45 protein-coding genes, 1 tRNA gene and 1 rRNA gene are annotated in these 56,579 nt (G+C 71.6%); 26 read left to right on the plus strand and 21 right to left on the minus strand.

Annotated elements, in window-relative coordinates; genetic code table 11:
* A 5S ribosomal RNA gene (gene rrf / locus ACGFYP_RS31440) occupies positions 1 to 95 on the plus strand; the annotation flags it as partial.
* Positions 96 to 99: 4 nt separating this feature from the next.
* Positions 100 to 175: transfer RNA gene (locus ACGFYP_RS31445), tRNA-Thr, on the plus strand.
* Between the two features lie 123 nt (positions 176 to 298).
* On the opposite strand, the gene ACGFYP_RS31450 is transcribed toward ACGFYP_RS31445, so the two are convergent.
* Positions 299 to 2,950 (minus strand): SpoIIE family protein phosphatase, encoded by a 2,652-nt coding sequence (locus ACGFYP_RS31450; protein ID WP_393500836.1) that lies wholly within the window; start codon positions 2,948 to 2,950, stop codon positions 299 to 301.
* A 269-nt stretch (positions 2,951 to 3,219) separates the two neighbouring features.
* Between ACGFYP_RS31450 and ACGFYP_RS31455 the strand changes: the two genes are divergently transcribed.
* The 9 genes from ACGFYP_RS31455 (at position 3,220) to ACGFYP_RS31495 (ending at position 17,773) form a co-directional block, all read left to right on the plus strand.
* Positions 3,220 to 8,721 carry a HAMP domain-containing protein gene (locus ACGFYP_RS31455; RefSeq protein ID WP_393500839.1) on the plus strand — a complete coding sequence of 1,834 codons (5,502 nt, stop codon included), beginning with the start codon at positions 3,220 to 3,222 and terminating at the stop codon, positions 8,719 to 8,721.
* Between the two features lie 241 nt (positions 8,722 to 8,962).
* Positions 8,963 to 9,634, plus strand: a complete 672-nt coding sequence (locus ACGFYP_RS31460; RefSeq protein WP_361966262.1) for a response regulator — start codon at positions 8,963 to 8,965, stop codon at positions 9,632 to 9,634.
* 127 nt (positions 9,635 to 9,761) lie between these two features.
* The gene (locus ACGFYP_RS31465) at positions 9,762 to 12,611 is read left to right on the plus strand and encodes a DNA translocase FtsK (protein WP_393500843.1); all 2,850 of its coding nucleotides are present in this window, start codon (positions 9,762 to 9,764) and stop codon (positions 12,609 to 12,611) included.
* Positions 12,612 to 12,854: 243 nt separating this feature from the next.
* Positions 12,855 to 13,685, plus strand: a complete 831-nt coding sequence (locus ACGFYP_RS31470) for a helix-turn-helix domain-containing protein (RefSeq protein ID WP_393500847.1) — start codon at positions 12,855 to 12,857, stop codon at positions 13,683 to 13,685.
* Positions 13,686 to 13,758: 73 nt separating this feature from the next.
* Positions 13,759 to 15,261: a 30S ribosomal protein S12 methylthiotransferase RimO gene (gene rimO, locus ACGFYP_RS31475; protein WP_393500850.1), complete on the plus strand. Its 1,503-nt coding sequence runs from the start codon at positions 13,759 to 13,761 to the stop codon at positions 15,259 to 15,261.
* Positions 15,258 to 16,112: a CDP-diacylglycerol--glycerol-3-phosphate 3-phosphatidyltransferase gene (gene pgsA, locus ACGFYP_RS31480; RefSeq protein ID WP_393500853.1), complete on the plus strand. Its 855-nt coding sequence runs from the start codon at positions 15,258 to 15,260 to the stop codon at positions 16,110 to 16,112. Before rimO ends, pgsA begins: the two co-directional genes overlap by 4 nt.
* Positions 16,109 to 16,618 carry a CinA family protein gene (locus ACGFYP_RS31485; protein ID WP_361966252.1) on the plus strand — a complete coding sequence of 170 codons (510 nt, stop codon included), beginning with the start codon at positions 16,109 to 16,111 and terminating at the stop codon, positions 16,616 to 16,618. Before pgsA ends, ACGFYP_RS31485 begins: the two co-directional genes overlap by 4 nt.
* A gap of 109 nt (positions 16,619 to 16,727) precedes the next feature.
* Positions 16,728 to 17,111 carry a helix-turn-helix domain-containing protein gene (locus ACGFYP_RS31490; protein ID WP_265864835.1) on the plus strand — a complete coding sequence of 128 codons (384 nt, stop codon included), beginning with the start codon at positions 16,728 to 16,730 and terminating at the stop codon, positions 17,109 to 17,111.
* Between the two features lie 185 nt (positions 17,112 to 17,296).
* Positions 17,297 to 17,773 (plus strand): DNA starvation/stationary phase protection protein, encoded by a 477-nt coding sequence (locus ACGFYP_RS31495; protein WP_361966250.1) that lies wholly within the window; start codon positions 17,297 to 17,299, stop codon positions 17,771 to 17,773.
* Between the two features lie 455 nt (positions 17,774 to 18,228).
* Here the strand turns inward: ACGFYP_RS31495 and ACGFYP_RS31500 are convergent, their stop codons facing one another.
* The 3 genes from ACGFYP_RS31500 to ACGFYP_RS31510 form a co-directional block, all read right to left on the minus strand.
* Positions 18,229 to 19,002: an SDR family NAD(P)-dependent oxidoreductase gene (locus tag ACGFYP_RS31500; protein WP_393500858.1), complete on the minus strand. Its 774-nt coding sequence runs from the start codon at positions 19,000 to 19,002 to the stop codon at positions 18,229 to 18,231.
* A gap of 92 nt (positions 19,003 to 19,094) precedes the next feature.
* Positions 19,095 to 19,904, minus strand: a complete 810-nt coding sequence (locus ACGFYP_RS31505; protein WP_393500861.1) for an Fpg/Nei family DNA glycosylase — start codon at positions 19,902 to 19,904, stop codon at positions 19,095 to 19,097.
* A gap of 102 nt (positions 19,905 to 20,006) precedes the next feature.
* On the minus strand, positions 20,007 to 24,647 hold the full coding sequence (locus tag ACGFYP_RS31510; RefSeq protein ID WP_393500864.1) for a DEAD/DEAH box helicase: 4,641 nt from the start codon (positions 24,645 to 24,647) through the stop codon (positions 20,007 to 20,009).
* A gap of 91 nt (positions 24,648 to 24,738) precedes the next feature.
* On the opposite strand from ACGFYP_RS31510, the gene ACGFYP_RS31515 reads away from it, so the two are divergent.
* The 3 genes from ACGFYP_RS31515 to ACGFYP_RS31525 all read left to right on the plus strand — a co-directional run bounded on the left by ACGFYP_RS31515 (position 24,739) and on the right by ACGFYP_RS31525 (position 26,837).
* Entirely contained in the window at positions 24,739 to 25,563 is an 825-nt protein-coding gene (locus tag ACGFYP_RS31515; protein ID WP_393500867.1) for an AraC family transcriptional regulator, read from the plus strand.
* Positions 25,564 to 25,683: 120 nt separating this feature from the next.
* Entirely contained in the window at positions 25,684 to 26,532 is an 849-nt protein-coding gene (locus tag ACGFYP_RS31520) for an AzlC family ABC transporter permease (protein WP_393500870.1), read from the plus strand.
* Positions 26,529 to 26,837: an AzlD domain-containing protein gene (locus tag ACGFYP_RS31525; RefSeq protein WP_393500873.1), complete on the plus strand. Its 309-nt coding sequence runs from the start codon at positions 26,529 to 26,531 to the stop codon at positions 26,835 to 26,837. Before ACGFYP_RS31520 ends, ACGFYP_RS31525 begins: the two co-directional genes overlap by 4 nt.
* A gap of 85 nt (positions 26,838 to 26,922) precedes the next feature.
* On the opposite strand, the gene ACGFYP_RS31530 is transcribed toward ACGFYP_RS31525, so the two are convergent.
* Positions 26,923 to 27,519: an MFS transporter gene (locus tag ACGFYP_RS31530; RefSeq protein WP_393500876.1), complete on the minus strand. Its 597-nt coding sequence runs from the start codon at positions 27,517 to 27,519 to the stop codon at positions 26,923 to 26,925.
* 37 nt (positions 27,520 to 27,556) lie between these two features.
* Positions 27,557 to 28,486 carry a hypothetical protein gene (locus ACGFYP_RS31535; RefSeq protein WP_361966229.1) on the minus strand — a complete coding sequence of 310 codons (930 nt, stop codon included), beginning with the start codon at positions 28,484 to 28,486 and terminating at the stop codon, positions 27,557 to 27,559.
* Positions 28,487 to 28,565: 79 nt separating this feature from the next.
* Between ACGFYP_RS31535 and ACGFYP_RS31540 the strand changes: the two genes are divergently transcribed.
* Together ACGFYP_RS31540 and ACGFYP_RS31545 are read left to right on the plus strand one after the other, a co-directional pair.
* Positions 28,566 to 28,760: a DUF3046 domain-containing protein gene (locus tag ACGFYP_RS31540; RefSeq protein ID WP_361966227.1), complete on the plus strand. Its 195-nt coding sequence runs from the start codon at positions 28,566 to 28,568 to the stop codon at positions 28,758 to 28,760.
* 516 nt (positions 28,761 to 29,276) lie between these two features.
* Complete coding sequence (locus ACGFYP_RS31545) at positions 29,277 to 30,419, plus strand: AI-2E family transporter (protein WP_393501146.1); 1,143 nt, start codon at positions 29,277 to 29,279, stop codon at positions 30,417 to 30,419.
* A gap of 91 nt (positions 30,420 to 30,510) precedes the next feature.
* Here the strand turns inward: ACGFYP_RS31545 and ACGFYP_RS31550 are convergent, their stop codons facing one another.
* The 6 genes from ACGFYP_RS31550 to ACGFYP_RS31575 form a co-directional block, all read right to left on the minus strand.
* Positions 30,511 to 32,688, minus strand: coding sequence for an MMPL family transporter (locus ACGFYP_RS31550; RefSeq protein ID WP_393500881.1), 2,178 nt, complete (start codon positions 32,686 to 32,688; stop codon positions 30,511 to 30,513).
* A 35-nt stretch (positions 32,689 to 32,723) separates the two neighbouring features.
* Entirely contained in the window at positions 32,724 to 33,518 is a 795-nt protein-coding gene (locus ACGFYP_RS31555) for a cytochrome d ubiquinol oxidase subunit II (RefSeq protein ID WP_393500884.1), read from the minus strand.
* Positions 33,519 to 33,529: 11 nt separating this feature from the next.
* Positions 33,530 to 34,879, minus strand: a complete 1,350-nt coding sequence (locus ACGFYP_RS31560; RefSeq protein WP_393500887.1) for a cytochrome ubiquinol oxidase subunit I — start codon at positions 34,877 to 34,879, stop codon at positions 33,530 to 33,532.
* A gap of 163 nt (positions 34,880 to 35,042) precedes the next feature.
* Entirely contained in the window at positions 35,043 to 35,708 is a 666-nt protein-coding gene (locus ACGFYP_RS31565) for a response regulator transcription factor (protein WP_361966219.1), read from the minus strand.
* Positions 35,705 to 36,931 carry a sensor histidine kinase gene (locus ACGFYP_RS31570; protein WP_393500891.1) on the minus strand — a complete coding sequence of 409 codons (1,227 nt, stop codon included), beginning with the start codon at positions 36,929 to 36,931 and terminating at the stop codon, positions 35,705 to 35,707. Before ACGFYP_RS31570 ends, ACGFYP_RS31565 begins: the two co-directional genes overlap by 4 nt.
* A 35-nt stretch (positions 36,932 to 36,966) precedes the next feature.
* On the minus strand, positions 36,967 to 37,467 hold the full coding sequence (locus ACGFYP_RS31575) for a pyridoxamine 5'-phosphate oxidase family protein (protein WP_393501148.1): 501 nt from the start codon (positions 37,465 to 37,467) through the stop codon (positions 36,967 to 36,969).
* A gap of 337 nt (positions 37,468 to 37,804) precedes the next feature.
* Between ACGFYP_RS31575 and recA the strand changes: the two genes are divergently transcribed.
* Together recA and recX are read left to right on the plus strand one after the other, a co-directional pair.
* Positions 37,805 to 38,935 carry a recombinase RecA gene (gene recA / locus ACGFYP_RS31580; protein ID WP_393500893.1) on the plus strand — a complete coding sequence of 377 codons (1,131 nt, stop codon included), beginning with the start codon at positions 37,805 to 37,807 and terminating at the stop codon, positions 38,933 to 38,935.
* A gap of 4 nt (positions 38,936 to 38,939) precedes the next feature.
* Positions 38,940 to 39,506, plus strand: a complete 567-nt coding sequence (recX, locus tag ACGFYP_RS31585) for a recombination regulator RecX (protein ID WP_361966213.1) — start codon at positions 38,940 to 38,942, stop codon at positions 39,504 to 39,506.
* Between the two features lie 32 nt (positions 39,507 to 39,538).
* On the opposite strand, the gene ACGFYP_RS31590 is transcribed toward recX, so the two are convergent.
* The 7 genes from ACGFYP_RS31590 to ACGFYP_RS31620 form a co-directional block, all read right to left on the minus strand.
* Complete coding sequence (locus ACGFYP_RS31590; RefSeq protein ID WP_393500896.1) at positions 39,539 to 39,958, minus strand: rhodanese-like domain-containing protein; 420 nt, start codon at positions 39,956 to 39,958, stop codon at positions 39,539 to 39,541.
* Entirely contained in the window at positions 39,955 to 40,497 is a 543-nt protein-coding gene (locus ACGFYP_RS31595; protein ID WP_393500899.1) for a cysteine dioxygenase, read from the minus strand. Before ACGFYP_RS31595 ends, ACGFYP_RS31590 begins: the two co-directional genes overlap by 4 nt.
* A gap of 275 nt (positions 40,498 to 40,772) precedes the next feature.
* A complete protein-coding gene (locus tag ACGFYP_RS31600; protein WP_393500902.1) occupies positions 40,773 to 42,482 on the minus strand; it encodes an FAD-dependent monooxygenase in 1,710 nt (569 codons plus the stop codon).
* Positions 42,483 to 42,645: 163 nt separating this feature from the next.
* Positions 42,646 to 43,575 carry an amino acid ABC transporter permease gene (locus ACGFYP_RS31605; RefSeq protein WP_393500906.1) on the minus strand — a complete coding sequence of 310 codons (930 nt, stop codon included), beginning with the start codon at positions 43,573 to 43,575 and terminating at the stop codon, positions 42,646 to 42,648.
* Positions 43,572 to 44,219 (minus strand): amino acid ABC transporter permease, encoded by a 648-nt coding sequence (locus tag ACGFYP_RS31610; protein WP_393500909.1) that lies wholly within the window; start codon positions 44,217 to 44,219, stop codon positions 43,572 to 43,574. Before ACGFYP_RS31610 ends, ACGFYP_RS31605 begins: the two co-directional genes overlap by 4 nt.
* 93 nt (positions 44,220 to 44,312) lie before the next feature.
* Entirely contained in the window at positions 44,313 to 45,230 is a 918-nt protein-coding gene (locus ACGFYP_RS31615; protein WP_393500912.1) for a glutamate ABC transporter substrate-binding protein, read from the minus strand.
* Between the two features lie 62 nt (positions 45,231 to 45,292).
* Entirely contained in the window at positions 45,293 to 46,078 is a 786-nt protein-coding gene (locus ACGFYP_RS31620; RefSeq protein WP_361966199.1) for an amino acid ABC transporter ATP-binding protein, read from the minus strand.
* 276 nt (positions 46,079 to 46,354) lie between these two features.
* On the opposite strand from ACGFYP_RS31620, the gene ACGFYP_RS31625 reads away from it, so the two are divergent.
* Together ACGFYP_RS31625 and ACGFYP_RS31630 are read left to right on the plus strand one after the other, a co-directional pair.
* Positions 46,355 to 47,059: a response regulator transcription factor gene (locus ACGFYP_RS31625; protein ID WP_393500916.1), complete on the plus strand. Its 705-nt coding sequence runs from the start codon at positions 46,355 to 46,357 to the stop codon at positions 47,057 to 47,059.
* A gap of 15 nt (positions 47,060 to 47,074) precedes the next feature.
* A complete protein-coding gene (locus ACGFYP_RS31630; RefSeq protein ID WP_393500919.1) occupies positions 47,075 to 48,472 on the plus strand; it encodes a sensor histidine kinase in 1,398 nt (465 codons plus the stop codon).
* A gap of 127 nt (positions 48,473 to 48,599) precedes the next feature.
* Here ACGFYP_RS31630 and ACGFYP_RS31635 read toward each other — a convergent pair whose 3' ends face one another.
* Both ACGFYP_RS31635 and ACGFYP_RS31640 read right to left on the minus strand, forming a co-directional pair.
* On the minus strand, positions 48,600 to 49,598 hold the full coding sequence (locus tag ACGFYP_RS31635; protein ID WP_393500922.1) for a TAXI family TRAP transporter solute-binding subunit: 999 nt from the start codon (positions 49,596 to 49,598) through the stop codon (positions 48,600 to 48,602).
* A 126-nt stretch (positions 49,599 to 49,724) separates the two neighbouring features.
* Complete coding sequence (locus ACGFYP_RS31640; protein WP_393500925.1) at positions 49,725 to 50,606, minus strand: LysR substrate-binding domain-containing protein; 882 nt, start codon at positions 50,604 to 50,606, stop codon at positions 49,725 to 49,727.
* Between the two features lie 104 nt (positions 50,607 to 50,710).
* Here ACGFYP_RS31640 and ACGFYP_RS31645 point away from each other — a divergent pair, with 104 nt between their 5' ends.
* From ACGFYP_RS31645 to ACGFYP_RS31670, 6 genes are all read left to right on the plus strand, one after another.
* Positions 50,711 to 51,898: a four-carbon acid sugar kinase family protein gene (locus tag ACGFYP_RS31645; protein WP_393500928.1), complete on the plus strand. Its 1,188-nt coding sequence runs from the start codon at positions 50,711 to 50,713 to the stop codon at positions 51,896 to 51,898.
* On the plus strand, positions 51,895 to 52,905 hold the full coding sequence (gene pdxA / locus ACGFYP_RS31650; protein ID WP_393500931.1) for a 4-hydroxythreonine-4-phosphate dehydrogenase PdxA: 1,011 nt from the start codon (positions 51,895 to 51,897) through the stop codon (positions 52,903 to 52,905). Before ACGFYP_RS31645 ends, pdxA begins: the two co-directional genes overlap by 4 nt.
* A 151-nt stretch (positions 52,906 to 53,056) precedes the next feature.
* Positions 53,057 to 53,803 (plus strand): HisA/HisF-related TIM barrel protein, encoded by a 747-nt coding sequence (locus ACGFYP_RS31655; protein WP_393500933.1) that lies wholly within the window; start codon positions 53,057 to 53,059, stop codon positions 53,801 to 53,803.
* Positions 53,800 to 55,320, plus strand: coding sequence for a tRNA (N6-isopentenyl adenosine(37)-C2)-methylthiotransferase MiaB (gene miaB / locus ACGFYP_RS31660; RefSeq protein ID WP_393500936.1), 1,521 nt, complete (start codon positions 53,800 to 53,802; stop codon positions 55,318 to 55,320). Before ACGFYP_RS31655 ends, miaB begins: the two co-directional genes overlap by 4 nt.
* A 50-nt stretch (positions 55,321 to 55,370) precedes the next feature.
* The gene (locus ACGFYP_RS31665; protein ID WP_393500939.1) at positions 55,371 to 55,715 is read left to right on the plus strand and encodes a hypothetical protein; all 345 of its coding nucleotides are present in this window, start codon (positions 55,371 to 55,373) and stop codon (positions 55,713 to 55,715) included.
* Between the two features lie 10 nt (positions 55,716 to 55,725).
* Positions 55,726 to 56,433, plus strand: coding sequence for a class III extradiol dioxygenase subunit B-like domain-containing protein (locus ACGFYP_RS31670; RefSeq protein WP_393500942.1), 708 nt, complete (start codon positions 55,726 to 55,728; stop codon positions 56,431 to 56,433).
* Positions 56,434 to 56,579: the final 146 nt, after the last annotated feature.

A 56,579-nucleotide genomic window follows, 5' to 3' on the forward strand; every position in this document is an offset into this window, starting at 1 on the left:
AAACGCCCGGTTACATTCCGAACCCGGAAGCTAAGCCTTTCAGCGCCGATGGTACTGCAGGGGGGACCCTGTGGGAGAGTAGGACGCCGCCGAACTCCCGCCCTTTTAGCTCAGTCGGTAGAGCGTCTCCATGGTAAGGAGAAGGTCAACGGTTCGATTCCGTTAAAGGGCTCCAGCGAAAACAAAGAAGGCCCCCGCCTGATGGCGGGGGCCTTCTTTGTTTTGTGCCCTGTGTGACGTGAGTGCCATATCGGCGTGTGGGCCCCTGCCCCGTTCGGAGCAGGGGCCCACACGTGCGTCAGTTGCCGGTGAGGGGCTCCGGGAGGCGCATGGCAAGGATGGCCATGTCGTCGGAGGCGGGCTCTTGGGCGAAGCGTTCGACGGCGCGGAGGATGCGGGCGGCTACCGCGCCGGCCGTCAGGCCCGTACAGGTCTTGAGGACCTCGATCAGGCCGTCGTCGCCGAGCATCCGCGTGCCCTCACGGCGTTCCGTGACGCCGTCCGTGACACAGAGCAGGACGTCGCCCGGCTCGAGGGTGATGGTCTGCTCGTACAGCTCCAGGTCGTCGATGACGCCGAGGAGCGGCTGCGGGTCGGCGGCCGGGACGACCGTGCCGTCCTGGCGGAGGCGTAGCGGCAGGGGGTGGCCGGCGCAGACGACCTTGAGGATGGCCGAGCCGTCCTCCTGGGGCCACAGCTCGCCGTAGAGGAGTGTCAGGAAGCGGCTGCGGGCGCCCTCGTCGAGGATCGCCGCGTTGAGGCGCTCCAGGACCGCGGGGCCGCCGAAGCCCTCGCGGGCAAGGAGGCGCAGGGCGTGGCGGGCCAGGCCCGTGACGGCTGCGGCTTCCGGGCCCGTACCGCAGACGTCGCCGATGGCGAAGCCGTAGGCGTTGTCGCGGATGGGGAAGAGGTCGTAGAAGTCTCCGCCGACCTCGTTGCCCTCGCCGGCCGCGCGGTAGATGACCTCGACCTCCACGTTGTCGATCTGGGGGAGGCCGGGCGGCAGGAGGCTGCGCTGGAGGGACTGGCTGATCGCCATGCGCTCCGAGTAGAGACGGGCGTTGTCCAGGGCGAGCGCCGCTCGGCGGGACAGGTCCTCGGCGAGCTCCAGGATCTCCTGGCGGAAGTGGTCGTCCGAGGGCTTGCCGAGGGTGAGCATGCCGATCACGCGGTTGCGGGCGACCAGCGGCAGGACCACCGTCTCGCCGCCCACGGCGGCTGCCGTGGCGAGAGTGGTGTCGATGCCGGAGGACAACGGGCCGCTGCCGTGGCCGAGTTCGCGCATCGAGGTGGAGAGCGCGGCGCGGTGGGCGGCCTCGCCCGGGGCTGCCCAGACGCGGGCGCCGGGGGTGGGCACCGGGTCCGGTGGGGCGATGGAGGACAGCAGGGCCTTGAGTCCGTCGATGCGGTCCTCGTCCTCGTGCAGGACGTACGAGAGGTACGGGTCCGAGGCCTGGTCGGCGATCGTGTATACGGCGCACCAGGTGGCGAGGGTCGGGACGGTCATCTGGGCCATGAGGGCCAGGGTCTGGTCGCGGTCGAGGGTTCCGGCCAGCAGGTCGGAGGCCTCGACGAGGAAGCTGAGGGAGCCTCGGCGGAGGCGTTCGAGCTCGCCGAGGCGGGCCGACTCGACGGCGAGCGCGATGCGGTCGGCGGCGAACTGGAGGCGCAGGGCCTCCTCGTTGGAGTAGCGGTTGGAGCCTTCGGCGGCGACGCCGAGGGAGCCGGTGAGGCGGCCCTCGACCTTGAGCGGCACGGTCACGACGGAGCGCATGCCGGTGCCTTCGAGGAGCGGGACGGCGCCGGGGACGGCCGCCAGGTCCTCGTGGACGGCCGGCATCCGGGCGGAGCCGTAACGGCTGGCACCGGTCTCCACGGGGACGCGGGCGAAGCGCTGGCGGGCGGAGGGGAGGCCGGTGGTGGCCCGGACCTCCAGTTCGGTCTCGTCGTCGGTGGCGAGCAGGAGGAAGGCGGAGTCGCCGTCCAGCATGTCGCGGGCGCGCTCCACCGTGCGCTGCAGGAGGCCGTCGAGGTCGTCGGGGGCGGGGGAGCCGATGAAGACCTCGAAGGGGTCCGTGGCGCGGCTCTCCGAGCCCGCGTCGGAGACCGCGGGGCGCTGGGGGGTCTGGAGGATGGCGCGCTCGTACTCCCGTACCAGCAGGCAGACCGTCGAGGGTTCGCCTTCGGCGTCGCGTACGCGGAGGTGGGAGGCGTAGACGGGGATGATGCGGCCGTCGGCGCAGCGGATGCCGTAGCTGCCCTCCCAGCGGGAGAGGCGCAGGGCCTCGGCGAGGCCGGTGCCGATGCCGGGGGTGTGTGGCCAGGCGGCGAGGTCGCCGAGGGGCTTGCCGGTGACCTGCTCGGCGGCGTACCCGAAGAGCTCCTCGGCGTCCTCGTTCCACGAGGTGATGGCGCCGCCGCGGTCGATCTGGGCGACGGCGACGCGGACGCGGCTGTCCGCGGTGGGGAGGAGGGCGTCGGGGAGGACCGGTCCGGCGGAGCGGGTGCCGATCGGGCGCTCGGGCAGATCGAGCTGGAACCAGACATGTTTGTGCGTCGGGGTGTACTCGACTCCCCAGCGGGTGGCGAGGGCGGCGCACAGGAGCAGGCCCCGGCCGTTCTCGCGGTCGGGGTGGGCGACGGTGCGGCCGCCCTGGACGGGGATCTCGCGCTCGGGGTAGCGGTCGGCGACCTCGACGCGGATGCCGTCCTCGCTCCGCAGGCACAGGACGTCGGCCGCGGTGCCGGCGTGGATGACGGCGTTGGTGACGAGTTCGCTGGTCAGGACGACGGCGTCGTCGACGACCTCGGCGTACCCCCAGCCCTGGAGGGTGTCCCGGACGAAGGCGCGGGCGGTCGCGACGGACCGCCCGACGGGGTCGAAGGTCGCAGCCGCCCGCGCGGTGATCACAGAACTCCTCGTACGCGTCTCGACGCCCGGCTCCGCCATGGTCGGTCTGCCCCTCCCGCTGCGCCCGGTGGTCGATTCGCGCCACCCCGCCCCTGCCGGGCGGACCGGGGCGGTTGGACAGCCGGATGCCAGGTTACTTACCTTCGCTGTCCGAGCGGATGCCGGTCGCCGCTGTTTCCGTCCCCCGGGGGTGGGGACGCTATGCGAAGCTGCCGAACTGTTATCGCCAGGTTCGGCTGCGGTGAAACACTGGGCAGGCTTGTGGTGACTGCCCGGGCAGTACGGTCAACCCCTTCGGGAGGGACACGGTGGAGTCTGGCACGGCAGCGCGGCGCGGTGGCGGCGGCGCGACGCGCGCGAAGGGCGGACGGCCCCGGAGCGGTGAGACGGTGCAGGTGGACGCGGCGGCCATGGATCGGCTGCTCTCCGCCCTGGTATCGATGCGGGACGGGAACTTCCGTAAGCGGTTGACCGTGTCGGGCGACGGGGTGATGGCGGAGATCTCCGCCGTCTTCAACGAGGTCGCCGACCGGCAGATGCAGCTGACCGGCGAGTTGTCGCGGGTCCGGCGCACGGTGGGGCGTGAGGGCAAGCTGTCCGAGCGCCTGGAGGCGGGGCCCAGCGAGGGTGCCTGGCTGGCGGCGATCGAGGCCGCGAACGCGCTGGTCGACGACATGACGCGGCCCGTCTCCGAGGTGGGGCGGGTTCTTTCGGCGGTGGCCGAGGGTGATCTCGGTCAGCGGATGGACCTGCGGTCGGAGGGGCCCGAGGGGCGGCCGTTGCGCGGCGAGTTCCTGAAGGTCGCCCGGACCGTGAACAACCTGGTCGACCAGCTGTCGGCGTTCACGGACGAGGTGACGCGGGTCGCGCTGGAGGTCGGTACGGAGGGCATCTTGGGCGGTCAGGCCCAGGTGCGTGGAATGTCCGGTTCGTGGAAGGACCTCACGGACTCGGTCAACACGATGGCGTACCGGCTGACGGCTCAGGTGCGGGACATCGCGCTGGTGACGACCGCGGTGGCCCGGGGTGATCTGTCCAACAAGGTCACGGTTCATGTGGCCGGCGAGATGCTGCAGCTGAAGAACACCGTCAACACGATGGTGGATCAGCTGTCGTCGTTCTCCTCCGAGGTGACCCGGGTCGCCCGTGAGGTGGGTACCGAGGGCGAGCTGGGTGGTCAGGCGGAGGTCGCCGGGGTCGGCGGCGTGTGGAAGGACCTCACCGACTCCGTCAACACGATGGCGGGAAATCTCACCAATCAGGTGAGGGGGATCGCCGAGGTGACGACCGCGGTCGCCAACGGCGATCTGTCCCAGAAGGTCACGGTCAGTGCGCGCGGCGAGGTCGCGCAGCTCGCGGACACGATCAACCAGATGACCGAGACGCTGCGGACGTTCGCCGACGAGGTGACCCGGGTGGCGAGCGAGGTCGGCGCCGAGGGTGTGCTCGGCGGGCAGGCGCAGGTGCCCGGTGCGGCCGGCACGTGGAAGGACCTGACCGACTCGGTCAACACCGTCTTCCGGAACATCACCACGCAGGTGCGGGACATCGCGCAGGTGACGACGGCGGTCGCCAACGGTGATCTGTCGCAGAAGGTCACCGTCGACGTGGCCGGCGAGATGCTGGAGCTGAAGAACACCGTCAACACGATGGTGGACCAGCTGTCCGCGTTCGGTTCCGAGGTGACCAGGGTCGCGCGGGAGGTCGGTGTCGAGGGTCTGCTCGGTGGGCAGGCGCACGTACCGGGCGCCGCGGGGACCTGGAAGGACCTGACCGACTCGGTGAACACGGCGTTCCGCAACCTGACGGGTCAGGTGCGGGACATCGCGCAGGTGACGACGGCGGTCGCCAACGGTGATCTGTCGCAGAAGGTCACCGTCGATGTCGCGGGCGAGATGCTGGAGCTGAAGAACACCGTCAACACGATGGTGTCGCAGCTGTCGAACTTCGCCGACCAGGTGACGCGGATGGCGCGTGACGTGGGCACGGAGGGCCGCCTCGGCGGTCAGGCGCGCGTCGACGGTGTCTCCGGTACGTGGAAGGAGCTCACCGACTCCGTCAACTTCATGGCCGGCAACCTGACGTCCCAGGTGCGGCAGATCGCCCAGGTGACTACGGCGGTGGCGCGGGGTGACCTGTCGCAGAAGATCGACGTGGACGCGCGCGGCGAGATCCTGGAGCTGAAGAACACCATCAACACGATGGTCGACCAGCTGTCCGCGTTCGCGGAGCAGGTGACCAGGGTGGCCCGTGAGGTGGGTACGGACGGCCGGCTCGGCGGTCAGGCGCAGGTGCCGGGCGTCGCCGGTGTGTGGCGCGATCTGACGGACTCGGTGAACGGCATGGCCGGGAACCTCACCGCGCAGGTCCGCAACATCGCGGGTGTCGCCACGGCGGTGGCGCGCGGTGATCTGTCGCAGAAGATCGACGTGGACGCGCGCGGCGAGATCCTGGAGCTGAAGAACACCCTCAACACCATGGTCGACCAGCTCTCCAGCTTCGCGGAGCAGGTGACGCGGGTGGCCCGTGAGGTGGGTACGGAGGGAATCCTGGGCGGTCAGGCCGAGGTGCAGGGGGTCTCCGGCACCTGGAAGGACCTCACCCAGTCCGTGAACTTCATGGCCAACAACCTGACCTCGCAGGTGCGGAACATCGCCGAGGTGACGACCGCGGTCGCCAAGGGCGATCTGTCGAAGAAGATCACCGTCGATGCCAAGGGCGAGATCCTGGAGCTGGTGACGACCGTCAACACGATGGTCGACCAGCTGTCGAACTTCGCGGACGAGGTGACGCGAGTCGCCCGCGAGGTGGGTACGGAGGGCATCCTCGGCGGTCAGGCGCGGGTGCGCGGGGTCACCGGCATCTGGAAGGACCTCAGCGACAACGTCAACCTGATGGCCAACAACCTGACCAGTCAGGTGCGGAACATCTCCCGGGTCTCCTCGGCGGTCGCCAACGGCGACCTGACGAAGAAGGTGACGGTCGAGGCGCGCGGCGAGGTCGCCGAGCTCGCCGACACCGTCAACACGATGGTGACGACCCTGTCGTCGTTCGCCGACGAGGTGACCCGTGTCGCCCGCGAGGTGGGTACGGAGGGCGAGCTGGGCGGTCAGGCGCGGGTGCCGGGTGTCTCGGGCACCTGGAAGGACCTGACCGAGTCGGTGAACTCGATGGCGTCGAACCTGACGGGTCAGGTGCGTCAGATCGCCGCCGTCACGACCGCCATCGCCAAGGGCGATCTCACCAAGAAGATCGACATCGACGCGCGCGGTGAGATCCAGGAGCTGAAGAACACCATCAACACGATGGTCGACCAGCTGTCCTCCTTCGCCGAGGAGGTCACGCGTGTGGCCCGTGAGGTGGGTACGGAGGGCATCCTCGGCGGCCAGGCGCGCGTCCGGGACGTCGACGGCACCTGGCGCGACCTGACCGAGTCCGTGAACGAGATGGCCGGGAACCTGACCCGGCAGGTGCGCGCGATCGCGGCCGTCGCCACGGCGGTGACCCGCGGCGATCTGAACCTGAAGATCGACGGCGTGGACGCGGCGGGCGAGATCCAGGCCCTCCAGGACAACATCAACACCATGATCGCCAACCTGCGCGACACCACCCTCGCCAACGAGGAGCAGGACTGGCTCAAGGGCAACCTGGCCCGGATCTCCGGTCTGATGCAGGGCCGGCGCGACCTGGACGACGTCGCCTCGCTCATCATGAGCGAGCTGACCCCGGTCGTCTCCGCCCAGCACGGCGCCTTCTTCGTGGCGATGCCGACCGGCACCGCGACCGGCGGCACCGAACTCGGCCGGCTGGGGGAGAGCGCGTACGAGCTGCGGATGCGCGGCAGTTACGGGTACTCCACCGGTTCCATGCCCACCTCGTTCCGGCCGGGCGAGACGCTCATCGGGACGGCGGCCGAGGAGAAGCGGACGATCCAGGTCAATGTGCCGCCGGGCTATCTGAAGATCTCGTCCGGGCTCGGCGAGGCCGCCCCGGCGCATGTGATCGTCCTTCCCGTCCTCTTCGAGGGGAAGGTGCTCGGTGTGATCGAGCTGGCCTCCTTCCAGCCGTTCACACAGATCCAGCGGGACTTCCTCAACCAGCTCGCCGAGCTGATCGCCACCACGGTCAACACCATCAGCGTCAACACCAAGACCGAGGTGCTGCTCAAGCAGTCCCAGGAGCTGACCGAGCAGCTGCGTGAGCGTTCGGCGGAGCTGGAGCACCGGCAGAAGGAGCTCCAGGGTTCCAACGCCGAGCTGGAGGAGAAGGCCGAGTTGCTCGCCCGGCAGAACCGGGACATCGAGGTGAAGAACACCGAGATCGAGGAGGCCCGGCAGGTCCTGGAGGAGCGGGCCGAACAGCTCGCCGTCTCCATGCGGTACAAGTCCGAGTTCCTGGCGAACATGTCGCACGAGCTGCGTACGCCGCTCAACTCGCTGCTGATTCTCGCCAAGTTGCTCGCCGACAACGCGGACCACAACCTCTCGCCCAAGCAGGTCGAGTTCGCCGAGACCATCCACGGCGCCGGTTCCGACCTGCTGCAGCTGATCAACGACATCCTCGACCTGTCGAAGGTCGAGGCGGGCAAGATGGACGTCTCCCCGACGCGTATCGCTCTCGTCCAGCTCGTCGACTACGTGGAGGCCACGTTCCGGCCGCTGACCGCGGAGAAGGGCCTCGACTTCTCGGTCCGGGTCTCACCCGAGCTGCCCGCCACGCTCCACACCGACGAGCAGCGTCTGCTGCAGGTGCTGCGCAACCTGCTGTCCAACGCGGTGAAGTTCACCGACAGCGGTGCGGTGGAGCTGGTGATCCGGCCGGCCGGGACGGACGTACCGCAGTCGATCCGGGAGCAGCTCCTGGAGTCCGGTTCGCTGCGCGACCCGGAGGCCGACCTGATCGCCTTCTCGGTGACGGACACCGGCATCGGGATCGCCGCGGGCAAGATGCGGGTGATCTTCGAGGCGTTCAAGCAGGCGGACGGGACGACCAGCCGCAAGTACGGCGGTACGGGCCTGGGTCTGTCGATCAGCCGGGAGATCGCGCGGCTGCTCGGCGGAGAGATCTACGCGGCGAGCGAGCCGGGCCGCGGCTCCACGTTCACGCTCTACCTGCCGCTGAGCCCCAGCGAGCTGCCGCCGCACGGCTACGGGGCGGGGGAGCAGGGGCCGGACCCGCGCACGGGTCTGGAGGACGGCTCGGTCGACGAGATCCTGCCCCCGTTCCCGCCCACGGCCATGGCGGCCGATCTGCGCTCCGGCGCGGGCGCGCTGTTCCGGCACCGGCGCAAGGCGGTGCAGCAGTCCGGGTTCGACGACCGGCCCGCGCTGCCGGGCCAGCCCGGCCGGACCGGTCAGGCCGAGCAGGCGGCCGCCGACGAGGAGCGGGTGGAGTCCGAGCCGCGCCGTACGTTCCTGTTCAGCGGCGAGAAGGTGCTGATCGTGGACGACGACATCCGTAACGTCTTCGCGCTCACCAGCGTCCTTGAGCAGCACGGTCTCGCGGTGCTGTACGCGGAGAACGGGCGCGAGGGCATCGAAGTCCTGGAGCAGCACGACGATGTGACGGTCGTTCTGATGGACATCATGATGCCCGAGATGGACGGATACGCGACGACGACGGCGATCCGCCGGATGCCGCAGTTCGCCGGGCTGCCGATCATCGCGCTCACCGCGAAGGCGATGAAGGGCGACCGGGAGAAGGCGATCGAGTCGGGTGCCTCCGACTACGTCACCAAGCCGGTCGATCCCGATCACCTGCTGTCGGTGATGGAAGAGTGGATGCGCGGAAACGGAAGCGAGGGTTGTTGACGCACTGTCGCCGCAGGCGTGTGAGAGGACGGGATACGGGGAACCTTCTGGTCTCTCACCACGTTTCTGCTACGTGCACAGTGACATCGTGGTGACAGGGTGTGGCGACAGGCGGGGTGCGGCTACCATGACCGGCACAAGGACGGACGGCGCATGGGAGTCGTCTTCTGGGGCGGCGCCCGGTGCTTCCCCCGGCTCGGCGAGTCGGGGAGAGCCGATGCCGGGGCGAGGAGGACGGGGCATGGTGCAGAAGGCCAAGATCCTCCTGGTCGATGACCGGCCGGAGAATCTGCTGGCGCTGGAGGCCATTCTCTCCGCGCTCGATCAGACGCTGGTGCGGGCATCGTCCGGGGAGGAAGCGCTCAAGGCGCTGCTGACCGATGACTTCGCGGTCATTCTGCTGGATGTCCAGATGCCGGGAATGGACGGATTCGAGACCGCGGCGCACATCAAGCGGCGCGAGCGGACCCGGGACATCCCGATCATCTTCCTCACCGCCATCAACCACGGCCCGCACCACACCTTCCGGGGTTACGCGGCGGGCGCGGTGGACTACATCTCCAAGCCGTTCGACCCGTGGGTGCTGCGCGCCAAGGTCTCGGTCTTCGTCGAGCTGTACATGAAGAACTGTCAGCTGCGTGAGCAGGCCGCGCTGCTCCGGCTCCAGCTGGAGGGTGGCCACGGCGGCCACGCCAAGGAGTCGGCCGGGCTGCTCGCCGAGCTCTCCGCCCGCCTTGCGGCGGTCGAGGAGCAGGCGGAGGCGCTGTCCAAGCAGCTCGACGACGACTCGGCCGACGCCGCCGCCGTCGCCACCGCCGCCCATCTGGAGCGCAAGCTCACCGGGCTGCGGCGGGCCCTGGACGCCCTGGAGCCCGGCGCGGGCGGCCCGCCCGTCCTGCCCTCGCAGAGCTGACGCACCGTCAAGGTGCGAGCGCCCGCGGTGAGCGGGCGTCAGTTTCGCGCCCCTGTCCGGACGACACGAACGGGTGAGCCCGGACGGGCACGTGTCCGACGCGGCTCACACCGGTAACCTCAGCATCATGGCCTCACGTACGTCCGGCAAGGGTTCCCAGGGCACGGCGGGCACCGCGAAGCCGCGCGCCGGCCGTACGAGCGGTGCCGCGAAGAAGGCGGCGCCCGCCAAGTCCCCCGCCAAACCGCCCGCGAAGAAGACCGCGGCGAAGAAGGCCGTGCCCGCGAAGCGCGCGCCCGCCAAGAAGACCGCCGCGAAGAAGCCGGCGCCCAAGCCCGCGCCCTCCCCGACCGGGGGTGTGTACCGGCTGGTGCGCGGGCTCTGGCTCGGTCTCGCGCACGGTGTGGGGGCGGTGTTCCGGGGGATAGGGCGTGGCGCGAAGGGTCTCGACCCCGCGCACCGCAAGGACGGCATGGCGCTGCTGCTGCTCGGCGTCGCCCTGATCGTCGCGGCCGGTACCTGGTCCAATCTCCGCGGCCCGGTCGGCGATCTCGTCGAGATGCTGGTCACCGGGGCGTTCGGCCGGCTCGATCTGCTCGTGCCGCTGCTGGTCGGTGCGATCGGCATCCGGCTGATCCTCTATCCGGAGAAGCCCGACGCCAACGGCCGGGTCGTCATCGGTCTGTCCGCCCTCGTCATCGGGGTGCTCGGACAGGTCCACATCGCCTGCGGCTCGCCCGGCCGGGGCGAGGGCACCAAGGCCATGCAGGACGCCGGCGGGCTCATCGGCTGGGCCGCGTCCAAGCCGCTGATCTTCATGATGGGCGAGGTCCTCGCCGTACCGCTGTTGGTGCTGCTCACGATCTTCGGACTGCTCGTCGTCACCGCCACGCCCGTCAACGCCATCCCCCAGCGCCTGCGCGCGCTCGGCGCCAGGCTCGGCCTGGTCGAGCCGGCGTACGACCCCGAGGCCGATCCCGAGGCCCAGGCGGAGGCGTACGAGGACGACTGGCGCGAGGGTGGGTCTCAGCCCGCAGGGCGCGCCCGGCGCACGCCCCCCGGGTCCCACCAGGTGTACGACGTCGACCAGGCCGAGGAGGAGGCGCTCACCCGGCGCAGGCGCCCGCGCAGGTCCTCGGTGCAGCCCGCCTTCGACCGGCCCATGGACGCCGTGGACGTGGCCGCCGCGGCCGCCGCCGCCCTCGACGGGGCGGTGCTCAACGGTATGCCGCCCTCCCCGCTGGTCGCCGACCTCACCCGGGACGTCACCGCCGAGCGCGCCGCCGCCGTCGCAGCGGCTGCCGCCGAGGCCGCCGAGGCTGCTGAGGCCACGGGGAAGGGCGGGGCCACGGGGAACGCCGGGGCGCCGTCCGGTGCGCCGGTGCCGACCGCCCGCGCCGAGAAGGCCGGGCGCCTGCCCGGAGCCGTACCGGACCTCACCAAGCCCGCGCCGGACCACTCCGAGCTGCCGCCGCGCGCGGAGCAGCTCCAGCTGTCCGGGGACATCACGTACGCGCTGCCCTCGCTCGACCTGCTCGAGCGCGGCGGGCCGGGCAAGACGCGCAGCGCGGCGAACGACGCCGTGGTGGATTCGCTCTCGAACGTCTTCAGCGAGTTCAAGGTCGACGCGGCCGTCACCGGCTTCACGCGCGGGCCGACGGTCACGCGGTACGAGGTCGAGCTCGGCCCGGCCGTGAAGGTCGAGAAGATCACGGCCCTGACGAAGAACATCGCCTACGCCGTCGCCTCTCCGGACGTACGGATCATCTCGCCGATCCCCGGCAAGTCCGCGGTCGGCATCGAGATCCCGAACTCCGACCGGGAGATGGTGAACCTCGGCGACGTGCTGCGCCTCGCCGCGGCGGCCGAGGACGACCATCCGATGCTGGTCGCGCTCGGCAAGAACGTCGAGGGCGGCTACGAGATGGCCAATCTGGCGAAGATGCCGCACGTCCTGGTCGCCGGTGCCACGGGCTCAGGAAAGTCCTCGTGCATCAACTGCCTGATCACGTCGATCATGATAAGGGCGACCCCCGAGGACGTCCGGATGGTGCTCGTCGACCCGAAGCGGGTCGAGCTCACCGCGTACGAGGGCATCCCGCACCTGATCACGCCGATCATCACCAACCCCAAGCGGGCCGCGGAGGCGCTGCAGTGGGTGGTGCGCGAGATGGACCTGCGCTACGACGACCTGGCCGCGTTCGGCTTCCGGCACATCGACGACTTCAACGAGGCCATCCGCAACGGCAAGGTCAAGCTGCCCGAGGGCAGCGAGCGCGAGCTGAGGACCTACCCGTACCTGCTGGTGATCGTCGACGAGCTGGCCGACCTGATGATGGTCGCGCCCCGGGACGTCGAGGACGCCATCGTCCGGATCACCCAGTTGGCCCGTGCGGCCGGAATCCATCTGGTGCTCGCCACCCAGCGGCCCTCGGTGGACGTGGTCACGGGTCTGATCAAGGCGAACGTGCCCTCGCGGCTCGCGTTCGCGACCTCCTCGCTCGCCGACAGCCGGGTCATCCTCGACCAGCCGGGAGCCGAGAAGCTCATCGGAAAGGGTGACGGTCTGTTCCTGCCGATGGGCGCGAACAAGCCCGTCCGCATGCAGGGCGCCTTCGTCACCGAGGCCGAGGTCGCGGCCGTCGTCCAGCACTGCAAGGACCAGATGGCGCCGGTCTTCCGGGACGACGTCACCGTCGGCACCAAGCAGAAGAAGGAGATCGACGAGGAGATCGGCGACGACCTCGACCTGCTGTGTCAGGCCGCTGAGCTGGTCGTCTCCACCCAGTTCGGCTCCACGTCGATGCTCCAGCGCAAGCTGCGGGTCGGCTTCGCCAAGGCCGGCCGGCTGATGGACCTGATGGAGTCCCGGAGCATCGTCGGACCGAGCGAGGGGTCCAAGGCGCGGGACGTGCTCGTCAAGCCGGACGAGCTGGACGGGGTGCTGGCCGTGATCCGGGGGGAGTCCGAGGGGTGAGCGGCGGGCGGGGTCCGGCCGATCTCCCGCCGTGATCCTCGCCGTAACGAGACCCTGTCGAGACTCACTCGTAAGGGAACTTGGGCAACCGTTTCCCTTGGCCGTACGTCAAGTTGGAGGGAGGGACAGAAGGATGTCCCAGCCTCATGGCGTACAAACAGCGTCCGCCCGGTTGCCCCACCCTTTCGTACCACCCATAGACTGAACATCCAGCAGGTGGTTACACGCTCGAAAGGCGCTCTCGTGTCCATCGGCAACTCCCCCGAATCCCCCGAAGACGACCGGAACTTCCCGGCAGACGACCGGGATTCGATCGGTCGTGCCCTCCAGCAGGGCCGGATCGCCGCCGGTCTCACCGTCGACGAGGTCAGTGCCTCCACGCGGGTCCGCATCCCGATCGTGCACGCGATCGAGGAGGACGACTTCTCCCGCTGCGGCGGCGACGTCTACGCCCGCGGGCACATCCGTACGCTCGCCCGCGCCGTCGGCATCGATCCCGCGCCCCTGATCGAGCAGTACGACGCCGATCACGGCGGACGGCCCGCGCCGACCCCTGCGGCGCCGCTGTTCGAGGCGGAACGCATCCGCCCCGAGCCGCGTCGCCCCAACTGGACCGCGGCCATGGTGGCCGCGATCGTCGCCGTCGTCGGCTTCGTCGGCTTCACGATGTTCAACGGGACCGAGACGAAGGACGGGGCGGGCGCCGTCGCCGAGGGCCCGGCCCCGGAGAAGAAGACGACCAGCCCCACCACGAAGCCCGCCAAGACCACCGCGCCGCAGCCGGTGCCGAGCGCCATCGCGGCGGTCCCGAAGGACAAGGTCACGGTCAAGCTGACCGCGATCGACGACAAGAGCTGGATCTCGGCCAAGGCGAGCGACGGCAAGCTGCTCTTCGACGGACTCCTCCTCAAGGGCGAGTCCAAGACCTTCCAGGACGACGAGCGCGTCGACCTGATCCTCGGCAACGCGGGTCCGATCGAGCTCTTCGTGAACGGCAAGAAGATCGAAGAGAAGTTCGAATCCGGTGCCGTCGAGCGGCTCTCCTACGCCAAGGGCGACCCCGAGGCCGGATGATCCGCCGGGCGACCGTCGCGCAGGTGAACCCTGCGCGGCGGGGGTACGGCCGGGACGAAGTAGTCTTGAGTCCATGCCCGAACGCCGTACCGTCGCCCTTGTCACTCTTGGCTGCGCCCGTAACGAGGTGGACTCGGAGGAGCTCGCAGGCCGCTTGGCAGCGGACGGCTGGGAGCTCGTCGAGAACGCCGAGAACGCCGATGTCGCCGTCGTCAACACCTGTGGATTCGTCGAAGCCGCCAAGAAGGACTCCGTCGACGCCCTCCTCGAAGCCAATGATCTGAAGGATCACGGCAAGACCCAGGCCGTCGTCGCCGTCGGCTGCATGGCCGAGCGGTACGGCAAGGAACTCGCCGACGCCCTCCCCGAGGCCGACGGTGTGCTCGGCTTCGACGACTACGCCGACATCTCCAACCGGCTCCAGACCATCCTCAACGGTGGCAGCGTGGAGGCCCACACCCCGCGCGACCGGCGCCAGCTGCTGCCGCTGTCCCCCGTGGAGCGCCAGCAGGCCGCCGCCGGGATCGCCCTCCCGGGCCACGGCGCCGTCGAGGCGCCCGCCGAAGCCCCCGAGAACGTGCCGGCCGACCTGCCCGACGGCCTGGCGCCGGCCTCCGGGCCGCGCGCCCCGCTCCGCCGCCGGCTCGACCGCAGCCCCGTCGCCTCGGTGAAGCTGGCCTCCGGCTGCGACCGCCGGTGCTCGTTCTGTGCCATCCCGTCCTTCCGTGGCTCCTTCGTCTCGCGGCGGCCCTCCGACGTCCTCAACGAGACGCGCTGGCTCGCCGAGCAGGGTGTGAAGGAGGTCATGCTGGTCTCCGAGAACAACACCTCGTACGGCAAGGACCTCGGTGACATCCGCCTCCTGGAGAGCCTGCTGCCCGACCTCGCGGCCGTCGACGGCATCGAGCGGGTCCGGGTCAGCTACCTCCAGCCGGCCGAGATGCGGCCCGGCCTCATCGACGTCCTGACCTCGACCGACAAGGTCGTCCCGTACTTCGACCTCTCCTTCCAGCACAGCGCCCCGGACGTGCTGCGGGCCATGCGCCGCTTCGGCGACACCGACCGCTTCCTGGAGCTCCTGGAGACCATCCGCTCCAAGGCCCCGCAGGCCGGTGCCCGGTCCAACTTCATCGTCGGCTTCCCCGGCGAGACGGAGGCGGACTTCGCTGAGCTGGAACGCTTCATCACCCACGCGCGGCTCGACGCCATCGGCGTCTTCGGCTACTCCGACGAGGACGGCACCGAAGCCGCCACGTACGAGCACAAGCTCGACCAGGAGGTCGTCGACGAGCGGCTCGCCCACCTCTCGCGGCTCGCCGAGGAGCTCACCGCCCAGCGTGCGGAGGAGCGGATCGGAGAGACCCTGGAAGTACTGGTCGAATCGGTCGACGAGGAGGACGGCGTGATCGGCCGCGCGGCGCACCAGGCGCCGGAGACGGACGGCCAGGTCGTCATCACCGCGGACTCCGCCGCGAGCCGGGAGCTGACTCCTGGCCGTATGGTCGAGGCGAAGGTCGTGGGAACGGAAGGCGTCGACCTGGTGGCCGAGTGTCTTTTCGAGGAGGCGGGCAGATGACCGGAGTCCCGGCATCCGCGACGGGCGGGACCGGTAGGCCCGCGCCCGGCGGCAAGCTGGGCTCTGCGGCGGTCAACCAGGCCAGCCTGTGGAACATCGCCAACATCCTCACCATGATCCGCCTGGTGCTCGTGCCCGGCTTCGTGCTGCTCCTGCTCCAGGACGGCGGACACGATCCGGTCTGGCGCGCCTGGGCATGGGCCGCCTTCGCCGTCGCCATGATCACGGACGTCTTCGACGGCCATCTGGCGCGGGCGTACAACCTGGTCACGGACTTCGGGAAGATCGCCGACCCGATCGCCGACAAGGCGATCATGGCGGCCGGGCTGATCTGCCTGTCGTCGCTCGGGGACCTGCCGTGGTGGGTGACGATCGTGATCCTCGCGCGCGAGCTCGGGATCACGCTGATGCGGTTCTGGGTGATCCGGCACGGGGTGATTCCGGCCAGTCGCGGCGGCAAGATGAAGACCTTGGCGCAGGGCACGGCGGTCGGGATGTACGTGCTGATGCTGACCGGTCCACTCGCCACCTTGCGCTTCTGGGTGATGGCGGTCGCCGTCGTGCTGACGGTCGTCACCGGTCTGGACTACGTCCGGCAGGCGATCGTGCTGCGGCGCCGAGGGCTGGCGGAGGAGCGGGCCGCGCGCCTTGCCTCCGGTGGTGCGGGTGCTGCGGGTGGTGTCAGTGGCGCTGGTGGTGCCGGTGGTGCTGAGGGGGCTGTAGCGGCCGCTGAGGCCCCTGAGAGCGCGGCGCAGCCGCCTGTGCCGGGGCCGACGAGTGGGTCGGATGCGTCGGAGGTCTCCACGAGTGATGCCTCCACGGCGGGGCCCGCGGCGGGGTCGGGGCGATGAACGGGGCCGCCCGGGTGCTGGAGCTGCTTGCGGAGCGTGGCCAGAGCCTCGCCGCGGCGGAATCCCTCACGGGCGGTCTGGTGGCCGCGGAGCTCACTTCCGTGCCCGGAGCGTCGAAGGTCTTCCTCGGGTCCGTCACGGCGTACGCCACGGCCCTCAAGCGGGATCTCCTGGGCGTCGACGAGCTCCTGCTCGGCGAGCACGGAGCGGTGGACCCCGAGGTCGCGCTGCAGATGGCGGTGGGTGCGCGCGTCCGGCTCGGCGCAGACTGGGGCATCGCGACGACCGGTGTCGCCGGGCCCGATTCGCAGGACGGGCAGCCGGTCGGCACGGTGTACGTGGCGGTCGCGGGGCCCGTAGGGGCCGGGAAAGTGGTCGCATTGCGGTTGAACGGCGACCGTGCGGAAATCCGTAGAGAGAGCGTACGGAGCGTGCTGGAACTGCTCGACGACGAACTCTCGGGAAATGGGCGGGCACAGGATACGGAACAGAACGGGGGGAATTGATGTTTGCAGCCCTGAGTGAACACGACATCGCTCCCCGCACGGCCGCAGCGCGAGGCGGTACGGTGGGGCGTGAAGGATGCGGCTACGCGGTCCGAGGAGGGAGCCACCGATGATTCTGCTCCGTCGCCTGTTGGGTGACGTGCTGCGTCGGCAGCGCCAGCGCCAGGGCCGTACTCTGCGCGAAGTCTCCTCGTCCGCCCGAGTTTCGCTCGGCTATCTCTCCGAGGTGGAGCGGGGGCAGAAGGAGGCTTCCTCCGAGCTGCTCTCCGCGATCTGCGACGCGCTTGACGTACGGATGTCCGAGCTCATGCGTGAAGTGAGCGACGAGCTGTCGTTGGCCGAACTGGCCGAGTCGGCAGCGGCGAGCGAACCGGTGCCGGCGCCGGTACGCCCGATGCTCAATTCGGTGTCGGTGACGTCGGTGGCAGGTGTGTCCACCGAGCGGGTGACCATCAAGGCGCCCGCCGAAGCGGTCGACGTCGTCGCTGCCTGAACCGAAGTGGGCGAAGCCCCGGTCGGTGTCCTCCACGGACATCGACCGGGGCTTTCGCTCTTTCGCTCTTGATCTGTTCCTGATTTGTTCTTGAATCAGTCGTGCGGTTACGGATTGTTCCGAGATGCCTGGCTTTCGTGGTTCGTGCATCGTGGGGAGAACGTACGACTGGTTGGAGAATCCGTATGTCTGTCGTCAAGAGCCCCCTGTCCGACGCCGACCTGAAGACGGTCGGCGACGCTCTGCAGGGCGCGTTGGTCGACCTCGTCGACCTGGCCCTGGTTGCCAAGCAGGTGCATTGGAACGTGGTGGGGCCCCGGTTCCGTTCGATCCATCTGCAGCTCGACGAGGTCGTGCTCACCGCCCGTCAGCACTCCGACGTCGTCGCCGAACGTGCGTCGGCGATCGGTGTGAACCCGGACGGGCGATCCGCGACGGTCGCCTCGACGAGCGCGGTGGGGGCGGTCGCGGTGGCGAACGGCTGGATCAAGGACAAGGACGCGGTGGAGATCCTGGTCCAGGCGCTCGGCGCGGTGGTCCTGCGGATGCGGGAGCGCATCCAGGAGACCGGCGAGCCCGACCCGATCAGTCAGGACGTACTCATCGGTCTGACGGCCGACCTGGAGAAGCACGCCTGGATGTTCCAGGCCGAGAGCGCCTAGCGTGGCGCCCGCGCTGCGCGGTGCGTGCGCCGGGTCTGCCTCCGGTGCGCCCTCCCGCCGGGTGATACGGCCGGTCTAGCGTCGACCGCAGGAGGCGGCCATGGTACGGCGACGGGTTGCGCTGGTGGCGCTCGTGTGGGTGACGGGCGGGCTTGCGGCCGGCGGGCTGTGGTGGTGGGCGGTGCTGCGACTGGTGCTGGTCCCCGAGCAGTCGGGGCTGGTGGAAGGGGCGGTCGCGGCCGGCGGCTGGGGGTTGAGTCTGCTGCCGGTGCACGTGACGGCGTCCGCCGCCGTGGGCGGCCGGACGCGCGCGGGACCGGCGCGGGCCGGAGGGGCGGGGCGGGCTGTGCGGTTCGGGAGGGCCGGGCGGGTCGGACGGTCCGGGCGGGCTGTGCGGTCTGCGCGGTCCGGGCGGTCCGGGCGGTCCGGGCGGGATACCGGGGGTTCCGCGCGGGTCACCACGGCATCGCGACGCCGCCGTTGGGGCGGAGGATCTGACCCGTCGTGAAGGCGGCGGCGTCGGACGCGAGGTGGAGGACCGCGTGCGCGATGTCCTGCGGTTCGCCCACCCGGCCCAGGGGGGAGCGACGGGCCATGGCCGCCTCCGCCTGCTCCTGGGCGGCGGGCTCGTGCCGGTCGGTCATGGGGGTACGGATCCAGCCCGGGGCGATCGCGTTGACCCGGATGCCGTGCTGCCCGACCTCGGTGGCCAGCGTCTTGGTCAGCTGTACGACGGCGGCCTTGGTGACGCTGTAGCAGAGCAGGCCGGGGCTCGCGGTGTCCATGGCGCCTGAGGCCATGGTGACGATGGAGCCGCGCGTTCCGGTCGCGATCATCGCGCGGGCGGCCTCCTGGCAGGCGTAGAGGACTCCCTTGAAGTTGACCGCGAGGACACGGTCGAGGTCCTCGTCCCGGGTCTCCAGGACGGTGCTCGTGTGCATGATCCCGGCGACGGCGACCATCGTGTGCAGCGGGCCGGCGGCGGTGACGGCTGCGACGGCCGCGGCGAGGGAGGCGCGGTCGGTGACGTCGAGGACGTGGGTGTGCGCGGTGCCGCCCTGTTCCGAGACGAGTTTCGCGGTCTCGTGGAGGCCTGGCTCGTCGCGGTCCGCGCAGTGGACGGTTGCGCCCGCCTGGGCGAGGAGCGTGGCGGTCGCGCGGCCGATCCCGCTCGCGGCTCCGGTGACGAAGGCGGTGCGGCCGGTGAAGTCGTACGCCGTGAGGGCCATGACCGGACCGTACGACTGGATCTGACGGTCCGTCAATTGGTGGGGGTGGATTCGTGAGGGGCGGGCATCTGAAGCCGGAGTGAGGGCAGAAGTCAGGTGGTGGGGCCCTTTTGGCAGCCGGGGCACCAGTACGAGACGCGGTCTTCGGGGGTCGAGTGGTGGGCCGGGGGGCCGGAGCGGCGCACGGGGGTGCCGCAGCGCAGGCAGGGGCGGTTCTCGCGGCCGTACACGTAGAGGTGGTGCGCGGGGTGGCGGGTCGTCGTGGTGCGCCGGTCCGGACGGTCCTTGTTCGCATCGAGGAGGCGATGGGCGGTGGCGACCAGGCGTTCGGGGACGCCGGGCGGGAGTTCGCCGACCGGGAGCCAGGGCGTGACGGCGGCGAGGAACGCCAGCTCCGACTTGTACACATTGCCGATGCCCGCGAGGTTCCGCTGGTCGAGGAGGGCCTCGCCCAGGGGGCGGCCGGGGTCGGCGGTGAGGCGGTGGACGGCCTCCGCCGCGTCCCAGTCCGGGCCGAGGAGGTCCGGGCCCAGATGGCCGACCACGTTCTCCTCCTCGGCCGTGTGGATCAGTTCCAGCACGGGGAGCCGGTAGCCGACGGCGGTCTGCTCGGTGTTGGCGAGGATCGCCCGGATCTGGTGGGCCGGGCCACCGCTCCAGCGCTCACCGGTGGCGAACACGCGCCAGGCGCCCTCCATCCGGAGATGGGAGTGGAGGGTCAGACCCCCGTCGAACCGGGTCAGGAGGTGCTTGCCGCGCGGTGTCACGTCCAGGACGGAGCGGCCGGTGAGATCGGCGGTGGCGAACCGGGGCACGCGCAGATCCGACCGGGTCAGGACCCGCCCCGCCAGCGCCGAGTGCAGGCGGCGGGCGGTCTGCCAGACCGTGTCTCCTTCGGGCATGGCTCCATGATGCGTCGGTGACGGGCCGGGGCGCTCAGGCGGTGGGTCGGGTCGGGTCGCTGAGGTGACGGGTCGGCCGGCTCGGGTGACGGGTCGGGACGCTCAAGGGCGGAGGCGCAGTCCCCTCGGGGTGGCGTGGAAGCCTGCGGCCTCCAGGGGGCGGGCGAGGGGGGAGGTGAGGGCGGTGGCTCCGTTGACCCGTTCCACCGTGACCGTACCGAGCGAGCCCGCGAGGGCGGCCGAGGCCAGGGACTCGGCCGCGGCTCTGAGTGCCGGGTCCTCGGAGTCCTCCGGCCAGCACAGCAGGGTCTTGCCGCCGCGCTCCATGTAGAGCGTGAGCTCTCCGTCGACCAGGACGACCATGGACCCCGCCTTCCGGCCCGGCTTGTGCCCGGCGCCGCTCGGCGGCTCGGGCCAGGGCAGCGCCGCTCCGTACGCGTTGGCCGGGTCGGCGGCGGCCAGCACCACCGCGCGCGGGCCCGCGCCGGCCTCCGCGCCGCGGTCCCGGGCGGTCGCCGCCGCCCGCAGCCGGTCCACGGCGCCGTCCATCGCGAACTGGGCCGCGCCGAGGCCCTCCACCACATAGCCGCGGCGCGCCTGCCCGCTGTCCTCGAAGGCGGCCAGGATGCGGTACGTCGCCGAGAAGCCGCCCTCGACCCCTTCGGCGGCCACGGCGCCCCGGGTGACCACTCCGTGCCGGTCGAGCAGGGTGCGGGCGAGTGCGTGGGCGCGGTGGGTCGGCTCCGGTTCGACGGGCGGGAGCAGCGACCAGCGTCCGCTGACCGTGGGCGGGCCCGTCCGGGACGCGGGCCGGGCGGCCGCGGTGAGCGTGCCGTAACGGCCGCGCGGGATCGTCCGCTTGGCCCGGTGGGCTGTGGAGCCCGCCGTGCGGCCCGAGCCGAGCAGGGAGCGCAGCGGGGCGAGGGTGTCGTTGGTGAGCCGGCCGGACCAGGCCAGGTCCCAGACGGCGTCGGCCAGTTGGGGATCGGTGGCGTCCGGGTGGGTGGTGGCCCGCACCTGGTCGGCGATCTGGCGGAAGAACAGGCCGTAGCCGCCGGAGAGGGTGGTGAGCACCGACTCGTGGAGCGCGGACTGCTCCAAGGGGTGCGGCGGCGGGAGCAACAAAGGGGCCGCGTCCGCCAGATAGAGCGAGATCCAGCCGTCCTTGCCGGGCAGGGCTCCCGCGCCGGCCCAGACGACCTCGCCGGTCGTGGTCAGCTCGTCGAGCAGGGCGGGGGAGTAGTCCCTGACCCGGGACGGCAGGATCAGCTTCTCCAGGGCGGAGGCGGGCACGGGCGCGCCCTGCAACTGCTCGACGGCGCGGGCCAGTCCGTCGATCCCGCGCAGGCTGTTGCTCCCCAGGTGCTGCCACTGGGGCAGGAAGGTGGCGAGCGCGGCCGGGGGCACCGGCTCCAGCTCGTGCCGGAGGGCGGCGAGCGAGCGGCGGCGCAGTCGGCGCAGCACCGCCGCGTCGCACCACTCCTGGCCGATCCCGGAGGGGTGGAACTCGCCCTGGACGACCCGGCCCGCGGCCGCCAGGCGCTGGAGGGCCCCGTCGGTGACGGCGGCGCCGAGGCCGAAGCGGGCCGCGGCCGCGGATGACGTGAACGGGCCGTTCGTGCGCGCGTGACGGGCGAGGAGATCGCCCAGGGGGTCCTTCACCGGCTCCGTGAAGGCCTCGGGGACCCCCACCGGCAACGCCGTGCCGAGGGCGTCCCGCAACCGGCCGGCGTCCTCGATCGCCGCCCAGTGGTCGGTGCCCGCGATCCGGACCCGGATGGCCCGGCGGGCCGCTCCCAGCTCGTGGACCCAGGCGGGCTCTCCGCCGCGCTCGGCCAACTCGGCCTCGGTGAGCGGGCCGAGGACGCGGAGCGCGTCGGCCACGCCCTCCACGTCCTTGATCCGGCGGTCCTCGGTGAGCCACTGGAGCTCCCGCTCCAGCTCCGTCAGGACGTCGGCGTCGAGCAGTTCGCGCAGCTCGGCCTGGCCGAGCAGTTCGGCCAGGAGGCGCGAGTCCAGGGAGAGGGCGGCGGCCCGTCGCTCGGCGAGCGGGGAGTCGCCTTCGTACAGGAACTGGGCCACGTAGCCGAAGAGCAGGGAGCGGGCGAACGGCGAGGGCTCGGGGGTGGTCACCTCGACGAGCCGGACGCGGCGGGCCTCGATGTCGCCCATCAGCTCTTGGAGCCCGGGGACGTCGAAGACGTCCTGGAGGCACTCGCGGACCGCTTCCAGGACGATCGGGAAGGAGCCGAACTCGCTCGCGACCTGGAGCAGTTGGGCCGCGCGCTGACGCTGCTGCCAGAGCGGGGTGCGCTTGCCCGGATTCCGCTTGGGCAGCAGCAGGGCCCGGGCGGCGCACTCGCGGAATCGGGAGGCGAAGAGGGCCGATCCGCCGACCTGGTCGGTGACGATCTGGCCGATCTCGCCCTTGTCGAAGAGCGCGTCCGCCGCGCCGATCGGGGCCTGGTCGGAGTCGTACGTCGTGTCCAGGTGCCGTCCGGGGTCGACCGGCTCCTCGTCCAGGAGGTCCAGACCCATCAGATCGGCGTCCGGCAGCCGCAGCACGATCCCGTCGTCGGCGTGCATCACCTGCGCGTCCATGCCGTACCGCTCGGCGAGCCGGGCCCCCAGGGCCAGCGCCCAAGGGGCGTGCACCTGAGCCCCGAAGGGGGAGTGGATGACGACCCGCCAGTCGCCGAGCTCGTCCCGGAACCGCTCCACGAGGATCGTCCGGTCGTCCGGCACATGGCCGCAGGCCTGGCGCTGCTCGGTGAGATACGCCAGGACGTTGTCGGCGGCCCAGGCGTCCAGGCCGGCGGCGACGAGGCGCAGCCTGGCGTCCTCGGTCTCCAGGGAGCCGACCTCGCGCAGGAACGCGCCCACCGCGCGGCCCAGTTCGAGCGGGCGGCCCAGCTGGTCGCCCTTCCAGAACGGCAGCCTCCCCGGCACCCCGGGGGCCGGGGTGACCAGGACCCGGTCCCGGGTGATGTCCTCGATCCGCCAGGAGGTGGTGCCCAGCGTGAAGACGTCCCCGACCCGGGACTCGTACACCATCTCCTCGTCCAGCTCGCCGACCCGGCCGCCGCCCTTCTTGGGGTCGGAACCGACGAGGAAGACGCCGAAGAGACCTCGGTCGGGGATCGTGCCGCCCGAGGTGACGGCGAGGCGCTGCGCGCCAGGGCGGCCGGTGACCGTGCCCGCGACCCGGTCCCAGACCACGCGCGGGCGCAGCTCGGCGAAGGCGTCCGACGGATAACGCCCGGCCAGCATGTCCAGGACGGCCGTGAACGCCGACTCGGGCAACGAGGCGAACGGAGCGGCCCGGCGGACCGTCGCCAGCAGGTCGTCCACCTGCCAGGTGTCCAGGGCGACCATCGCCACGAGCTGCTGCGCGAGGACGTCCAGCGGGTTCGCCGGGATGCGCATCGACTCGATGGAACCGCTGCGCATCCGCTCGGTGACCACGGCGGCCTGCACCAGGTCGCCCCGGTACTTCGGGAACACCACGCCCGTCGACACGGCGCCCACCTGGTGCCCGGCGCGGCCCACCCGCTGGAGGCCAGAGGCGACCGACGGCGGCGACTCGACCTGCACGACGAGGTCCACCGCCCCCATGTCGATGCCCAGCTCCAGGCTGGAGGTGGCGACCACGGCGGGCAGCCGGCCCGCCTTGAGGTCCTCCTCGACCTGCGCCCGCTGCTCCTTGGAGACCGAGCCGTGGTGGGCGCGGGCGAGGAGCGCCGGCGCGCCCTGGGCCGCGCCCGCCTGCGCCATGATCTCGGCCGGCGGCGGGCCGTCGGCGGGCATCGGCTCGCCCGTGGCACGTTCGTACGCGATCTCGTTGAGCCGGTTGCACAGCCGCTCGGCCAGTCGGCGCGAGTTGGCGAAGACGATCGTGGAGCGGTGGGCCTGGACGAGATCGGCGATGCGCTCCTCGACGTGCGGCCAGATCGAGGGCTTGTCGCCACCGTCCTTGCCCTCGGAGGCGGGGGAGCCGCCCAGCTCTCCCATGTCCTCGACGGGGACGACGACCGAAAGGTCGAACTCCTTGCCGGACGGCGGCTGGACGATCTCCACCTTGCGCTGAGGGGAGAGATAGCGGGCCACCTCGTCCACCGGCCGGACCGTCGCCGACAGGCCGATCCGGCGGGCCGGGCGGGGCAGCAGCTCGTCGAGCCGTTCCAGGGACACCGCGAGGTGCGCGCCGCGCTTCGTCCCCGCGACCGCGTGGACCTCGTCCAGGATCACCGTCTCGATCCCGGCGAGCGCGTCCCGGGTGGCGGAGGTCAGCATCAGGAAGAGCGACTCGGGGGTCGTGATCAGGATGTCCGGCGGCTTCGTGGCCAGCGCGCGGCGCTCGGCGGGCGGCGTGTCACCGGATCGGATGCCGACCTTGACGTCCGGCTCGGGCAGCCCGAGCCGGACCGACTCCTGGCGGATGCCGGTCAGCGGGGACCGCAGATTGCGCTCGACGTCGACGGCCAGGGCCTTCAGCGGCGAGACGTACAGGACGCGGCAGCGCTTCTTGGGGTCCGCCGGCGGTGGGGTGGACGCCAGCTGGTCGAGGGAGGCGAGGAACGCGGCGAGCGTCTTGCCGGAACCGGTCGGGGCGACCACGAGCACGTCCGAGCCCGCGCCGATGGCCTGCCAGGCGCCTTCCTGCGCCGCCGTGGGCGCGTGGAAGGCCCCGGTGAACCAACCACGGGTCGCGGGGGAGAACGAGTCGAGCGCGGACCTGACCATGCCACCCATCGTGCACCCCGCCACTGACAACCGCCCGGACCTGGGGAAATCCGGCTCGTGGCGGGGGCGGTCGGTGTCGCAGAATGGGGACATGGCGACTGGCGAACGCGCACGGTACTGGCGGTACGAGGAGCTGCCCGGCGTCGATCTGCTGCACGCCCACTACGTGCGGAAGGCCTTCGCCCGGCACACGCACGAGACCTTCGTCTTCGCCGCGATCACCGACGGCGTGGAGGCCTTCCACTACCGCGACGAGCTGGTGCAGGCAGGGCCCGGGCAGATCGCCCTGGTCAACCCCGACACTCCGCACACCGGGCACGCGGGCGTGCCCGAGGGGTGGACCTACCGCACGATCTATCCCGACGCCGAGCTGATCCGGTCCATCGCCGCGGACACCATGGCGCTCCGCGGCGACGTCGGGTTCACCGACCCGGTCGTGGACGATCCGTACGCGGCGCAGCTCGTCCTCGGCGTCCACCGGGCCGCCGAGGAGGGCAACGCGCTGGCCGCCGACAGCCTGCTGCGACTGGTCACGGCGAGGATGCTGCGCAGCCACGGGGGCCGGATCGCGCCCCTCGCCCCCCGCTCGGCGGGCGCCCGCAACGCGGCACGCGCGCGTGCCGTCCTGGAGGAGCGGATGATCGACCCGCCGACCCTGGAGCGCCTCGCCGCCGACCTCGGTACCAGCCCCTTCGCCCTGCTGCGGGCCTTCCGGGACGCGTACGGGATGCCGCCGCACACCTGGCTCACCGACGCGCGCGTGCGGCGGGCCCGGCAGCTCCTCGACACGGGGACGGCACCGGCGGAGGCGGCCGTCGCCGTCGGCTTCACCGACCAGCCGCACCTCAACCGGCACTTCGTACGGAGCGTGGGGGTGCCGCCCGGGGCGTACCAGCGCTCGCGGCGGGCGGGGTAGCCGGCCGGGGCGGAGGCCTGCGCGCGGCGCGGGGCGGGGCCCGGGGCGCGGCTTCGGGCGTGGCCCGGGGGCGCAAGAACGTACAAGACCATGAACGGACGGGCTCGTACCGTCGCTGACGTGGCAGAACAGACAGCACCCCCCGTGATACGGGAGGCGACCAAGGCGGACTCGGCGGTCGTGCGCGACGCGCTCGGGGTCGGTATCGCCGTCGGCCTCTCCGGCTTCGCCTTCGGCGTCACCTCCGCGGGCTCCGGACTCAGCCTCCTCCAGACCTGCGCGCTCAGCCTGCTCGTCTTCACCGGCGCCTCGCAGTTCGCGCTGGTGGGAGCGCTCGCGGCCGGCGGGAACCCGTTCACGGCCGCGGCGGGCGCCTTCTTCCTCGGCACCCGTAACGCGTTCTACGGGCTGCGCCTGTCCCAGCTGCTCGCGTTGCCGCGCTCGGTCAGGCCCTTCGCCGCACAGTGGGTCATCGACGAGACGGCCGCCGTGGCGCTGGCGCAGCCGACCCGGCGCGCCGCGCGGATCGGGTTCACCGTCACCGGACTCACGCTCTACGTCCTGTGGAACCTGACGACCTTCCTCGGCGCCCTCGGCGCGGAGGCCATCGGCGACACCAAGGCCTGGGGCCTGGACGCGGCGGGACCCGCCGTCTTCCTCGCGCTCCTCGCGCCCATGCTGAAGACGGCGACGGAGCGGTACACGGCGGGGCTCGCCGTCGTGCTCGGCCTCGGGCTGCTGCCCGTGCTGCCGGCCGGCGTACCCGTCCTCGCGGCGGCGCTGGCCGCGCCGGCGGTGCTGTGGCTGCGGGGCCGTCGCCTGGCCGACGGGCCGGGTGAGGCGGAGACGGGTGCGGCGGACATGGGTGTGACGGACATGGGTGTGACGGAAGCGGGTGCCGTGGGGACGGGTGTCAAGGCAGCGGGTGCTGCGGAATCGCCCGCGTCGCGCAAGGAGGAGGACCGATGACCGTCTGGATCGCGATCGGCCTCACGGTCGTCGGCTGCTACCTCGTCAAACTGCTCGGGCTCCTGGTCCCGGCGGGTGCCCTGGAACGGCCGCTCGTCCAGCGCCTCGCGGCCCTGCTGCCGGTGGCCCTGCTCGCGGCGCTGACCGCCCAGCAGACGTTCGGCGAGGGCTCAGGCCTCGTCCTGGACGCCCGCGCGGCCGGCGTGGCCGCCGCGGCCGTCGCCCTGCTCCTGCGCGCCCCCTTCCTCGTGGTCGTCGGCGCTGCCGTGGCCGTCACGGCGGGTGTACGGGCACTGGGCGGGTAGGGCGCGCAGTCCCGAGGGCGGCACGCGCGCGTGCGCGGTGCCGCCCGGGGAGCGGGCACACGCTCTACGGCCCGCCCCCGGCTCCTCAGTGCGCCATCGGCACCCCCACCGGAGGCGTCTCGGGGACTCCCAGGCGCTGCGCGTCGCGTTCCGGACGGAGGAACAGGGTGGTCGCCGCGCCCGCCGTCGCCAGGAGGGCGGCGGTGACAAGCCAGCCGTTCTCGTAGCCCTGGGCCGTCGTCGCGGCGGCGTCCACGATCCCGCCCAGTACCAGCGGTGCGAGGACGCCACCCAGCGCGAAGACGCAGACCACCGCGCCCAGCACCACTCCGCGCTGCGAAGGCGGTGTGATCCGCGCGCAGGCCGTCTGGCCGACCGTCATCATCACCGGAGCCAGCGCCATCGGGCCGAACATCGTCGGCACCCGCAGCCAGTCGGCGTCGGCCGTCGCGAAGACCGACACCGCCGCGGCCGACAGCAGGAGCAGCACCCCCGCGCCCGCCCCTGCGGGGAGCAGACCCGGTCGGCCCCGCCGGGCCGCCCGCTGCGCCACAAGACCGTGGACGAGCAGGACGACTCCGTTGGCGATCGCCCCCGCGCCCACCATGAGGCCCACCCGATGCGCGTCCCAGCCGAGGACCGTCTCCAGGTAGTCCGGCAGCCAGGTGAGCTTCGAGCTCATCGGCGTCGCACGGTTCGGTCCTCGGCGCGGGCGGACGTCAGTCGATCGGGCGGCCGTGGGCGCGCAGCGTCCGCAGCGCCTCGATCGTCACGATCGGCCGCGCCTCCAGCGCCGTGCCCGGGGCCCATCGGCGCCAGGTGACAGGCCAGCCGCCGTCCTCCTGCTGGGCGGCCGCCAGGTGGTCGAGCGAGCGGGCCATCTCCTCCTCCGTGAACCAGCGGCGGGCCAGGGAGTCCGGCACGCGCGCGTAGTCGTACGGGAAGTGGTGTTCCTCGGGCGCGTACCCCGGGGCCACGGGGAAGTCGTCGAGCCGTTCGGGATCCAGGACCGCAAGGCCCTGCTCCCGCACCAGACGCCCCAGCCGGTCGGCGACCGCCTGCGCCCGCGACCGGTCCGGGACTCCGTCCAGGAAGGCGACGGCGGCCTCGATCTCGTACGGATGCGACTTCTCCAGCGACTCGACCGCCGACCAGCAGAACTCGGTCGCCCGGAACAGCCAGGCGTGCCACACCTGGTTGCGGTGGAGCAGGCCGACCACCGGGCCGGTGGAGAGCAGCGCGCTGGGCGGGTCGTCGACGATCGGCACGAACGGCGCGGCCGGGTAGCCGCGCTGGGACGGGTGGACGGCGGGCAGCGCCCCGTCGAGCGTGGACACCTCGGTGAGGTAGCGGCAGATCCGTTCCACCCTCAGCCCGCCGCAGCGGCCGATGGAGTCCAGGACCCGGAGCGCGTGCCCCGTGTGCAGGGGCTGGCTGACCGGGCCCCGGAGATCGGGTTCGAGGGCGTGGCCGTAGCCGCCGTCCTCGTTGAGGTACGCCGCGAGCGCCACCTCGACGGGTTCCGCGCCGCCGCGCAGGAAGTGGTAGGCGAACCGGCGCTGTTCGAGCACGCGGGCCGTCAGCCAGACGAAGTGTTCGGCACGCGCGCGAGGCGTGGGGTGCGGAGCCGCGAGAGGAGTTCCAGCCATGGTCCGACCGTAGGCCGCCCGGGACGTGTGACAAGGCTTACCGGCCGGGCTGCACTCTTGGGGGCGGGATACTGGGGTCATGCGGTTGACGATTTTCTGGGAGCGGATGGCGGACCACTTCGGCGGGTCCTACGCCGAATCCTTCGCACGGGACCATGTGATGTCCGAACTGGGCGGTCGTACGGTGCACGAGGCACTGGACGCCGGGTGGGAGGCGAAGGACGTGTGGCGGGCGGTCTGCGCGGCCATGGACGTACCGGCCGACAGGCGCTGACCCGCGTCGACCACGCGCCGAGCACGCGTCGGCCCCGCGCCGAGCAGGCGTCGGCCCCGCGCCGAGCACGCGTCGGCCCCGCGCCGACCACGCGCCGAGCACGCCTCGGCCCCGCGCCCACGACGGGTCGGCGGGCCCGGCAGGGACGGAATGTCTGCGCGGTGCGCGAGACTGGCCGGGTGGCTCCGACTGACGACACCGACGCGACCGGCAACGAGAACGGCAAGACGACCGCCGACGGGACCCCCGACCAGGCTGTGACCGGGCGAACCCCGGAAGCGCGGTCGCAGGGGCGGTCGGCCGTGGGCAGAGCCCCCCGGGGTGACGTCCGACGCCCGGCACGGAGACCCGACGCCCACGAGCCCGACGTCGGGGGCGGCGGTCTCCGGGGCTGTGCCCCCGCCGGCCCGGGGCGGGATCCCGACCCCCGCGAGCGGTCCTGCGACCGCACCGGCCGGAGCCGGGGCGGGTTCCGGTGAGCCAGGGGACGGCGTGAAGGCCGGCCCCGCCGCCCGGATGCCCCGCTGGCTGCCCCGGGCCATGGTGCTCGCCCTCGCGCTCTACGCCTGCTTCCAGCTGGGCAGCTGGGCGTTCCACCAGCTCATCGGGTTGCTCGTCAACATCGTCGTCGCGTTCTTCCTGGCCCTCGCCATCGAACCGGCCGTCGGCAGGATGGCCGCCCGGGGCATGCGGCGAGGACTCGCCACGTTCCTCGTCTTCCTCGCCGTCATGGTCTTCAGCGTGGGCTTCGTCGTCCTGCTCGGCTCGATGCTCGCGGGCCAGATCGTCGACATGGTCGAGAACTTCCCCAAGTACCTCGACTCACTGATCAACTGGATCAACCAGACGTTCCACACCGAGCTGTCCCGAGTCGAGGTCCAGGACAACATCCTGCGCTCCGACTGGCTCCAGAAGTACGTGCAGAACAGCGCGAGCGGCGTGCTCGACATCTCCGCCACCGTCCTCGGCGGCCTGTTCAAGCTGCTGACGATCTTCCTGTTCTCGTTCTACTTCGCCGCCGACGGCCCCCGGCTGCGCCGCGCGCTCTGCTCCGTACTGCCGCCGGCACGTCAGACCGAGGTCCTGCGGGCCTGGGAGATCGCCGTCGACAAGACCGGTGGCTACCTCTACTCCCGTGGCCTGATGGCCCTGATCTCCGGCGTCGCGCACTTCATCCTGCTGGAGATTCTGGGAGTGCCGTACGCGCCGGCGCTCGCGGTCTGGGTGGGCCTGGTCTCGCAGTTCATCCCCACCATCGGCACGTACCTCGCGGGCGCGCTGCCCATGCTGATCGCGTTCACCGAGAACCCCTGGTACGCGCTGTGGGTCCTGGTGTTCGTCGTGGTCTACCAGCAGTTCGAGAACTACGTCCTCCAGCCGAAGCTGACGTCCAAGACGGTGGACATCCACCCGGCGGTCGCGTTCGGCTCGGTGATCGCCGGTACGGCGCTGCTCGGCGCGGTCGGCGCGCTGATCGCGATCCCGGCCGTCGCCACCCTCCAGGCCTTCCTGGGCGCCTATGTGAAGCGGTACGACGTGACCGACGACCCGCGCGTGCACGGCCACCGGCGCTACGGCGAGGCCGTCGTCGCCCGGCTCCAGAAGGCGCTGCACCACAAGAAGGAGCAGGGGCAGGGCCCCGGGCACGAGCAGGGCTAGGGCCCGGGGCGCGGGCAGAGCCAGGGCCCCGGGCACGAGCCGGGCTGAGGCCCGGGGCACGGGCCGGAGGGTGAGGCCTCCGGCCCGTCCCTCAGTGGCGTTCGAGCTGGACCTTCGGGATGATCCGCGCCAGTGGCGCCGGGAGCCACCACGCGCGCCGCCCCAGCAGCTGCATGACCGCGGGCACGATCAGACAGCGGATGACCACCGCGTCCAGCAGGATCGCCACGGCCAGGCCGAGCCCGAACTGCTGGAGCATCCGGTCGGGGCTGAGGACGAAGGCCGAGAACACCACGATCATGATCGCCGCGGCGGCCGTGATGACCTTCCCGGTCGCCGCGAGCCCCTCCCGTACGGCGCCCTGCGGGTCCTGGGTGCGCTCCCACTCCTCGTGGATCCGGGAGAGCAGGAAGACCTCGTAGTCCATCGAGAGACCGAAGACGATCGCGAAGATCATCACGGGGATGAACGCCTCGATCGGGCCGGGCTGCACCCCGAACCAGCCGTGCTGGAAGACGAGGGTGATCACCCCGAGGGCCGCTCCGATGCTCAGCAGGTTGAGCAGCGCCGCCTTGATCGGGATGAGCACGGACCGGAAGACGAGGAGCAGCAGGAGCGCGGAGAGGCCCACGACGACCGCGACGAAGAGCGGCATCCGGTCCGAGACGGTGGCGGCGAAGTCCTCGGTCGCCGCCGTCGGCCCGCCGACCAGCAGATCGGCGCCGGTCGCCCGCTCCACCGGCGGCAGGACGTCGGAGCGCAGCCGGTCGACGAGCTCCGACGTCGCCTCCGCCTGGGGCGCCGACTCCGGGAAGGCGATGACGGTGGAGACGGCGGCGTCCTTCGTCGGGATCGGCGCGGTGGCCGCCGCGACGCCCTCCGTGTCCTCCAGGGCCGCGCGCAGGGCGCTCGCGGCGCGCTCGCCGCCGCCGTCCGCGACCACGATCAGCGGCCCGTTGAAACCCGGCCCGAAGCCCTCGGCCAGCAGGTCGTACGCCTGCCTGCTGGACTTCGTCGGGGCGTCGTTGCCCGCGTCGGCGAAGCCGAGCCGCATGTCGAGGGCGGGCGCGGCGAGCGCGCCCAGGGCCACCACCGAGACAAGCAGGGCCGCCCACGGCCGCCTCTGCACGGCCGTCGCCCAGGCGCGCCACCTGGCGCCCTCCGGGCGAGTCGTCTTCGCGGCCCGCTTGGTGACCTGCCGCTGGATGCGCCGGCCGAAGATCCCGAGCAGCGCCGGGAGCAGGGTGAGCGAGGCGGCCATGGTGACGAGGACGGTCAGTGCGACGGCGAGCGCCACGCCCTGCAGCGAGCCGAGGCCGAGCACGACCAGGCCCATCAGGGCGATGATCACCGTGCAGCCGGCGAAGAAGACCGTGCGCCCCGCCGCGTCCAGTGCGGTCCGGGTGGCCCGCTCGGGCTCCGCGCCGTGCAGGAGTTCGGTGCGGTAGCGGGAGAAGATCAGCAGCGCGTAGTCGATCCCGACACCGAGGCCGACCAGCATCATGATCGGCGGGGTGAAGTCCGCGACGTCCGCGAGGTGCGAGGCCAGCGCGATCAGCCCGATCGAGCTGCCGACCGCGAAGACCGCGGTGACCACGGGCAGGCTCGCCGCGACCAGGGACCCGAACAGGAAGACCAGGATCACCAGGGCGCCCAGCATGCCCGCGCCCTCGGCCGCTCCGCCGCCGCCCTCCTCGGCGCCGCGTGCCGCCTCACCGCCGACGGCGGCGGTCAGCCCGTCGCCCTGCGCCTCCCGCACGGTGTCGATGACCTTCAGGACCTCGGTGCGGTCGGTGTTCTCCGCCGCGCCGTCGAGGGTGACGATGGCGTAGGCGACGGTGCCGTCCTCGGAGACCGCCGCCCTCTCCTCGTACGGGCTGCGTACGTCCGTCACCCCGGGGAGCCCCTCGACCGTGTCGAGCAGGCCCTCCACGCGCGCGTGGACGGTCTTTTCCAGGACGCCCCGCTCGTCCTTGACGACGATCTGCAGGGTGGCGTCCGTGGCCTGGGCGGACCCGTGCCGTTCCAGGACGGTCCGTGCCGCCTGCGAATCGGTGCCGGGCAGCGAGAAGTCGTTGTGGTACGCGCTCCCGACGGCCGTCGAGGCGCCGGTCGCGGCGGCCACCACCACGATCCACAGCAGCACGGCGGACCAGCGGTGACGGTACGAGAAGGCGGCCAGGCGCTCGAAGACGCTGCCGCGCCGGGTCGGTGGGTTCGGAGGGTTCGGTGGGTTCGTCGTGGGATCGGTGTCCCGCGTGACGGTCATGATCGTTTCTCCTTCTGGGAGTTGCGTGCCGGGAGTCACAGGTACGAGGGCCGGGTCACCCGGTGCCGGAAGGTGCGCCAGGTCCACACCTGGGCGGCGACGAGGAACGGGGTGACGACGAGCAGCGCGGGCACGAGCAGGGCGAGCGTGGCGCCGTCCGCGGCATGCTCGGCCAGAGGAAGGGCGCTCCCGGCGAGCAGCGGAAGGGCGCCGAGCAGGGCGGCGGTGAGCGCGAAGGACTGCCACGGTGCGGTCCGACCGGTCCGTCCGGTCCGCCCCACGAGCAGACGGGCGCGTTCGTACGGCAGCCCGGTCAGCCGGAGCGTGGCGAAGCCGAGCCCGTGGGCGGCGAACAGGGCGGCCGTGGCGACGGCGACGAGGAGCGCGGTCACGCCGCCGGCCCGCTCGTACGGCGCACCGATCAGCGGCGCGGCCAGCAGCCATCCCCAGGACAGGGCGACCGTCCAACTGCCGCACACCACCGCGCCGTCGCAGACCGCCCGCCAGCGTCGCCCCGGTCCCCGCCCGCGCGACCAGAGCCCGAGGTCACGGACGATCCAGCCGGTCAGCAGGGGGAGGAGGACCACGAACTGGCCGGTCAACAGCTCCCGTTCGACGTCGGGGAAACAACCGACGAGCACACCCGCCGTAGCGATCAGCCACACCTCGTTGCCCAGGAAGAAGGGCGCGAAGGAGGTGAGGACGAGACGGCGTTCGTGGTCGGTGCGGCCGAGGTACGGGGTGAGCATCCCCGTTCCGATGTCCGCGCCCGCGAGCACGAAGTAGCCGGTGGCGAAGAAGGCGAGCAGGACGATGGCGAGGGTTTCCACGGCCGGGCTCCTCAGTAGCTCGTGGCGGGCAGGGAGTCGACGGGGTCCCCGGGTCCGTCACCGGGTCCGCTCTCGGGTCCGTCCGCGCGTCCGCCGCCCTCGGTACCGCCCTCGGGCCTGACCCGGTCGTCGTGGCCGAGGCCCGCGTCGACCGGGCCCCGGCGGGCGTGCCGGGCCAGCAGCCAGGCGTTGAGGACGACGAGCAGCCCGAAGAGAGTGGTGAAGACGATCAGCGAGGCGCGCATCGCGCCGGGGGAGAGGTCGGAGACCGCGTCCTCGGTCTTCAGGAGGCCGTACACGACCCAGGGCTGGCGGCCCGCCTCGCGGAACACCCAGCCGCTGATCATCGCGAGGTAGGGCAGCGGTACGGCGGCCATCAGGGCCAGATGCCAGAGCCGGAAGCGGAAGACGACCTTCTTGAAACAGGCCAGGATCACGCCGGCGAAGGTGAAGTACATCATCAGGGCGAAGCTGATGAGCATGACGAGCCCGCCGCCGCGGGTCCACGCCTCGGAGGGGACGTAGTCGCCGGGGCCGAAACGGGCGACCATGTCCGCCTGGATCTGCGCGATTTCGGCCGTCTTCTGGCTGAACACGGCCGACTTCATGGGCTGGAAGGTGCCGAGGGCGGCGAACTGGATGCCGCCGAAGACGGCCGTGACCATCAGCGCGGGGAAGGAGAGGAACACTCCGATCCGCAGGCTCCGGCCGAAGAACTCCCACTCGGACGTCCGCCGGAACAGGTGGTACGCGCTGACACCGGCCACGAAGAAACCGGCCGTGAGCAGCGCTCCGGCGAGGATGTGCCCGAAGGCGAGCAGGGCCGATGGGTTGGTCAGCACGGCGACCGGGTCGTCCAGGACCAGCCTGTCGCCGCCCTCCACCCGGTACCCGACCGGGTGGTTGAGGAAGCCGTTGGAGACGAGGATCCAGTACGCCGAGAGGTACGCGGTCAGCGTGACGACCCAGATCATCGCCAGATGGACCCAGCGGTTGAAGCGGTGCCAGCCGAAGATCCACAGTCCGAGGAAGGTCGACTCGACGAAGAACGCGACGATCGTCTCGACCGCGAGCGAGGCGCCGAAGACATTGCCCGCGTAGTGCGTCAGCCCGCTCCAGCTCATCCCGAACTGGAACTCCATCACGATGCCGGTGACGATCCCGACCGCGTAGTTGATCACGTACAGCTGGCCCCAGTAGCGGACCATGCGCGCGTGCAGCGGCTTCCGGCCGATCGTCGCCACCGTCTGGACGACGGCGACCACGGTCGCGAGCCCCAGCGTCAGCGCGACGAAGAGGAAGTGGCCGCCCGCCGTGAGGGCGAACTGCAGCCGGGCGAGATCGAGGACGCCTGGATTCACGCAGCCAGCGTCGGCGTACGGCTAGGAGGCCCGCGTCGCCCCGGGGTGGTCAGTGGCCGTACCCCCGGGGTTGCGCCGCCCCACGCGCGCGTACCCCAGGAGTTGCGTCCACGCGCGCGTGCCCCCTAGGGGACGAACCGTGGGTCCCGCCCGACGCGCGGATTCAGCCCAGCCAGCCGGGCGTGATCATCCCCGACTCGTACGCAAGGATCACCAGCTGCGCCCGGTCCCGGACGTCCAGCTTGGTCATGATCCGGCTGACGTGCGTCTTGGCGGTGGCCGGGGAGAGCACGAGGCGCTGGGCGATCTCGTCGTTGGAGAGACCCGCCCCCACCAGGCCCATCACCTCGCGCTCCCGTTCGGTGAGGGCGTTCAGACGCGGGCTCGGATCGGGCTGCTTCGAGCGGCCGGCGAACTCCGCGATCAGCCGACGGGTCACGGCCGGGGCGATCAGCGCGTCGCCGCGGGCCACCACCCGTACCCCGTGCAGCAGCTCCATCGGCTCGGTGTCCTTGACGAGGAAGCCGCTCGCCCCGGCGCGCAGCGCGCCGTACACGTAGTCGTCGACGTCGAAGGTGGTCAGGATGACCACCCGGACCCCTTCGAGACGGGCGTCGGCGGTGATCCGGCGGGTGGCCTCGAGGCCGTCGAGCCCGGGCATCCTGATGTCCATCAGGACCACGTCCGGGCGGAGTTCGCGGGCGAGCGCGATCGCCTGCTCGCCGTCCCCGGCCTCCCCGACCACCTCGATGTCGTCCTCGTCGGCCAGGATCGAGCGGAACCCGGCCCGGACCAGTGTCTGGTCGTCGGCGAGTACGACGCGGATCATCGGGGTTCCCCCTCGGACGTGGTGATCGTGGACGCGGGTGTGCCGAGCGGCAGCCGAGCGTCCACCCGGAAGCCCCCGGCCGTGCTGTGCGCGGTCAGTTCGCCGCCGAAGGCCCGGGCCCGCTCGGCCATGCCCCGGATGCCGCTGCCCAGCGGCAGCTCCTCAGGAGCCCCCTCGCCGTCGTCCTCGATGCGCAACCGCAGTTCGTCGGCGCGCCAGTCGAGCGCGATCGTGGCGGTACGGGCACCGGCGTGCCGGGTTACGTTGGTCAGCGACTCCTGGACGATCCGGTACGCGGCGAGATCGACCGGCGGCGCCAGCGGTACGGGTGTGCCCGTCAGCTCCGTACGGATGTCGAGGCCCGTGCTCCTGGCCCGCTCGACCAACTCCCCGAGCAGGGCGAGCCCGGAGGTCGGCGCGGTCGGCGCGGTCTCGTCGGCCTGGCGCAGCACCCCGAGCGTGGCGCGCAGCTCGCGCAGCGCGTCCTTGCTGGTGGCCTTCACCGCTTCGAGCGCTTCCTCGGCGGCGGCCAGCGCGACCTCGGGCTCCGGCTTCTTGCTCAGCCGGTGCAGCACCGCGCCCGACTGCACGTTGATCAGCGAGATGCTGTGGCCGAGCACGTCGTGCAGCTCCCGGGCGATCCGCAGCCGCTCCTCCGTGGCGCTCTGCCGGCCACGCGCCTCCTGCTCCCGCTCGGCGGCGAGCGCCCGCTGCTCCACTTCGTGGAGATAGGCGGTCCGGGTCCGCTGGGCGCGGCCCACGGCGACGAGGCTGATCAGCCAGCCGGACAGCATCGCGAGCGAGGTGTCGTCGATCTGCCGACGACCGCTCTCCTGCCGGAGCTCGCCGAGGCCGACGGCGAGCAGCGTGACGGAAGCCAGCGCGACCGCCGCGACGAACCGGCCCTCCGCCGCCGTGGTGTACAGCGCGAGGGCGAAGCAGATCATCAGCGGCCCGTCCTGCGCCGACACCGGGTAGTAGGCCATGCAGGCGAGCAGGGTGACGACGGCTACGGCGACGGGTGCCCGTCGCCGGAAGGCGAGCGCCCCGCAGCCGACCGCGACCAACACCCAGGCGACGACCGTCCGGGCCACCGGCTCGTCCACGTCGAGCCCGGACAGCACCGTCCAGACGGTCACGACGAGGGCGACGACCAGGGCCACGACGGCATCGGCGGCGCGCGGGGACATGCCGCCGCCACGGACGCGGAAGGGGAGGGCCATGTCAGGAAGGATAGGCGCGCGTGGGGCCGGGCCGTTCAGGCGCGTCGGCGCTCCTCACGCGCCCGTACCAGCTCCTCGACCGCGCTCGGGAGGGTCGTCTCGAAGTCGATGAGCTTCGCCCAGGTCGGGGTCACGACGATCCGGACCATGCCGTCGGCGTAGAGCGAACGGACCTCGGCCTCCCAGGTGACCCGCTGCTCGGGCGTCATCACGTAGGTGCTGTTCGCCTGGAGGAACTCGTCCGGGATGCCTTCGACGAGGTCGAGATCGGCCCGGCCGCGGATGAGCAGGATCTTCGGCGGGTGCACCTCGGTGTCGATGGTCAGGGCGACCGCCGGGTTGTCGCGCAGGGCCGACAGCTTGGGGGCGTTGGGCGGTGTGCACATGACGATTTCCGAGCCGTTCCAGGCGAAGCCGATCGGAACCGCCCGGGGGGTGCCGTCCTTGGCCACGTACGCCAGCCGGGTCACGTCGCGGGCCAGCAGTTCCCGGCTGATCGGATGGTCCAGGACCTCGGTGATCTCGCTCGGCTGCACGATCGGACCCACCTTCCCGCGGTCGTTCACCAGTCCTCCCAGCTTAGGAGGGATCGGGAGATCGGGGCGGGAAGAGAGACTTCGGCGGCAGGCCGGAGTCTCTGTCGACCGGCTCTGCCGCGCCCGCACCCCCGAGGCCTCGTCCGGTGGCCGCGGGACCGCGTGGTGCGCTTGACACCAAAATCGAACATCCATTCTTATGGGATTCCGGCCCTTGGAATCGCGGGGTTGTGGGCGAGTTATCCACAGGTCGGAGGGACGTCGGGGCCCATTGTCAGTGGCAGGGGTTAGCGTCTTTCACATGAAGCGATCGACTCAAGCAAACCGGGTGGAACCCATGGCAGGTACCGACCGCGAGAAGGCCCTCGAGGCCGCGCTCGCGCAGATTGAACGGCAATTCGGCAAGGGTGCCGTGATGCGCATGGGCGACCGCACCCAGGAGCCGATCGAGGTGATCTCCACCGGCTCGACCGCCCTCGACATCGCGCTCGGCGTCGGCGGACTGCCCCGCGGCCGTGTCGTGGAGATCTACGGCCCGGAGTCCTCCGGTAAGACGACCCTGACGCTGCACGCCGTCGCCAACGCCCAGAAGGCCGGCGGTCAGGTCGCCTTCGTGGACGCCGAGCACGCCCTCGACCCCGAGTACGCGAAGAAGCTCGGCGTCGACATCGACAACCTCATCCTGTCCCAGCCGGACAACGGCGAGCAGGCCCTCGAGATCGTCGACATGCTGGTCCGCTCCGGCGCCCTCGACCTGATCGTCATCGACTCCGTCGCCGCGCTCGTCCCGCGCGCGGAGATCGAGGGCGAGATGGGCGACTCGCACGTGGGTCTCCAGGCCCGACTGATGAGCCAGGCGCTCCGGAAGATCACCAGCGCGCTCAACCAGTCCAAGACCACCGCGATCTTCATCAACCAGCTCCGCGAGAAGATCGGCGTGATGTTCGGCTCGCCGGAGACCACGACCGGTGGCCGCGCCCTGAAGTTCTACGCCTCGGTGCGCCTCGACATCCGCCGTATCGAGACCCTCAAGGACGGCACGGACGCCGTCGGCAACCGCACCCGCGTCAAGGTCGTCAAGAACAAGGTCGCGCCGCCCTTCAAGCAGGCCGAGTTCGACATCCTCTACGGCCAGGGCATCAGCCGTGAGGGCGGCCTGATCGACATGGGCGTGGAGCACGGCTTCGTCCGCAAGGCCGGTGCCTGGTACACGTACGAGGGCGACCAGCTCGGCCAGGGCAAGGAGAACGCCCGCAACTTCCTGAAGGACAACCCCGACCTCGCCGACGAGATCGAGAGGAAGATCAAGGAGAAGCTGGGCGTCGGCGTCCGCCCGGGGGCAGCTCCTGCCGAGGCGGCCGCGGAGACCACGGGTGGCGCCGAGGCGGCCACCACGGACGACACGGCCAAGTCCGCCCCGGCGGCCAAGGCCACCAAGGCGACCAAGGCCCCGGCGGCCAAGAGCTGAAGCCGTGACCGGTCGCACCGAATGGCCGGGCGACAGCCCCGACTCGTCGAGGGCCGAGAAGGAGCTGTCGCCCCAGGATCCGGCTGAGCGGGCGCGGGCGATCTGCCTGCGCCTGCTCACCGGGACCCCCCGTACGCGCAAACAGTTGGCCGACGCCCTGCGCAAGCGCGAGATCCCCGACGAGGTCGCCGAAGAGGTGCTCTCCCGCTTCGAGGATGTCGGGCTGATCGACGACGCCGCCTTCGCCGACGCCTGGGTGGAGTCCCGGCACCACGGTCGGGGCCTCGCCCGCCGGGCCCTCGCCCGCGAACTGCGGACCAAGGGAGTCGACCCCTCGCTCATCCAGGAAGCCGTGGGGCAGCTGGACTCCGAGCAGGAGGAGATCACCGCGCGCGAGCTCGTCGACCGCAAGCTCCGCGCCACCCGCGGCCTCGACCGGGACCGCCGACTGCGCCGCCTCGCGGGAATGCTCGCCCGCAAGGGGTACCCGGAGGGTATGGCCCTCAGAGTCGTCCGCCAGGCCCTGGAGGCCGAGGGCGAGGACACGGAGGGCTTGGACGAGCCCTTCTAGCCGCGAGGCCGGGGCGCGTACGGGCTACGCGGCTACGACGTCGTCCCCGGCAGCAGGACCGGCAGGCCCGCCTGCTTCCACGCCTGGAAGCCGCCGATCACATCCGTCGCCCGGTGCAGCCCCAACTGCCGCAGCGACGCCGCCGCCAGCGAGGACGCGTACCCCTCGTTGCAGAACACCACCACCCGCAGGTCATGGCTGTCCGCCTGCGGGGCGCGATGGCTGCCCAACGGGTCGAGCCGCCACTCCAGTTCATTGCGCTCCACGATCAGCGCGCCGGGGATCAGCCCGTCCCGTTCGCGCAGCGCCGCGTACCGAGTGTCGACCAGAAGCGCGTCACCCGCCTCGTACGCCTCGTGGGCCGCCCGGGGTTCGATCCGGTCCAGAGCCGACCTGACCCGCTCGAGGAGCTCGTCGATCCCCACCCGCTCGCCTGCCTGCCGCTCACTCACTGCCAGTCCTCCGGACGCTCGACCTGCTCAAGACGGAGCACCGCGCCCGACCGGCTGAAACGCCGGATCAACGGGAGCGGCGGATAGTACGCGTGGACCGACACGGCGTGCCCGTCGGCGGAGTCGTTGAGCACCTCGTGCACATGGTGCTGCCCGAAAGCACGCCCCTTGCCCGCCGGCAGGCGCCGCTCCCGGTCGACCCCGTCGGCCAGTTCCAGGGTCTTCCAGCCGCCGGACGGCAGCCGTACCGCGAGGGAGTTCTCCCGCAGCGCACCGCGCGCCGTGGTGAACGCGCCGTGCGACTCGGCGTGGTCGTGCCAGCCCGTGCCCGTGCCGGGCGGCCAGCCGATCAACCAGGCCTCGCTGCCCCCGGGCCCGTCGAGCCGCACCCACGTACGGCCCTCGGGATCGAGGGGAAGCGAGTCGATCAGTTCGTCGTCCGCCGCCGTCCGACGGACGAAGTCCAGAAGGTCGGCCGCCGAAGGCGCGCCGGACGACGCGGCGGGCGACGCTGAGGACACCGCGCCGGACGATGCCACGGCCGAAGGGGCTGCGGCACGGGCGCCAGAGGGTACGGCTGAGGAAGGGGAGACATGCTGGGGCACGGAGGACCGTCCTGGAAGTTCGCGGGAGAAACGCGCGTCAGCCACGCCGACTTCGGTCGGCGGCCGGGATCACGCGAAGGAAGGGCGAATTCAGCAGGACGGGCGACACACGCAGCCCGCGAAGCGGAGAAGATCCATATGGACCCTCCGCCACAGGCGCACATCGGTGTCGGTCACGCTCCGGAGTACACCATGTGCGCCCGCGAGGGTCAATTGATGTCCGCAGTACGGTCGCTCGGCGTGGCCCCTGGTGAGATCTCCTTGACGGAGGGCTCCGCCTTCCCGCCCCGGGTCGCGTCCGCCGCCGCGTACAGCTCGTCCGGCCGGACCCCCGGGAACGAGGCCACCAGATGCCCGTCCGGACGTACCAGCAGGACGGTGTGGGCGCCCGCGCCCGGGTACGCCTCCGTCACGAGCAGTTCCGCCTTCACCGGCAGGGCCCGTACCGCCTCCGCGAGCCGTGGCATCACGCCCGCGCTCACCCAGTGCCGCCGGTCCCACACACCCGTACCGGGCGCGACCAGCACCACCAGGAGCCGCCCCTGACCGAGCCGGTCCCGGAGCCGTACGGTCGTGCCGTCGGGCGCCGTCACGCGGACGTCCTCGACCGGCGCGCCCGCCCCCGTGCCCACCGCGCTCCGAGGCGCCCCGGCGTCCTGGGGCGCGAGAGGGGAGTGCGGGTATGCGGGTGGCGCCCCCAACGGGCCGCGCCCGAGGTGACCGTCCGTCAACAACGCGTCGTGGCTCCGGGACCCGCCGGGCAGGTACGTCCGCAGGCCCCCGCCGCCGCGCAGCACCGGAAGCGACTGGTCGGCGGCCCGCAACCGGGAGGCGACGGCGGCCCGCCGCTCGCTCTGGTAGCTGTCCAGCAGCGTGTCCGAGGCCCCGTGGTGCCAGGCGTACGCGAGCTTCCAGGCCAGGTTGTCGGCGTCCCGCAGCCCCTCGTCGAGACCCTGCGTGCCCACCGCGCCCAGCAGATGCGCGGCGTCGCCCGCAAGGAACACCCGGTCCACGCGCCAGCGCCGCGCGAGCCGGTGGTGCAGCGTGTGGACACCGGTGTCGATCAACTCGTACGGCGGAGTCACCCCGCCGCACCAGCCGGCCAGGGTGTCGCGGATCTTGGTGACGAGCGCGTCGGGGGTGACGAGGTCGCCGCGCGCGGGCAGCAGCCAGTCGATCCGCCAGACCCCGTCCGGCAGCGGGCGGGCCGTGACCTCGTCGCCGCCGCCCCGCCACGGCGGCTGACGGTGCAACAGGGCCTCGCCGGGCCAGGGGAGTTCGGTGCGCAGGGCGGCGACCGCGTGCCGCTCCACCGCCGTACGCCCGGGGAATCGGATCGAGAGCAGCTTGCGCACCGTGGAGCGGGCGCCGTCGCAGCCGACCAGATGGCTGCCGCGCCACCACGTCCCGCTCGTTCCGGAGCCGGAGCCGGAGCCGGAGCCGGAGCCGGAACCGGAACCGGAACCGGTACCGCGGGTGTGCGCCGTGACCCCGCGCGCGTCCTGCTCGATCGTGTCGAGGCGGGCGTCGGTGACGAGCTGGACCAGCTCCTGTCCGGCGATCGCGTCGCGCAGACCGCGCGCGAGGGCGTGCTGCGGGATGTGCAGCGGGGCCGCCGGGCCCTCGCCGTCACTCTCCGTGTCGCCGAGACCGAGACTGAGTTCGATGTGCCTCATCTGTTGCCTGCGTCGCACGGATCGCCAGCCGACCCAGCGGACCCCCTCGTCACGCAGGGTGGCGCAGCCGAGGCGTTCGACCATCGAGGCCATGTCCGCGCGCAGCACGACCGTACGGGCGGGGCGCGGATCCTCCTTGCCGGGGCCCTCGTCGAGGACGACGCTGGGTACTCCCTGCGAGGCCAGGGCAAGGGAGAGCGCGAGGCCCACGGGCCCCGCGCCGACGATGATCACCGGGTCCACGGCGCGGCTCCTGAAGGCCGTTCGGTCATGCGGGTAGCACAGCGAAGTGTGGCGCGAGCCCGGTGCGTGATCACAGAACGTATGCAACCCATTGCGGGTGCTTGCGTCAAGCGACGGGGGCAGCGGCGCGACCGCCACTGCCCCCGGATGATGTCACATACTGTCAGTTCTTCGAGGTACCAGGCCCGTCGGAGCCGTCGACCCCGCCGCCGACCGTGTTCCCGAAGGCCTGGCCGGGGTCCGCGCCGAGCACGACCCCCGTGGCCGCGGTGTCGGGGGCGTGGATCCCCGTCTTGGCCCGGCGGCCCCGCTTCTCGATCCAGGTGGCCAGCGCGGAGAGAGCCAGACACAGCGCGATGTAGATGGCGCCGAAGACCACGATGGTGGAGACGTACGGGTACTGGCCGTTGACCTGCGTGTTGGAGGCGATGAGGCGGGCCGAGTACAGCAGCTCGGGGTAGAGGATCACGAAGCCGAGCGAGGTGTCCTTCAGGGTGACGACCAGCTGGCTGATGATCGTCGGCAGCATCGCCCGGACGGCCTGCGGGATCAGGACCGTGGTCATGACCTGCGTCTTGCTCATGCCCAGGGCGTACGCGGCCTCGCGCTGCCCCTTCGGCACGGCGTTCACGCCGGCGCGCAGCACCTCGGCCTGGACGCAGCCGTTGTAGATCGACAGGCCGATGGCCAGCGCCCACAGCGAGTGGTCGATCAGGAAGGCGAACCACACCGCGAAGATCGTGATCAGCAGCGGGATGGAGCGGAAGACCTCGATGAAGCCGGTGGCGACCACGCGGATCGGCGCGTGGTCGGAGAGCCGGGCCACGGCCAGTAGCACGCCGAGGACGAGCGAGCCGACGGCCGCGAGGCCGAACGCCTTGAGGGTGGCGACGAGCGCGTCGGCGATGTTCTGCCGGATGCCCGCGTAGTTGAAGATGTCCCACATCGCGGGGTCGAGGTGGCCCTTGTCGGCCAGCCGGACCACGCTCACGGCGAGCAGGGCGACGATGGCGAGGGTGCCCACGACGGCGTAGATCCGGTTGCGGACACGCGCCTTGGGGCCCGGGGTGTCGAAGAGAACGCTGGCACTCATCGGGCGACCTCCATGCGGCGCTCAAGGACACGGAAGATCCCGCTGATGGTGAAGGTGACGACCAGGTACGCGAGGGCCACCCACAGGAAGATGGCGCCGATGGCGTAGCCCTGCTCGCTCATCAGCGTCTGCCAGCCGAAGAGTTCGGTGACACTGAAGGCGCCCGCGATGGCCGAGTTCTTGGTGAGCGCGATGAAGATCGAGCTCAGCGGGGGCAGTACGGTCCGGGTGGCCTGCGGCAGCACGATCATCCGCAGGGTCTGCGAGAACGTCATGCCGAGCGAACGGGCGGCCTCGGCCTGGCCGATCGGCACCGTGCTGATGCCGGAGCGGACCGCCTCGCAGACGAACGCCGAGGTGTAGAAGCCGAGCGCGAGCGAGCCGAGCAAGAACGGGCTCATGCCCGGGAACAGGATCTCCGGGACGACGAAGAACGAGACGAGGAAGAGCAGCGTCAGCGGCGTGTTGCGCAGCAGTGTGACCCAGGCGGTCCCGAAGACACGCAGGGGCGGAACGGGCGAGACCCGGAAGCCGGCGACGACGATGCCGAGGACCAGCGCGATGACCGAGCTGACGGCGGTGATCGACACGGTTCCTATGAAGCCGTCGCGGAACTCCGGGAAATGGTCGAGCAGTACGTTCATGAGGTCTCCGCGTCGGCGGTCAGCGGCTTGGGGGCAGGAGGAGCAGCGCCCCGTACTTTCCTTCCGTACGGGGCGCTCGACATCGAGCGAGGATCAGTAGCGGGCGAGCGCCGGCGGCTCGGTGTAGTCGGAGCCGGAGAGACCCAGGGTCGCCTCGTAGATCTTCTTGTACGTGCCGTCCTTGATGTTCTTCTCGAGGATGTCGTTGATCTTGTCGCGCAGGACCTTGTCGTCCTTGTTCATGCCGACGCCGTACGGCTCCTCGGTGAAGGGCTTGCCCACGACCTTGAGCTTGCCGGAGTTGGCGGCGGCGTAGCCCTTGAGGATCGCGTCGTCGGTGGTGACGGCGTCGACCTGCTTGGTCAGCAGCTGCTGGACGCAGTCGGAGTACTTCGCCAGCTCGGTGGTCTGGGCGCCGTACTCGGGCTTCTTGATCTCCTGCAGCGGGGTGGAGCCCGTGATGGAGCAGACCTTCTTGCCCTTGAGGGTCGTCGGGCCCGTGATCGCGGTCTCGTCCTTGCGGACCAGGAGGTCGGCGCCGGCCTTGTAGTACGGACCGGCGAAGCCGACGAGCGCCTTGCGCTTGTCGTTGATCGTGTACGTACCGACGTAGTAGTCGATCTTGCCGAGCGAGATCGTCGACTCGCGGGACTTGGAGTCCACGGTCGTCCACTCGATCTTGTCCTCGGTGAAGCCGAGCTCCGCCGCGATCATCTTGGCGATCTCGACGTCGAAGCCGGACCGCTCCTTGGTGGCCTGGTCCTCGAAGCCGAGGTACGGCTGGTCGGCCTTGGAGCCGATGATCAGCTTGCCGCGCTGCTGGGCCTCCTTGAAGGTGGGCGACTCCAGCTTCACGTCGGTGGCGACGATGTACTTGGGGAGCTGCGGGGCGCTCGAATCGCCGGGCTTCACGGCGGGCTTGTCGCCGGCGGAGCCCTCCTTGCCACCACAGGCGGTCGCGGTGAGCGCGAGCACGGCGACGGCCACGGCCGCGGACTTGCGAAGCTTCATGGTGAACATCCCTTGATTCGTGGGTTGTTGATCGGCAGGTGAATCATGCGGGCTGACCGTCGTCAGTGGTGCAGGATTTTCGAAAGGAAGTCCTTGGCCCGGTCGCTTCGCGGGTTGCTGAAGAACTCGTCCGGCGTGGCCTGTTCGACGATCTTGCCGTCCGCCATGAACACCACGCGGTTGGCGGCGGACCGCGCGAACCCCATCTCGTGGGTGACCACGACCATGGTCATGCCGTCCCGCGCCAGCTGCTGCATGACCTCGAGAACCTCGTTGATCATCTCGGGGTCGAGCGCGGAGGTCGGCTCGTCGAACAGCATGACCTTCGGGTCCATCGCCAACGCCCGCGCGATCGCCACGCGTTGCTGCTGACCACCCGAGAGCTGCGCCGGGTACTTGTCCGCCTGGGTGCCGACACCCACCCGGTCGAGCAGCGCGCGAGCCTTTGCCTCGGCGGCCGCCTTCGCGGTCTTGCGGACCTTGACCTGGCCCAGCATCACGTTCTCGAGCACGGTCTTGTGCGCGAAGAGATTGAAGGACTGGAAGACCATGCCGACGTCGGCGCGCAGCCGAGCCAGCTCCTTGCCCTCCTGGGGCAGCGGCCGGTTGTCGATCGTGATGGCCCCGGAGTCGATCGACTCCAGGCGGTTGATGGTGCGACACAGTGTGGACTTGCCGGACCCGGAGGGTCCGATCACGACCACGACCTCGCCACGGGCGATGGTCAGGTCGATGTCCTGGAGCACATGCAGCGCGCCGAAGTGCTTGTTCACGTTGGACAGCACGACCAGGTCGCCCGCAGCCGCTATGGCGTCTTCCGAGCCCTTGGTCACTGACACTCCGCTCATCGGCTTTTTGCTCCGTCCTCCTCGGTTGGGGAGGACACTAGGCACTCGGCGCGATGAGCGTCATTACATCTGAGCGGAAATTGAGGATAACGATAAGGCCTCAACCGGACACCCTGCGTGAAGAGGAGCCCGGGGGCGTACCGGGTCCATAACAGAAACCCCGGCGTAACAGGGGGAGACTTGACTGTGACGGCGACCATCGGCGTTCATGCCCTGGTAGACAGTTAGCCATCAGAGGATGGCAAGCCCACGATCACCAGCCACCGGAGGGGGGCCATGAGACTCCTGCTCGTCGAGGACGACGATCACGTAGCCGCGGCCCTGTCCGCCGTACTGGCGAAGCACGGCTTCACCGTCACGCACGCCCGCAACGGCGAGGAGGCCCTCCAGGCGGTGCTGCCCGCCGCGCACGGCGAGCGCCCTTCGTTCGGGGTGATCCTGCTCGACCTCGGACTGCCCGACCAGGACGGCTACCAGGTCTGCGGCCGGATCCGTAAGCTCACCACCACCCCGGTGATCATGGTGACGGCGCGCGCCGACGTACGGTCCCGGATACACGGCCTCAACCTCGGGGCCGACGACTACGTGGTCAAGCCGTACGACACCGGGGAACTGCTCGCCCGGATCCACGCCGTCAGCCGGCGCACGGTCGTCGGCGACGAGGCGGGCGGGGCCGGTGAGGACAGCGCGCTGCGGCTCGGCTCGGTCGTCATCGAGCTGCCCACCCGCCGGGTCAGCGTCGACGGCGCGCCCGTGCCGCTGACCCGCAAGGAGTTCGACCTGCTGGCCCTGCTCGCCCAGCGGCCCGGTGTGGTCTTCCGGCGCGAGCAGATCATCAGCGAGGTCTGGCGCACCAGCTGGGAAGGGACCGGCCGCACCCTCGAGGTGCACGTGGCCTCGCTCCGCTCCAAGCTGGCCATGCCCGCCCTGATCGAGACCGTGCGCGGCGTCGGCTACCGCCTGGTCGTCCCCGTCGCCTAGCCGTCCGGGTCCTTCGTGCGCACACGTCTCCTTCCGCTCCTCCTCGTCCTGATGGCCGGGGTGCTCCTCGCCCTCGGCTTCCCGCTCGCCGCGAGCCTCGCCGCCGCCGAGCAGCAGCGCGTGGTCGTCGACCGGCTGGACGACGCGGCCCGCTTCGCCGCGCTCGCCCAGTTCGTCAGCGAGTCCGAACCGTTCGTGGACGAGCGCCGCACCACGCTCCGCGGCGAGCTCGCCAGCTACCACGACGTCTACGGCATCCGGACGGGCATCTTCTACCGCGACAACCGGGCCATGGCCGCCGCGCCCGAGGACTGGGTCGTCCCGTACGAAGGTGAGGGGCGTCGTGCCTTCAACGAGTCCCTGCTCGGGCGCCGCAGCCACGACCCGCCCCAGGTGTGGCCGTGGCAGCCGCACGCCCGCCTCACGATCGCCTCGCCGGTCGTACGGGACGGAGACGTCGTCGCCGTCGTGGTGACCGACTCGCCCACCGGGCAGCTGCGCTCGCGGATCCTGAGCGGCTGGCTGATCATCGCGGCCGGGGAGTTCGCGGCGATGCTGGTCGCCGTCGGCGCGGCCTTCCGGCTGACCGGCTGGGTGCTGCGGCCGGTCCGCGTCCTGGACGCGGTCACCCACGACATCGCCACGGGGCGGATGAAGTCCCGGGTCGCCGCGGCCGGGGGGCCGCCCGAACTGCGCCGTCTGGCCCGCTCGTTCAACGAGATGGCCGACAACGTCGAGGACGTGCTCGAACAGCAGCGGGCCTTCGTCGCCGATGCCTCGCACCAGTTGCGCAACCCGCTCTCCGCGCTGCTGCTCCGTATCGAGCTGCTCGCCCTCGAACTCCCCGAGGGGAACGAGGAGATCGCCGCCGTCCGCACCGAGGGCAAGCGGCTGGCGCAGGTCCTCGACGACCTGCTGGACCTCGCGCTCGCCGAGCACGCCGCCCCTGATCTGTGCCTCACCGACATCGGAGCGCTCGCGGCCGAGCGGATCGCCGCCTGGCGCCCGCTCGCCGACGAGAAGGGCGTACGGCTCGAGGGGGAGCGGCGGGCGGTGACGGCGTGGGCGGACCCGGTGGCGCTCTCCAGCGCGCTCGACGCGGTGATCGACAACGCGCTGAAGTTCACGCCGGAGGGGGAGGAGGTCACGGTCGCCGTGGCCTCGGAGGGCGACACCTGCACGATCGTGGTGGCGGACCGGGGGCCGGGGCTCACGCAGGAGGAGCTCGACCGGGTCGGCGACCGCTTCTGGCGTAGCAACCGCCACCAGAACATCAAGGGCTCGGGCCTCGGCCTGTCGATCTCCCGGGTCCTCCTCGCGGCGGGCGGCGGCTCGATCGCCTACGCGCCGCACGAGCCGCACGGGCTGCGTGTGACGCTCACGGTGCCGAGGACGGGGCCGCAGGGGCGGTGAGGGGCGGGGCGGTGGAGGGCGGAGTGGCCGCGCCTTGGATCGCGGACTGTACGGCTTCTTAGGCTTCTTACCGCTTCTTACCGCTACTTGCGGCTTCCTGGGGCTTCTTCCGGCTTCCTGCGGCTTCTTACGGCTTCACGGAGCGGTAGTAGCGCCGGGCGCCCTCGTGGAGGGACAGGGGTTCCGTATAGATCGCGGTGCGGAGGTCCACCAGCTGCGCCGGGTGGACCTTGCGGCCGATCCCGTCCCTGCTGTTGATCACCGTGCGCGTGAAGCCCTCCACCAGCGCCGGATCCGTCGCGTCCGTCGTCACCAGCAGGTTCGCCACGGCCAGTGTCTTCACCGGCTGGCCGTCCTGGGCCCGGGCGTAGGCGTCCGCGGGGATGACGGCGGAGCGGTAGTGGCGCGTCGACTCGCCCACGTTGTGGACCTTGTCCACCAGGGCGCTTTCGAGCGAGACCAGCCGTATCGGCAGGCGCTCGGAGAGTGCCTGGACGGCCTGGGTGGGCAGACCGCCCGACCAGAAGAACGCGTCCAGCTGCCCGCGTTCCAGCAGGTCAGGCATGGTGTCGATGCCGGCCGAGACCGGCTCGACGGCGGCGTCGGGGTTCAGACCGCCGGCCGCGAGGACCCGGTCCGCGATGAGCCGGACGCCGGAGCCCTCCTGGCCGACGCCGACCCGCAGCCCGCGCAGATCGGCCACGGACCGGATGGCCGACTCCTTGCGGACGACGAGCTGGACGTAGTCGTCGTAGAGGCGGGCGCAGCCGCGCAGCCGGTCGTGGCCCGGCTTGAGGTCGCGCCGGTACTGGGCCACGGTGTCGGCCGTCGCGACGGTGAAGTCCGCTTCGCCGGATGCCAGGCGGGCGAGGTTCTGCTGGGAGCCCTCGCTGTTCTTCAGCGTTATCGACACGTCCGGCAGATCGGTGGCGAGGGCCTGCCGCAGCAGCTCGCCGTACCGCTGGTAGACCCCGGTGGGGACGCCCGTACTGAACGTGACCCGCCCGCTCGGCGCCGGTGTACCGAACGGAACCAGCCACCAGACCAGCAGCCCGCACACCACCAGGACCGCCGCCGACGCCTGGAGAAGGCGGCGGCGGACGGAGCGGGAGTACGAGGCGAGCATGGCGCGATCCTGCCAGCTCGATCCCCACCCTGGCCAGGCCGTGCCTCCGTGTGCTGCTTCACGCGTGTGCCCTTCCACGCGCGCGTGGAGGGGGCCGTGTGTACCTGCCGGCCGGGGATTCGGCGGTCACAGACCGGTGGCCTGGGCCCGCAGCCAGCCGAGCAGGGCGGCGATCCGCTCGTCCCGATCGGGCGGCTGCGGGCTGAGCAGGTGGTAGCCGGTGCCGTCCTCGACCAGGCCGAAGGGCGCCACGAGCTGCCCGCTCATCAGGTCGTCGTGGACCAGCGCGTACGGGCCGATGGCCACGCCGACGCCGGCGACGGCCGCCTGCAGCGCCAGGTAGAAGTGCTCGAAGGTCTGCTCCCCGGTGGGATCGACGCGCCTCCGGGTGATGCGCTGCCAGTCCGCCCATGCCCGCGGCCGGGTGCTGGTGTGCAGAATCGTCACACCTGCGATGCCGCTCTCGACCGTGAGCCATTCCGCCACGTCCGGGCGGCAGACCGGACCGATGCGTTCCATGAAGAGGGGGGAGCGGGTCACGTCAGCCGGTACGGGGAAGTCGTCGCGGCGCAGGGCGACGTCGACCGGGTCCCGGTCGAAGGAGACGGGTCCGCCGCCCGCCGACAGGTGGACCGTGAGGTCGGGCACCTGGGTGGCGAGGGCCGGCAGCCGAGGAATGAGCCAGCGCATCAGCAGCGTCGGCTCGCAGGACAGCGCCAGCGGACCGCCGCGTTCACGGCCCGAGACCTCCCGCGCGGCCGTGTCGATCCGGTCGAGCGAGTCCCGGACGGCGGCCGCCAGGCGACGGGCCTGAGGGGTCGGCCGCAGCGAGCGGGTCCCTCGCTCGAAGAGCGTGACGCCGAGGGACTTCTCCAGATTCTGGATCTGCCGACTGACGGCGCCGTGGGTCACGTGCAGCTCGTGCGCGGCCCGGGTCATGCTCGCGTGCCGCACGGTCGCCTCGAAGGGGAGGAGCGTGTTCAGCGGGGGGAGGTCGGGCCAGCGCATGTGTGAAATCTACTCACAGGTGAGGTGAGAAGGAATCGCTTGTCGAGCGCCTTCCCGAGCGCCAGGGTTGACGTCAGTGGCGGCGACTCCGAGGAGGACAAGACATGAGGCGGACACCCCAGGCCGATCCCGTGACGGGCGTGGCCGTCCTCGCGGACGACCTCACGAGCGCCGGCGACGGCGCGGCGCCCTTCCGCAGGACGGGGCACCGGGCGACGGTCCTGCTGCCCGGGGCTGTCGAGCCGGGCGGGCCGGTCCGCGACGGCGTCGTCGCCGTCGACCTCGGCAGCCGTCTGCTCGACGAGCCGTCGGCCGTGGCCCTCGCCGCGTGGTTCGCGGACGCGTTCGCCGACTCCGACCTGCTGATCAAGACCGTCGACTCGACGCTCCGGGGCCATGTGGCGGCCGAGATCCGTGCCGCCCACGCCGGTTCGGGCCGACGGGCCGTCGTCGTCGCGCCCGCGTTCCCCGCCGAGGGCAGGACGACCGTTCGGGGGGTCCAGCACGTCCACGGGGTACCGGTGCACGAGACGGACTTCGCGCGCGACCCGGTCCACCCCGTCCGCACCGCCGACCTCGCGCGGCTGCTGCCCCAAGCGGAGCTCCTCGAACCGGAGCACTTCGGGAAGCTGGCGGAGCTGATCGAAGAGGGAGGCGTGTTCGTCTGCTCGGCGGCCACGGACGCCGACCTCGGGCTGCTGGTGGCCTCCGTGCCCCAGCCCCGTGACGTGCTCTGGGTCGGCTCCCCGGGCCTCGCCGCCGCGCTCGCCGCACACCACCCCCGTACGCAGGCCGACCCTCCGCCCGCACCGCCCCGCGCACGGCGCCCCTTGATCGTGGTCGGCAGCGCGCACCCGGCGACGCGCCGCCAGCTGGACCGGCTGCGCACCCGCGTGGACGTGACCACGGCCGAAGCGGCCGACGCCCCGGCCGAGGCCCTCGGGCACCTGGGCCGCTCCACCGCGCCCGTGCTCGTCGCCCACACTCCGGACGCCCGCCGCACGGCAGCCGGGTCGCTGACCGGCGAGCTCGCCCTCGTCGTACGGGAGTTGGTGGCGGACGGCCTGGTCGACGGGCTCGTGCTGACCGGCGGCGAGACCGCGGTGGCCGCGCTCGAAGCCCTCGGCGCCGCCGGTGTCGACCTGGTCGACGAACCCGAACCGGGGATCGCCCGAGGCGTCCTGCTCAGCCCACCCCACCTTCCCGTCCTGATCAAAGCGGGCGGCTTCGGCGACGACGGAACACTCGACCGGCTCTGCGGCCTCCTCATGGAAGGCGGGCCCACGCGATGACGGCCCCCATCGCCCTCACCATGGGCGACCCCAACGGCATCGGCCCCGAGATCACGGTCAAGGCGTACGCCGACCCACGGCGCCGTCCCCCGATCGTCGTCATCGGCGACCCGGCCACTCTCACCCGGGCCTGCAGGATCACGGGCACCGAGCTGACCGTGCGGCCGATCGCCTCCGTCCGCGACGCGGCCCACGACCCCCGAGTCCTCGATGTCCTCCCCGAGGACCCCCTCCCTGGGGACCTGGAGCTCGGCACGGTGGACGCCCGCGCCGGAGCCGCCTCGTTCCGGTACGTGCGCCGAGGCATCGAGCTCGCGCTCCGCGGCGAGGTCCGCGCCCTCACCACGGCACCGATCAACAAGGAGGCCCTCGGGCTCGCGGGGCTGCCGTACCCCGGCCACACCGAGATCCTCGCCGAGCTCTCGGGCACGAGCGACTACGCCATGATGATGGCCAACGACGAGCTGCGGGTCGTCCTCGTCACCGTCCACCAATCGCTGCGCACGGCGATCGACTCCCTCACCGTCGCCCGCGAGCTGGAGATCATCCGGCTGACGGACCGGACGCTCCGGGCCGGCCGCGCGACGGGACCCTCGGGGGCCCGCCCCCGCATCGCCGTCGCCGCCCTCAACCCGCACGCCGGGGAGAACGGACTGTTCGGGCGCGAGGACCTCGACATCATCGAACCGGCCGTACAGGCCGCCCGGCGCGAAGGCATCGACGCCAGCGGGCCCTGGCCCGCCGACACCGTCTTCATGCGCGCCCGGGCGGGCGAGTTCGACGCCGTCGTGGCCCAGTACCACGACCAAGGGCTCATACCGGTCAAGTACCTGGGCCTGGAGCACGGCGTCAACATCACCATCGGCCTGCCGTTCGTGCGCACCAGCGTCGACCACGGCACGGCCTTCGACCTCGCAGGCCGGGGCACCGCCGACCACACCAGCCTGCTCACCGCCCTGCACCAGGCCGACACCCTGGCCGCCCAGAGCCCGGCACCCGCCTCGTAGACCCCGGCGCCCGCCCCCTTGCCCCGGCACCCGCCCCCTTGCCCCGGCACCCGCCCCGTAGACCCCGGCACACGCCCCCGCAGGCCGCCGCACCCGCCGCCACTGCCCGCAGGCTCCCGCCCCCCCCGATCCGACCGAAGGACCGACCCCCGTGGACTTCATCTTCATGCTCACCCGTGACGACAGGACCGTCACGGACTGCCTCGACGTCCTCGACACCGTTCGGGACCTCGGAGTCGCCCACCTCGGCTTCAAGGACGTCGGAGTGGAGCCGGCCACGCTCGACCGGCTTCACCGGCAGATCAAGGACATGGGCGCCACCAGCTACCTCGAAGTGGTCAGCACCACCCGCGACGAGGCGCTCACGTCCGTCCGGCGCGCGATCGACCTCGGCGTCGACCGGCTCATGGGCGGCACCTGGATCGACGAGACGCAGGCCCTCCTCGCGGGCACCTCCGTCGAGTACCTCCCCTTCGTGGGCGAACCGCTCGGCCACCCCACCCGCCTCTCCGGCCGCCCCGACCGGATCGCCGACGACTGCCGCCGGGCGGAGGCGGCGGGCTGCGCGGGCGTCGACCTCCTCGCCTACCGGGCCACGGAAGCGGACCCGCTCGACCTCGTCCGCGCAGCCCGAGCGGCCACCACGGGCCGCCTGGTCGTGGCCGGCAGCATCACCACGGCCGCCAGGATCCGGGCGGTGGCGGCCGCCGGAGCCGACGCCTTCACCATCGGCTCCGCAGCCTTCGACGGATCCCTGCGCCCCCACGCGGGCACCCTCGCCGCCCAGCTCGGCGCGGCTGTCGAAGCCGTCGCGAGCCTCCCCACGAACGCCCCCGCGCCCTCGCCCGGGCGGCTCGGGGACGGGCAATCCCCGGCACCGCATACCCTTGTTCCATGACCAGCAGCGACCGGAGCCAGGCAGTGGACGTCCAGCGAACCTACGAAGTGCGCACCTACGGGTGCCAGATGAACGTCCACGACTCCGAGCGGCTCTCCGGTCTGCTGGAAGACGCCGGCTACGTCCGCGCCCCCGAGGGCTCCGACGGTGACGCCGACGTCGTCGTCTTCAACACCTGCGCGGTCCGCGAGAACGCCGACAACAAGCTCTACGGCAACCTCGGCCGGCTCGCCCCCAGGAAGACCACGCGCCCGGGCATGCAGATCGCCGTCGGCGGCTGTCTCGCACAGAAGGACCGCGACACCATCGTCAAGAAGGCCCCCTGGGTCGACGTCGTCTTCGGCACGCACAACATCGGCAAGCTGCCGGTCCTCCTGGAGCGCGCCCGCGTGCAGGAAGAGGCCCAGGTCGAGATCGCGGAGTCGCTGGAGGCCTTCCCCTCCACGCTGCCGACCCGCCGCGAGTCCGCGTACGCCGCCTGGGTCTCGATCTCCGTCGGCTGCAACAACACCTGCACCTTCTGCATCGTCCCGGCGCTGCGCGGCAAGGAGGAGGACCGCCGTCCCGGCGACATCCTCGCCGAGATCGAGGCCTTGGTCGCCGAGGGCGTCTCGGAGATCACCCTTCTCGGTCAGAACGTGAACGCGTACGGCTCCGACCTGGGCGACCGCGAGGCCTTCTCCAAGCTGCTGCGCGCCTGCGGCGAGATCGAGGGCCTTGAGCGGGTCCGTTTCACCTCGCCGCACCCCCGCGACTTCACGGACGACGTCATCGCCGCGATGGCCGAGACCCCGAACGTCATGCCGCAGCTGCACATGCCGCTGCAGTCCGGCTCGGACACGGTCCTCAGGGCCATGCGCCGCTCCTACCGCCAGGAGCGCTTCCTCGGCATCATCGAGAAGGTCCGCGCGGCCATCCCGCACGCCGCCATCTCCACCGACATCATCGTGGGCTTCCCCGGCGAGACCGAGGAGGACTTCGACCAGACCATGCACACGGTCCGCGAGGCCCGCTTCGCCAACGCCTTCACCTTCCAGTACTCCAAGCGGCCCGGCACCCCCGCGGCCGAGATGGACGGGCAGATCCCGAAGGAGGTCGTGCAGGCGCGCTACGAGCGTCTCGTCGCCCTCCAGGAGGAGATCTCCTGGGAGGAGAACAAGAAGCAGGTCGGCCGGACGCTGGACGTCATGGTCGCCGAGGGCGAGGGCCGCAAGGACGGCGCCACCCACCGCCTCTCCGGCCGCGCCCCCGACAACCGGCTCGTCCACTTCACCAAGCCGGACCAGGACGTCCGCCCGGGCGACGTGGTGACCGTCGAGGTCACGTACGCCGCCCCGCATCACCTGCTGGCCGAGGGCCCGACGACGTCGGTACGCCGTACCCGCGCCGGCGACGCCTGGGAGAAGCGCACCACCGCGGCCGCCGCGAAGCCTGCGGGCGTCCTGCTCGGACTGCCGAAGATCGGTGTCCCGGCTCCGCTTCCCGAGGCCTCGGCCCCGGCCTGCGGAAGCCACTGACACCCGCGCAACACCGACATCTGACGCATCCGAAGAACCGGGGGGCCGGGATGGGTAAGTGGATCGTCGTCGCACAGCACGCCAGCGGCGACACATACCGCACCGAAGTCATACGGAAGGTCGCCGGCACGCGGGAGGACGCGCAGGAGGCGATGCGGGCCGCCTCGCTGACCTTCCACGAGCCGTGGCGCGAGAAGTCGCGGGAGGTGTACCGCTTCCCCGACGGCGACAGCTGCCTGGTGATCGTCAAAGGGCTGATGTCGGAGCGGCACACGGTGCTGAGCATCGCCGAGCTGGTCCACGACTCGGCCGACCCCGGGATCGCGAAGGCGGCCCCGACAGGCGGCGAGCCGCAGGACGGCGTCCCGCCCATGGACCGGAGGCCGTCGCAGTAGGCTGCGGATCATGCTTGTCGCCGCAGCCGTCTGTCCCTGTCCTCCTCTGCTCGTGCCCGATGTGGCGGCGGGAGCCGCCGGTGAGCTCGATGGAGCCCGGACGGCCTGCGCCGATGCCCTTGGACTGCTCGCCGCCTCCCGGCCCGACCGGCTCTTCGTCGTCGGCCCCGCCGACGAAGGAGCGCACGGTACGTTCCCGGCCGGTTCGACCGGAAGCTTCGCGGGCTTCGGCGTCGATCTCTCCGTACAGCTCGGTGCCGGGCCCGCCGGGGAGCGACCGCTGCCCGCGTCCCTCGCCCTCGCCGCCTGGCTCCTTCAACGTGCCGACTGGGCCGACGCGCCCGTCGAAGGCCTCGGCGTGAGCCGGTCGCTGGAGACCGACCGATGCGTCTCCACCGGCCGCGAGCTGGTGACCAAGACCGAGCGCGTGGCGCTCCTCGTGATGGGCGACGGCAGCGCCTGCCGGACCCTCAAGGCCCCCGGCTACCTGGACGAGCGGGCAGCGGCCTTCGACGCGGAGGCCGCCCGCGCGCTGGGCGCGGCGGACGTGGACGCCCTGCTCGGGCTCGACGAGCACCTCGCGGACGAGCTCAAGGCGGCAGGCCGGGCCCCCTGGCAGGTCCTCGCGGGCGCGGCCCAGGGCGCGGACCTCGACGGCAGGCTCCTCTACGAGGACGCCCCGTACGGCGTCGGCTACTTCGTGGCGGCCTGGTCGTAACAGCAGCCGAAGCACCGGACACCCCGGAAGCGCCGAGCACACCGGTCTCAGCGCATGACGAACGGCGGGGGGGGGGGGGGGGGGGGGGGCCCCCCGCCGGCCCGCGGGGGGGGGGGGGCCCCGGACCCAGGGGTGGGGGGGGGGCG

The organism is Streptomyces sp. NPDC048370 (assembly GCF_043200825.1).
Lineage (GTDB): Bacteria > Actinomycetota > Actinomycetes > Streptomycetales > Streptomycetaceae > Streptomyces.

Bases quoted from the DNA above. Each gene is read 5' to 3' on its own strand.
- ACGFYP_RS31450 (WP_393500836.1), bottom strand. From the start codon at position 2,950: ATGGCGGAGCCGGGCGTCGAGACGCGTACGAGGAGTTCTGTGATCACC.
- ACGFYP_RS31460 (WP_361966262.1), top strand. From the start codon at position 8,963: ATGGTGCAGAAGGCCAAGATCCTCCTGGTCGATGACCGGCCGGAGAAT.
- ACGFYP_RS31465 (WP_393500843.1), top strand. From the start codon at position 9,762: ATGGCCTCACGTACGTCCGGCAAGGGTTCCCAGGGCACGGCGGGCACC.
- rimO (WP_393500850.1), top strand. From the start codon at position 13,759: ATGCCCGAACGCCGTACCGTCGCCCTTGTCACTCTTGGCTGCGCCCGT.
- pgsA (WP_393500853.1), top strand. From the start codon at position 15,258: ATGACCGGAGTCCCGGCATCCGCGACGGGCGGGACCGGTAGGCCCGCG.
- ACGFYP_RS31485 (WP_361966252.1), top strand. From the start codon at position 16,109: ATGAACGGGGCCGCCCGGGTGCTGGAGCTGCTTGCGGAGCGTGGCCAG.
- ACGFYP_RS31490 (WP_265864835.1), top strand. From the start codon at position 16,728: ATGATTCTGCTCCGTCGCCTGTTGGGTGACGTGCTGCGTCGGCAGCGC.
- ACGFYP_RS31495 (WP_361966250.1), top strand. From the start codon at position 17,297: ATGTCTGTCGTCAAGAGCCCCCTGTCCGACGCCGACCTGAAGACGGTC.
- ACGFYP_RS31500 (WP_393500858.1), bottom strand. From the start codon at position 19,002: ATGGCCCTCACGGCGTACGACTTCACCGGCCGCACCGCCTTCGTCACC.
- ACGFYP_RS31505 (WP_393500861.1), bottom strand. From the start codon at position 19,904: ATGCCCGAAGGAGACACGGTCTGGCAGACCGCCCGCCGCCTGCACTCG.
- ACGFYP_RS31510 (WP_393500864.1), bottom strand. From the start codon at position 24,647: ATGGTCAGGTCCGCGCTCGACTCGTTCTCCCCCGCGACCCGTGGTTGG.
- ACGFYP_RS31515 (WP_393500867.1), top strand. From the start codon at position 24,739: ATGGCGACTGGCGAACGCGCACGGTACTGGCGGTACGAGGAGCTGCCC.
- ACGFYP_RS31525 (WP_393500873.1), top strand. From the start codon at position 26,529: ATGACCGTCTGGATCGCGATCGGCCTCACGGTCGTCGGCTGCTACCTC.
- ACGFYP_RS31530 (WP_393500876.1), bottom strand. From the start codon at position 27,519: ATGAGCTCGAAGCTCACCTGGCTGCCGGACTACCTGGAGACGGTCCTC.
- ACGFYP_RS31535 (WP_361966229.1), bottom strand. From the start codon at position 28,486: ATGGCTGGAACTCCTCTCGCGGCTCCGCACCCCACGCCTCGCGCGCGT.
- ACGFYP_RS31540 (WP_361966227.1), top strand. From the start codon at position 28,566: ATGCGGTTGACGATTTTCTGGGAGCGGATGGCGGACCACTTCGGCGGG.
- ACGFYP_RS31545 (WP_393501146.1), top strand. From the start codon at position 29,277: ATGCCCCGCTGGCTGCCCCGGGCCATGGTGCTCGCCCTCGCGCTCTAC.
- ACGFYP_RS31550 (WP_393500881.1), bottom strand. From the start codon at position 32,688: ATGACCGTCACGCGGGACACCGATCCCACGACGAACCCACCGAACCCT.
- ACGFYP_RS31565 (WP_361966219.1), bottom strand. From the start codon at position 35,708: ATGATCCGCGTCGTACTCGCCGACGACCAGACACTGGTCCGGGCCGGG.
- ACGFYP_RS31570 (WP_393500891.1), bottom strand. From the start codon at position 36,931: ATGGCCCTCCCCTTCCGCGTCCGTGGCGGCGGCATGTCCCCGCGCGCC.
- recA (WP_393500893.1), top strand. From the start codon at position 37,805: ATGGCAGGTACCGACCGCGAGAAGGCCCTCGAGGCCGCGCTCGCGCAG.
- ACGFYP_RS31605 (WP_393500906.1), bottom strand. From the start codon at position 43,575: ATGAGTGCCAGCGTTCTCTTCGACACCCCGGGCCCCAAGGCGCGTGTC.
- ACGFYP_RS31610 (WP_393500909.1), bottom strand. From the start codon at position 44,219: ATGAACGTACTGCTCGACCATTTCCCGGAGTTCCGCGACGGCTTCATA.
- ACGFYP_RS31615 (WP_393500912.1), bottom strand. From the start codon at position 45,230: ATGAAGCTTCGCAAGTCCGCGGCCGTGGCCGTCGCCGTGCTCGCGCTC.
- ACGFYP_RS31620 (WP_361966199.1), bottom strand. From the start codon at position 46,078: ATGAGCGGAGTGTCAGTGACCAAGGGCTCGGAAGACGCCATAGCGGCT.
- ACGFYP_RS31625 (WP_393500916.1), top strand. From the start codon at position 46,355: ATGAGACTCCTGCTCGTCGAGGACGACGATCACGTAGCCGCGGCCCTG.
- ACGFYP_RS31635 (WP_393500922.1), bottom strand. From the start codon at position 49,598: ATGCTCGCCTCGTACTCCCGCTCCGTCCGCCGCCGCCTTCTCCAGGCG.
- ACGFYP_RS31640 (WP_393500925.1), bottom strand. From the start codon at position 50,606: ATGCGCTGGCCCGACCTCCCCCCGCTGAACACGCTCCTCCCCTTCGAG.
- ACGFYP_RS31645 (WP_393500928.1), top strand. From the start codon at position 50,711: ATGAGGCGGACACCCCAGGCCGATCCCGTGACGGGCGTGGCCGTCCTC.
- pdxA (WP_393500931.1), top strand. From the start codon at position 51,895: ATGACGGCCCCCATCGCCCTCACCATGGGCGACCCCAACGGCATCGGC.
- miaB (WP_393500936.1), top strand. From the start codon at position 53,800: ATGACCAGCAGCGACCGGAGCCAGGCAGTGGACGTCCAGCGAACCTAC.
- ACGFYP_RS31665 (WP_393500939.1), top strand. From the start codon at position 55,371: ATGGGTAAGTGGATCGTCGTCGCACAGCACGCCAGCGGCGACACATAC.
- ACGFYP_RS31670 (WP_393500942.1), top strand. From the start codon at position 55,726: ATGCTTGTCGCCGCAGCCGTCTGTCCCTGTCCTCCTCTGCTCGTGCCC.